63 protein-coding genes, 10 tRNA genes, 1 pseudogene, 1 riboswitch and 1 other annotated feature (1 of these 76 running past the window's edge) are annotated in these 57,671 nt (G+C 37.6%); of the genes and pseudogenes, 62 read left to right on the top strand and 12 right to left on the bottom strand.

Going from position 1 to position 57,671, the window contains the following annotated elements; all coding sequences use genetic code 11:
* From H9655_RS10225 to H9655_RS22715, 11 genes are all read left to right on the top strand, one after another.
* Positions 1–85 carry the 3' end of a peptide ABC transporter substrate-binding protein gene (locus tag H9655_RS10225; protein ID WP_191813589.1) on the top strand. 1,544 nt of this gene lie to the left of the window's left edge, so only the last 85 of its 1,629 coding nucleotides appear in the window; its start codon lies beyond the left edge, outside the window; it ends in the stop codon at positions 83–85.
* 247 nt (positions 86–332) lie between these two features.
* The gene (locus H9655_RS10220) at positions 333–1,259 is read left to right on the top strand and encodes a S66 peptidase family protein (protein ID WP_191813587.1); all 927 of its coding nucleotides are present in this window, start codon (positions 333–335) and stop codon (positions 1,257–1,259) included.
* Positions 1,260–1,274: 15 nt separating this feature from the next.
* The gene (locus H9655_RS10215) at positions 1,275–2,378 is read left to right on the top strand and encodes a dipeptide epimerase (protein WP_191813585.1); all 1,104 of its coding nucleotides are present in this window, start codon (positions 1,275–1,277) and stop codon (positions 2,376–2,378) included.
* On the top strand, positions 2,368–3,297 hold the full coding sequence (locus H9655_RS10210) for a C40 family peptidase (protein ID WP_225230557.1): 930 nt from the start codon (positions 2,368–2,370) through the stop codon (positions 3,295–3,297). The genes H9655_RS10215 and H9655_RS10210 overlap by 11 nt, the downstream gene beginning before the upstream one ends.
* Entirely contained in the window at positions 3,287–4,303 is a 1,017-nt protein-coding gene (locus H9655_RS10205) for an ABC transporter ATP-binding protein (protein ID WP_191813583.1), read from the top strand. Before H9655_RS10210 ends, H9655_RS10205 begins: the two co-directional genes overlap by 11 nt.
* Positions 4,300–5,082, top strand: a complete 783-nt coding sequence (locus tag H9655_RS10200) for a serine hydrolase (RefSeq protein WP_191813581.1) — start codon at positions 4,300–4,302, stop codon at positions 5,080–5,082. Before H9655_RS10205 ends, H9655_RS10200 begins: the two co-directional genes overlap by 4 nt.
* A 538-nt stretch (positions 5,083–5,620) precedes the next feature.
* Positions 5,621–6,577: an ABC transporter permease gene (locus tag H9655_RS10195; RefSeq protein ID WP_191813579.1), complete on the top strand. Its 957-nt coding sequence runs from the start codon at positions 5,621–5,623 to the stop codon at positions 6,575–6,577.
* On the top strand, positions 6,564–7,520 hold the full coding sequence (locus H9655_RS10190) for an iron chelate uptake ABC transporter family permease subunit (protein ID WP_191813577.1): 957 nt from the start codon (positions 6,564–6,566) through the stop codon (positions 7,518–7,520). The genes H9655_RS10195 and H9655_RS10190 overlap by 14 nt, the downstream gene beginning before the upstream one ends.
* A complete protein-coding gene (locus H9655_RS10185; protein WP_191813575.1) occupies positions 7,517–8,287 on the top strand; it encodes an iron ABC transporter ATP-binding protein in 771 nt (256 codons plus the stop codon). The genes H9655_RS10190 and H9655_RS10185 overlap by 4 nt, the downstream gene beginning before the upstream one ends.
* A 339-nt stretch (positions 8,288–8,626) precedes the next feature.
* The gene (locus H9655_RS10180) at positions 8,627–9,649 is read left to right on the top strand and encodes a siderophore ABC transporter substrate-binding protein (RefSeq protein WP_191813573.1); all 1,023 of its coding nucleotides are present in this window, start codon (positions 8,627–8,629) and stop codon (positions 9,647–9,649) included.
* A 172-nt stretch (positions 9,650–9,821) separates the two neighbouring features.
* Positions 9,822–9,947 carry a hypothetical protein gene (locus H9655_RS22715; protein WP_263600748.1) on the top strand — a complete coding sequence of 42 codons (126 nt, stop codon included), beginning with the start codon at positions 9,822–9,824 and terminating at the stop codon, positions 9,945–9,947.
* Between the two features lie 221 nt (positions 9,948–10,168).
* Here H9655_RS22715 and H9655_RS22405 read toward each other — a convergent pair whose 3' ends face one another.
* Complete coding sequence (locus H9655_RS22405; protein ID WP_225230556.1) at positions 10,169–10,318, bottom strand: hypothetical protein; 150 nt, start codon at positions 10,316–10,318, stop codon at positions 10,169–10,171.
* Between the two features lie 63 nt (positions 10,319–10,381).
* Complete coding sequence (locus tag H9655_RS10170; RefSeq protein WP_318245468.1) at positions 10,382–10,957, bottom strand: TetR/AcrR family transcriptional regulator; 576 nt, start codon at positions 10,955–10,957, stop codon at positions 10,382–10,384.
* A gap of 193 nt (positions 10,958–11,150) precedes the next feature.
* Here H9655_RS10170 and H9655_RS10165 point away from each other — a divergent pair, with 193 nt between their 5' ends.
* Entirely contained in the window at positions 11,151–11,885 is a 735-nt protein-coding gene (locus H9655_RS10165) for a glucose 1-dehydrogenase (RefSeq protein WP_191813568.1), read from the top strand.
* A 42-nt stretch (positions 11,886–11,927) separates the two neighbouring features.
* Here the strand turns inward: H9655_RS10165 and H9655_RS10160 are convergent, their stop codons facing one another.
* A complete protein-coding gene (locus H9655_RS10160) occupies positions 11,928–12,359 on the bottom strand; it encodes a DUF4395 domain-containing protein (protein ID WP_191813566.1) in 432 nt (143 codons plus the stop codon).
* A 252-nt stretch (positions 12,360–12,611) separates the two neighbouring features.
* Positions 12,612–12,930: pseudogene (locus tag H9655_RS10155) on the bottom strand (SRPBCC family protein).
* 161 nt (positions 12,931–13,091) lie between these two features.
* Between H9655_RS10155 and H9655_RS10150 the strand changes: the two are divergent.
* On the top strand, positions 13,092–13,544 hold the full coding sequence (locus H9655_RS10150; protein WP_191813564.1) for a GNAT family N-acetyltransferase: 453 nt from the start codon (positions 13,092–13,094) through the stop codon (positions 13,542–13,544).
* 79 nt (positions 13,545–13,623) lie between these two features.
* Here H9655_RS10150 and H9655_RS10145 read toward each other — a convergent pair whose 3' ends face one another.
* The 3 genes from H9655_RS10145 to H9655_RS10135 form a co-directional block, all read right to left on the bottom strand.
* Positions 13,624–14,202: a pyridoxamine 5'-phosphate oxidase family protein gene (locus H9655_RS10145; protein WP_191813562.1), complete on the bottom strand. Its 579-nt coding sequence runs from the start codon at positions 14,200–14,202 to the stop codon at positions 13,624–13,626.
* A 157-nt stretch (positions 14,203–14,359) separates the two neighbouring features.
* Entirely contained in the window at positions 14,360–14,806 is a 447-nt protein-coding gene (locus H9655_RS10140; protein ID WP_191813560.1) for a Dps family protein, read from the bottom strand.
* 97 nt (positions 14,807–14,903) lie between these two features.
* Positions 14,904–15,479, bottom strand: coding sequence for a YqaA family protein (locus tag H9655_RS10135; protein WP_191813558.1), 576 nt, complete (start codon positions 15,477–15,479; stop codon positions 14,904–14,906).
* A gap of 121 nt (positions 15,480–15,600) precedes the next feature.
* Here H9655_RS10135 and H9655_RS10130 point away from each other — a divergent pair, with 121 nt between their 5' ends.
* Positions 15,601–16,467 (top strand): sulfite exporter TauE/SafE family protein, encoded by an 867-nt coding sequence (locus H9655_RS10130; protein WP_191813556.1) that lies wholly within the window; start codon positions 15,601–15,603, stop codon positions 16,465–16,467.
* Positions 16,468–16,624: 157 nt separating this feature from the next.
* On the opposite strand, the gene argS is transcribed toward H9655_RS10130, so the two are convergent.
* The 3 genes from argS to mgtE all read right to left on the bottom strand — a co-directional run bounded on the left by argS (position 16,625) and on the right by mgtE (position 21,326).
* Positions 16,625–18,310: an arginine--tRNA ligase gene (gene argS / locus H9655_RS10125; RefSeq protein ID WP_404826089.1), complete on the bottom strand. Its 1,686-nt coding sequence runs from the start codon at positions 18,308–18,310 to the stop codon at positions 16,625–16,627.
* A gap of 56 nt (positions 18,311–18,366) precedes the next feature.
* Positions 18,367–18,586 (bottom strand) — a binding site (T-box leader).
* 45 nt (positions 18,587–18,631) lie between these two features.
* Positions 18,632–19,819 carry an FtsW/RodA/SpoVE family cell cycle protein gene (locus H9655_RS10120; protein ID WP_191813554.1) on the bottom strand — a complete coding sequence of 396 codons (1,188 nt, stop codon included), beginning with the start codon at positions 19,817–19,819 and terminating at the stop codon, positions 18,632–18,634.
* Between the two features lie 148 nt (positions 19,820–19,967).
* Positions 19,968–21,326 (bottom strand): magnesium transporter, encoded by a 1,359-nt coding sequence (mgtE, locus tag H9655_RS10115; RefSeq protein WP_191813552.1) that lies wholly within the window; start codon positions 21,324–21,326, stop codon positions 19,968–19,970.
* Between the two features lie 460 nt (positions 21,327–21,786).
* Here mgtE and H9655_RS10110 point away from each other — a divergent pair, with 460 nt between their 5' ends.
* The 23 genes from H9655_RS10110 to H9655_RS10000 all read left to right on the top strand — a co-directional run bounded on the left by H9655_RS10110 (position 21,787) and on the right by H9655_RS10000 (position 43,430).
* Positions 21,787–22,566, top strand: coding sequence for a hypothetical protein (locus H9655_RS10110; protein WP_191813550.1), 780 nt, complete (start codon positions 21,787–21,789; stop codon positions 22,564–22,566).
* 53 nt (positions 22,567–22,619) lie between these two features.
* A riboswitch (cobalamin riboswitch) is annotated at positions 22,620–22,796 on the top strand.
* Between the two features lie 108 nt (positions 22,797–22,904).
* Positions 22,905–23,867, top strand: coding sequence for an ABC transporter substrate-binding protein (locus tag H9655_RS10105; RefSeq protein ID WP_191813547.1), 963 nt, complete (start codon positions 22,905–22,907; stop codon positions 23,865–23,867).
* Complete coding sequence (locus H9655_RS10100; RefSeq protein ID WP_191813545.1) at positions 23,833–24,891, top strand: FecCD family ABC transporter permease; 1,059 nt, start codon at positions 23,833–23,835, stop codon at positions 24,889–24,891. The genes H9655_RS10105 and H9655_RS10100 overlap by 35 nt, the downstream gene beginning before the upstream one ends.
* Before the next feature lie 7 nt (positions 24,892–24,898).
* Positions 24,899–26,374, top strand: a complete 1,476-nt coding sequence (locus H9655_RS10095) for a heme ABC transporter ATP-binding protein (protein ID WP_191813995.1) — start codon at positions 24,899–24,901, stop codon at positions 26,372–26,374.
* Entirely contained in the window at positions 26,364–27,317 is a 954-nt protein-coding gene (cbiB, locus tag H9655_RS10090) for an adenosylcobinamide-phosphate synthase CbiB (protein ID WP_191813993.1), read from the top strand. The genes H9655_RS10095 and cbiB overlap by 11 nt, the downstream gene beginning before the upstream one ends.
* Complete coding sequence (locus H9655_RS22710) at positions 27,304–27,741, top strand: aminotransferase class I/II-fold pyridoxal phosphate-dependent enzyme (protein ID WP_191813543.1); 438 nt, start codon at positions 27,304–27,306, stop codon at positions 27,739–27,741. The genes cbiB and H9655_RS22710 overlap by 14 nt, the downstream gene beginning before the upstream one ends.
* 5 nt (positions 27,742–27,746) lie before the next feature.
* The gene (locus tag H9655_RS22705) at positions 27,747–28,379 is read left to right on the top strand and encodes an aminotransferase class I/II-fold pyridoxal phosphate-dependent enzyme (RefSeq protein ID WP_191813541.1); all 633 of its coding nucleotides are present in this window, start codon (positions 27,747–27,749) and stop codon (positions 28,377–28,379) included.
* A complete protein-coding gene (locus H9655_RS10075) occupies positions 28,358–28,927 on the top strand; it encodes a bifunctional adenosylcobinamide kinase/adenosylcobinamide-phosphate guanylyltransferase (protein ID WP_191813539.1) in 570 nt (189 codons plus the stop codon). The genes H9655_RS22705 and H9655_RS10075 overlap by 22 nt, the downstream gene beginning before the upstream one ends.
* Positions 28,924–30,426, top strand: a complete 1,503-nt coding sequence (locus H9655_RS10070; RefSeq protein ID WP_191813537.1) for a cobyric acid synthase — start codon at positions 28,924–28,926, stop codon at positions 30,424–30,426. Before H9655_RS10075 ends, H9655_RS10070 begins: the two co-directional genes overlap by 4 nt.
* A complete protein-coding gene (gene cobS, locus H9655_RS10065) occupies positions 30,423–31,220 on the top strand; it encodes an adenosylcobinamide-GDP ribazoletransferase (protein ID WP_191813535.1) in 798 nt (265 codons plus the stop codon). The genes H9655_RS10070 and cobS overlap by 4 nt, the downstream gene beginning before the upstream one ends.
* Positions 31,178–31,783 carry a histidine phosphatase family protein gene (locus H9655_RS10060; RefSeq protein ID WP_191813533.1) on the top strand — a complete coding sequence of 202 codons (606 nt, stop codon included), beginning with the start codon at positions 31,178–31,180 and terminating at the stop codon, positions 31,781–31,783. The genes cobS and H9655_RS10060 overlap by 43 nt, the downstream gene beginning before the upstream one ends.
* Positions 31,735–32,175: a bifunctional adenosylcobinamide kinase/adenosylcobinamide-phosphate guanylyltransferase gene (locus H9655_RS10055; RefSeq protein ID WP_191813531.1), complete on the top strand. Its 441-nt coding sequence runs from the start codon at positions 31,735–31,737 to the stop codon at positions 32,173–32,175. The genes H9655_RS10060 and H9655_RS10055 overlap by 49 nt, the downstream gene beginning before the upstream one ends.
* A gap of 16 nt (positions 32,176–32,191) precedes the next feature.
* Positions 32,192–32,773 (top strand): cob(I)yrinic acid a,c-diamide adenosyltransferase, encoded by a 582-nt coding sequence (locus tag H9655_RS10050; protein WP_191813529.1) that lies wholly within the window; start codon positions 32,192–32,194, stop codon positions 32,771–32,773.
* Between the two features lie 3 nt (positions 32,774–32,776).
* Entirely contained in the window at positions 32,777–33,283 is a 507-nt protein-coding gene (locus H9655_RS10045; RefSeq protein WP_191813527.1) for an ECF transporter S component, read from the top strand.
* On the top strand, positions 33,280–33,999 hold the full coding sequence (locus H9655_RS10040; RefSeq protein WP_191813524.1) for an ATP-binding protein: 720 nt from the start codon (positions 33,280–33,282) through the stop codon (positions 33,997–33,999). Before H9655_RS10045 ends, H9655_RS10040 begins: the two co-directional genes overlap by 4 nt.
* The gene (locus H9655_RS10035; protein ID WP_191813522.1) at positions 33,996–34,601 is read left to right on the top strand and encodes a histidine phosphatase family protein; all 606 of its coding nucleotides are present in this window, start codon (positions 33,996–33,998) and stop codon (positions 34,599–34,601) included. The genes H9655_RS10040 and H9655_RS10035 overlap by 4 nt, the downstream gene beginning before the upstream one ends.
* Positions 34,602–35,229: 628 nt before the next feature.
* Complete coding sequence (locus H9655_RS10030; protein WP_191813520.1) at positions 35,230–36,306, top strand: D-alanine--D-alanine ligase; 1,077 nt, start codon at positions 35,230–35,232, stop codon at positions 36,304–36,306.
* A 96-nt stretch (positions 36,307–36,402) separates the two neighbouring features.
* Positions 36,403–37,776, top strand: a complete 1,374-nt coding sequence (locus tag H9655_RS10025; RefSeq protein ID WP_191813518.1) for a UDP-N-acetylmuramoyl-tripeptide--D-alanyl-D-alanine ligase — start codon at positions 36,403–36,405, stop codon at positions 37,774–37,776.
* 210 nt (positions 37,777–37,986) lie between these two features.
* The gene (locus H9655_RS10020; protein ID WP_191813516.1) at positions 37,987–38,673 is read left to right on the top strand and encodes an alpha/beta hydrolase; all 687 of its coding nucleotides are present in this window, start codon (positions 37,987–37,989) and stop codon (positions 38,671–38,673) included.
* A gap of 398 nt (positions 38,674–39,071) precedes the next feature.
* Positions 39,072–40,553: a DEAD/DEAH box helicase gene (locus H9655_RS10015; protein WP_225230554.1), complete on the top strand. Its 1,482-nt coding sequence runs from the start codon at positions 39,072–39,074 to the stop codon at positions 40,551–40,553.
* 383 nt (positions 40,554–40,936) lie between these two features.
* A complete protein-coding gene (fosM, locus tag H9655_RS10010; protein WP_191813514.1) occupies positions 40,937–41,356 on the top strand; it encodes a FosM family fosfomycin resistance protein in 420 nt (139 codons plus the stop codon).
* 165 nt (positions 41,357–41,521) lie between these two features.
* Positions 41,522–42,001 carry a PH domain-containing protein gene (locus tag H9655_RS10005; RefSeq protein ID WP_191813512.1) on the top strand — a complete coding sequence of 160 codons (480 nt, stop codon included), beginning with the start codon at positions 41,522–41,524 and terminating at the stop codon, positions 41,999–42,001.
* Complete coding sequence (locus tag H9655_RS10000) at positions 41,994–43,430, top strand: PH domain-containing protein (RefSeq protein WP_191813510.1); 1,437 nt, start codon at positions 41,994–41,996, stop codon at positions 43,428–43,430. The genes H9655_RS10005 and H9655_RS10000 overlap by 8 nt, the downstream gene beginning before the upstream one ends.
* A gap of 54 nt (positions 43,431–43,484) precedes the next feature.
* On the opposite strand, the gene H9655_RS09995 is transcribed toward H9655_RS10000, so the two are convergent.
* On the bottom strand, positions 43,485–44,210 hold the full coding sequence (locus H9655_RS09995) for a rhomboid family intramembrane serine protease (protein ID WP_191813508.1): 726 nt from the start codon (positions 44,208–44,210) through the stop codon (positions 43,485–43,487).
* A gap of 91 nt (positions 44,211–44,301) precedes the next feature.
* On the opposite strand from H9655_RS09995, the gene acpS reads away from it, so the two are divergent.
* The 14 genes from acpS (at position 44,302) to H9655_RS09925 (ending at position 55,693) form a co-directional block, all read left to right on the top strand.
* Positions 44,302–44,664, top strand: coding sequence for a holo-ACP synthase (gene acpS, locus H9655_RS09990; RefSeq protein ID WP_191813506.1), 363 nt, complete (start codon positions 44,302–44,304; stop codon positions 44,662–44,664).
* A 201-nt stretch (positions 44,665–44,865) separates the two neighbouring features.
* Entirely contained in the window at positions 44,866–45,885 is a 1,020-nt protein-coding gene (locus H9655_RS09985; RefSeq protein ID WP_191813504.1) for a LolA family protein, read from the top strand.
* Between the two features lie 278 nt (positions 45,886–46,163).
* Positions 46,164–47,312 (top strand): alanine racemase, encoded by a 1,149-nt coding sequence (gene alr, locus H9655_RS09980; protein ID WP_191813502.1) that lies wholly within the window; start codon positions 46,164–46,166, stop codon positions 47,310–47,312.
* Positions 47,313–47,529: 217 nt separating this feature from the next.
* Entirely contained in the window at positions 47,530–47,811 is a 282-nt protein-coding gene (locus tag H9655_RS09975; RefSeq protein ID WP_095373546.1) for a CopG family ribbon-helix-helix protein, read from the top strand.
* A 4-nt stretch (positions 47,812–47,815) separates the two neighbouring features.
* Positions 47,816–48,166 (top strand): type II toxin-antitoxin system PemK/MazF family toxin, encoded by a 351-nt coding sequence (locus tag H9655_RS09970; RefSeq protein WP_095370824.1) that lies wholly within the window; start codon positions 47,816–47,818, stop codon positions 48,164–48,166.
* 374 nt (positions 48,167–48,540) lie between these two features.
* Positions 48,541–49,359, top strand: a complete 819-nt coding sequence (locus H9655_RS09965) for an STAS domain-containing protein (RefSeq protein WP_191813500.1) — start codon at positions 48,541–48,543, stop codon at positions 49,357–49,359.
* Between the two features lie 4 nt (positions 49,360–49,363).
* Positions 49,364–49,720, top strand: coding sequence for an STAS domain-containing protein (locus H9655_RS09960; protein WP_191813499.1), 357 nt, complete (start codon positions 49,364–49,366; stop codon positions 49,718–49,720).
* A gap of 4 nt (positions 49,721–49,724) precedes the next feature.
* Positions 49,725–50,126, top strand: coding sequence for an anti-sigma regulatory factor (locus tag H9655_RS09955; protein ID WP_095370822.1), 402 nt, complete (start codon positions 49,725–49,727; stop codon positions 50,124–50,126).
* Between the two features lie 12 nt (positions 50,127–50,138).
* Positions 50,139–51,158 carry a PP2C family protein-serine/threonine phosphatase gene (locus H9655_RS09950; protein WP_191813497.1) on the top strand — a complete coding sequence of 340 codons (1,020 nt, stop codon included), beginning with the start codon at positions 50,139–50,141 and terminating at the stop codon, positions 51,156–51,158.
* Between the two features lie 52 nt (positions 51,159–51,210).
* Positions 51,211–51,543, top strand: coding sequence for an anti-sigma factor antagonist (locus tag H9655_RS09945; protein WP_191813495.1), 333 nt, complete (start codon positions 51,211–51,213; stop codon positions 51,541–51,543).
* Entirely contained in the window at positions 51,540–52,013 is a 474-nt protein-coding gene (rsbW, locus tag H9655_RS09940) for an anti-sigma B factor RsbW (RefSeq protein ID WP_191813493.1), read from the top strand. The genes H9655_RS09945 and rsbW overlap by 4 nt, the downstream gene beginning before the upstream one ends.
* A complete protein-coding gene (sigB, locus tag H9655_RS09935) occupies positions 51,991–52,785 on the top strand; it encodes an RNA polymerase sigma factor SigB (protein WP_191813491.1) in 795 nt (264 codons plus the stop codon). Before rsbW ends, sigB begins: the two co-directional genes overlap by 23 nt.
* A complete protein-coding gene (locus tag H9655_RS09930) occupies positions 52,782–53,375 on the top strand; it encodes a PP2C family serine/threonine-protein phosphatase (protein WP_225230552.1) in 594 nt (197 codons plus the stop codon). Before sigB ends, H9655_RS09930 begins: the two co-directional genes overlap by 4 nt.
* 152 nt (positions 53,376–53,527) lie before the next feature.
* Positions 53,528–55,693 carry a Tex family protein gene (locus H9655_RS09925; protein ID WP_191813488.1) on the top strand — a complete coding sequence of 722 codons (2,166 nt, stop codon included), beginning with the start codon at positions 53,528–53,530 and terminating at the stop codon, positions 55,691–55,693.
* A 71-nt stretch (positions 55,694–55,764) separates the two neighbouring features.
* On the opposite strand, the gene cmpA is transcribed toward H9655_RS09925, so the two are convergent.
* The gene (gene cmpA, locus H9655_RS09920) at positions 55,765–55,884 is read right to left on the bottom strand and encodes a cortex morphogenetic protein CmpA (protein ID WP_095370816.1); all 120 of its coding nucleotides are present in this window, start codon (positions 55,882–55,884) and stop codon (positions 55,765–55,767) included.
* A 116-nt stretch (positions 55,885–56,000) separates the two neighbouring features.
* On the opposite strand from cmpA, the gene H9655_RS09915 reads away from it, so the two are divergent.
* The 11 genes from H9655_RS09915 to H9655_RS09865 all read left to right on the top strand — a co-directional run bounded on the left by H9655_RS09915 (position 56,001) and on the right by H9655_RS09865 (position 57,515).
* On the top strand, positions 56,001–56,456 hold the full coding sequence (locus H9655_RS09915; RefSeq protein ID WP_191813486.1) for a SprT family protein: 456 nt from the start codon (positions 56,001–56,003) through the stop codon (positions 56,454–56,456).
* Between the two features lie 90 nt (positions 56,457–56,546).
* A tRNA-Asn gene (locus H9655_RS09910) sits at positions 56,547–56,621 on the top strand.
* A gap of 4 nt (positions 56,622–56,625) precedes the next feature.
* Positions 56,626–56,716 (top strand) — tRNA-Ser (locus H9655_RS09905).
* A gap of 37 nt (positions 56,717–56,753) precedes the next feature.
* Positions 56,754–56,825: transfer RNA gene (locus H9655_RS09900), tRNA-Glu, on the top strand.
* Positions 56,826–56,840: 15 nt separating this feature from the next.
* Positions 56,841–56,917: transfer RNA gene (locus H9655_RS09895), tRNA-Asp, on the top strand.
* 13 nt (positions 56,918–56,930) lie between these two features.
* Positions 56,931–57,005, top strand: a tRNA-Gln gene (locus H9655_RS09890).
* 7 nt (positions 57,006–57,012) lie between these two features.
* A tRNA-Lys gene (locus H9655_RS09885) sits at positions 57,013–57,085 on the top strand.
* A 15-nt stretch (positions 57,086–57,100) separates the two neighbouring features.
* Positions 57,101–57,184 (top strand) — tRNA-Leu (locus H9655_RS09880).
* Between the two features lie 69 nt (positions 57,185–57,253).
* A tRNA-Arg gene (locus H9655_RS09875) sits at positions 57,254–57,330 on the top strand.
* 9 nt (positions 57,331–57,339) lie between these two features.
* Positions 57,340–57,413: transfer RNA gene (locus H9655_RS09870), tRNA-Pro, on the top strand.
* 28 nt (positions 57,414–57,441) lie between these two features.
* Positions 57,442–57,515, top strand: a tRNA-Gly gene (locus H9655_RS09865).
* The last annotated feature ends 156 nt before the right edge of the window (positions 57,516–57,671 follow it).

Below are 57,671 nucleotides of genomic sequence, written 5' to 3'. Positions count from 1 at the left end.
AGTGTATTTACAAAATGAAGATGTAACTGGTATTGTTCGCCATCCAGTAGGCTATATCGAATTGAAATGGGCAGATAAAAAGTAGTTTCATTAAGATATGATATTTTAAGGTTAGGTGAGCCCTTTCGGGGGTTCACTCTTCCCTTATAGTAAGGAAATGAAAGGTGAAAAAGCTCTTATACTTCGACAATATTTCCTGAGAAATAAATAGATTGATGTCTAGTTTTGCCTAATCACGCATGAAAGATTGCTTGTGTTGATATGTAGTAATGAAATAACCGAATACAGATACGCATATATTGAAGTAATGTCAATGAAAAGGATGTGGGGAAATGATCATCAAACCGGCTAGATTACGTATGGGGGATACAGTCGGAGTAATCGCACCTGCAAGCCCACCAAACCAAGAAAACTTAAAACGTTCATTTGCTTTTTTAGAGAAAGAATTAGGATTGAAAATAAAGCTCGGCCAGTCGCTCTTTGAGCAATACGGTTATTTAGCTGGACCGAATGAGAATAGATTAAAAGATTTACATACGATGTTTGCTGATAAGGAAGTCAAAGCCATTATCTGTGCAGGAGGTGGCTATGGAACAGCTAGAATCGCTGGTGATATTGATTATCATATGATCGCTGAAAATCCAAAGGTTTTCTGGGGCTATAGTGATATTACTTTTCTCCATACAGCTATTCGACAAAAGACAGGATTAGTTACTTTTCATGGACCGATGTTAGCATCAGATATCGGCTCAGAGCAAGAGGATCAAACGTTATCAAAGTCTTTTATGAAGCAAATAATGGAACCAGAAGATAGGATTTATCCGAAGACATTGGGGAGTCTTGAGACAATCGTTTCAGGAGTAGCAGAAGGTGACATTGTCGGTGGTAATCTGTGTTTGCTTACTAGCACAATAGGAACTGCATTTGAGATTGATACGAAGGATAAAATTATCTTAATCGAAGATATTCATGAAGAGCCGAGAGCGATTGACCGCATGCTGAATCAATTATATATGGCCGGGAAGCTCCAACAAGCAGCCGGATTCGTTATTGGGAATTTTAAGCATTGTACGCCTGAAAGAGAACAATCATTATCACTGGATGAAGTGTTAGATCACTATTTTAAACTTATCGGAAAGCCAGCAGTTAAAGGCTTCATGATTGGTCATTGTACACCGCATTTCTCTTTACCGCTTGGTGTGCCTGCAAAACTTAATGCCGATACACAAGATTTAACGATTGAACATGGAGTTTTATAAAGGTGGATGTCAAATATGAAAATCAAAAGAATTGAGACACATCGCGTAGCTATACCACTCATAAAGCCATTTAAAACCGCGCTGCGCACAGTTTATACAGCTGATAGTGTCATTATCAAAATAATATGTGATAACGGAATAGTGGGTTGGGGAGAAGCGCCACCAACAGCTGTCATTACAGGTGATACGATGGGAAGTATTGAAGCGGCTATTAACGAAGTGATGGCACCGAATCTAATGAATAAGGATTTTTCCCAATATGAACAAATGCTTTCGACCGTCCAAACGGCAATAGTTGGTAATGCAAGTGCAAAGGCAGCAATCGATATGGCTATCTATGATTGCTTATCACAATTATGTAAGTTACCACTCTACCAATTTTTAGGTGGATATACGCATGAAATAGAAACCGATTATACAGTAAGTGTAAATGGCCCAGAGGAAATGGGAGAAGATGCTGTAAACTATGTGCAACAAGGGTTTGATGTATTAAAAATCAAGGTAGGAAAAGATAGTATTGCCACTGATATTGAGCGTATTAAAGAGGTGCGCCGTAGAATTGGTAATAAGATTAAGTTAAGACTAGATGCTAATCAAGGATGGGGCAAGAAGGAAGCCATTTTTGCTATTCGAAAACTGGAAGATTTAGATTTAGGCATTGAGTTAGTTGAGCAACCAGTGAAAGCTTGGGATATCGACGGCTTAAAACAAGTAACAGATCATGTTGATACATTAATCATGGCCGATGAAAGTATTTTTACACCGAGGCAAGCGTTGGAAGTCGTAAAAAACCGTAGTGCAGATTTAATTAATATTAAGCTGATGAAGGCTGGTGGGATTTATCAGGCGCAGATGATCAATCAATTGGCAGAAGCGAGCGGGATAGAATGCATGGTTGGTAGCATGATTGAAACGAAAGTAGGTATTACTGCTGCCGCTCATTTTGCTGCAAGCAAAAGAAATATTACGCGATTTGACTTTGATGCCCCATTAATGATGGCGAAAGATATCGTCGATGGTGGTATTCAATATAAAAGCAAAAAGATCACATTTCCTAACGAATCGGGTTTAGGCATTAGAGATGTAGATATTAAAGGAGGGGTCTCTCTTGGCAAATAAATGGATTACGAATGTTCCTGTCGCTACGTTATGGACGAATGCCCAATCTCCTAGAGTAATAGATGAGAAAGGTATCAAGGAAAATCCTGATCTTGATGCTTGGATTGCATCACTAGATTACGAGAAAGCTTTAGAGCTATGTGATGCCAATCTCGTACAATCACAACTTTTATATGGTGAAGAAGTCGTCGTGTTAGAAGAGACAGATGAATGGTTTCATGTGGTTGTACCGACTCAGCCTTCCTCCAAACATAGTGGTGGTTACCCTGGTTGGGTACCGAAATGTCAAATGGTAGCTTGTGAAAACTGGGATGTCATACAAGGGCCGATTGCTGTGGTCACTGCGGAAAAAGCCCAATTAACGAAAACAAATCAAGTGCTCACGCTAAGTTACTTAACAATCTTACCATTTATTTCAGAAAAAGGTGAGTTGGTTCGTGTACAAACACCTGACGGGGAAGGGGTTTTAGAGCGGAGTGACGTTGAAATTTTTTCTTCTCGATCTGATTGGTCAGTGAAAGATGGTGAGAAAGTGATTGAAGCAGCTGAACAATTTCTCGACTTACCGTATTTTTGGGGTGGGATGAGTAGCTACGGTTATGATTGTTCTGGATTAAGTTATACTGCGTGTAAAGCGAATGGTGTCATCATACCAAGAGATGCGCATGATCAATCTGTTGAAGGCGAAGAAGTTTCGCTTGATTCCTTACAACGAGGTGACCTTCTATTCTTCGCTTATGAAGAAGGGAAAGGAGCACTGCACCATGTCGGTATTTATTATGGGGATGGTAAATTGCTGCATTCACCAAAGACGGGAAAGAATGTTGAGATTATCCCACTGGCGGGGACAGTATACGAGAAAGAATTAATGGCAGCAAGGCGTTTTTGGAAAAAAGGGGAAGATTCACATGCAAGCTGAAACGATATTATCGGTCCAACAATTAAAGAAGCATTTTCAATTAGGGAAAGATCGCGTATTAAAAGCTGTTGATGGCGTTTCTTTTGACATAAAAAAAGGAGAAACTTTCGGGATTGTTGGCGAGTCAGGTTGTGGTAAATCGACGGCAGGCAGAACAATCATTGGCTTATATGATCGTACGGATGGAGAGGTTTTATATGGTGGTAAAAATATTCATGATATGAATGAAAGAGAGAAATTTCAATTCCATCGCAAAATGCAAATGATTTTCCAAGATCCATATGCGTCATTAAATCCTCGTTCAACTGTACAAGAGATTATTTCTGAACCGATGGAAGTTCAAGGACTTTATCAAAATAGAAAAGAACGACTAGAACGGGTGTATCAATTACTTGAGGATGTCGGGTTAAATCGAGATCATGCAAACCGCTATCCTCATGAATTTAGTGGGGGACAACGGCAAAGGATTGGTATTGCTAGAGCACTCTCTTTGGATCCAGAATTTATTATTGCTGATGAACCTATCTCAGCATTAGATGTATCTGTACAAGCGCAAGTTGTGAATCTATTAAAAGATTTACAAAAGAAAAAAGGCTTAACCTACCTTTTTATCGCCCATGATTTGTCCATGGTTAAGCATATTAGTGATCGAATCGGTGTGATGTATTTAGGTCATTTAGTAGAGTTAACTTCAAGTGAAAACCTTTATCAGAAACCTTTACACCCATATACGCAAGCACTTCTATCAGCAATCCCTATACCTGATCCTGATGTAGAGGATAGGCGGGAACGAATTATTTTAAAAGGAGAACTGCCAAGTCCAGTCAATCCACCGAGTGGCTGTGTGTTTCGGACGAGATGTCCACATGCTATGGAAGTCTGTGCGACACAAGCTCCTGTTTGGCAAGAAGTGGATGATAAACATTTTGTCGCTTGCCACTTATATAATGAAGACATTCAAGACGGTAAGAATGGTAAGCAAGCAGCGGCATCGAGAGAATCATGAATAAATTTGAGTTAATGAAACAGGTTGTTGAAGCGTTATTACAGCAACATCGTATAGATGCAGCTGTACATATAGAAACAGATGAAGGTATTTTATCAGTCAATCCCCATCAAGTGTTTTCATCAGCCAGCTTAATAAAGGTGCCCATTTTATTAACAGCATTTAATGAAGTGGAAAAAGGTCGCTTGCACTTGGAAGAAGAAGTAAAGGGGGGAATTCTCGTAGACGGGGCAGGGGTATTGTCTGCTCTATCATCGAATTCTTCCTTTACATGGCAAGACATACTGACATTGATGATGATTGTCTCAGATAATAGTGCAACAAATTGGATCATTGAGCGATTGGGGATGGAGACAATCAATCGTTTGATTGAAAGCTTAGGTTTAGAACAAACGTGTTTAAACAGAAAAATGATGGACTTTCAAGCGATTGAAAAAGGCATAAATAATGTAACAAGTGCTTACGATATGGTTCAATTGCTTAAAGTATTGAAAAACAAGCAGCGATGGGCGAAGGAAAGCTTCATAATTATGGATCAGATCATGACGAAACAACAATTCACATTATTGACGGCAGAGTTAGAGGAAGAGAGCTACTCTAAGGTTAGCTATGGAAGTAAAAGTGGCTCACTACTAGGTATTCAACACGATTGTGCGTATTTTTATCATGAAAATAAGTATGTGCATGCAGCTATTTTAACAGCCAATTTACCTAATCAATTGATTGGTAAACAACTTATTGGTGAAATAGGTATGGCCATTAAAAGGTATATCATATAGTTGTTGCTACCAATTAGGCTCCGAAACACATTTCACCTTCAACTAGTGATGAATGTGTTTCGGCGTTTTTGTTTAGGTCAATGAGGGCTGTAAGTTTGTTTAGGATTTGGCACTCGATTTTTTGTGACGGAAAAGTTGTAGAGGAGCAATTGCTACACTGGTTAAGCGTTTTAGTTGGACACCCGCCTCGCTTCACAGAGAGCTCAAACTTATCCACGAACCAATCTTACGAAAAAGCCCCTAAGTACATCCATCCTTTGAAAAAATCCTGCTTAAGTAAGTGATGTACCAAAAAAATTTCAATAAATAGGCGTACGACTATAGTATTGTATATAGATTTAAATCTGCAATATGTATTCTTTTTCCGAAATAGTAATATACATGCCTATTTAAATTTACATTTATCAAACCATTCCTCCTTTCTATGGGAATTCGCGGTTGTTTTAGGTTTTTTTATACTATATAATAATAAATGGACTTAGATTGATAATCATTTTCAGTTGTCATGATGAGAATAAACAGATAATGAGGTTTACATATGAGAATATGGATGTTGATCGTTGCAGCTATAGTCCTGTCATTTATATCACTATTTATCGGTGCTATTGATATTAAACCAATGGATTTGCTAGATTGGGAGTCTGATGAAACACAAATTTTCCTGATTAGTCGAGTACCTAGATTAATAGCGATTATTTTGGCTGGTGCAGGAATGAGTATCGCTGGTTTGATTATGCAAAGTTTGAGTAGAAATAAATTTGTTTCCCCGACAACAGCGGGAACGTTAGATGCTGCTAAGCTAGGTATTATGATTTCCATGCTATTCTTTACAAACGTAACGTATACTCAGCAAGTTCTTTTTAGCTTTGCCTTTGCGCTTGTCGGTACGATGGTATTTATGCAAATACTTGATCGTATCAAATTTAAAGATGTTATATTTGTTCCTCTAATTGGAATTATGTACGGGAATATTTTGTCTTCTGTTACCACTTTTTTTGCGTATGAAGCGGATGTTCTACAAAATATATCTTCATGGTTAATGGGGAGCTTTACTCTAGTAATCTCTGGCCGTTATGAACTTTTATATGTAAGTATACCTGTATTCATTTTAGCGTATTTATATGCTAATAAATTTACTGTTGCAGGTATGGGAGAAGAATTTGCGAAAAATTTAGGGTTGAGCTATAAATGGGTTTTAAATATCGGTCTCATCCTTGTTGCTATCATTGCTACGACTGTTGTACTAACTGTCGGTGTCATTCCATTTTTAGGCTTAATTGTACCTAATATTGTGTCTTTATATATGGGAGATAATCTCCGAAAAACGATTCCACATACGGCTCTTTTAGGCGTTGTGTTCTTATTAATCTGTGATATTATTGGGCGCATTGTGATCCACCCTTATGAGATACCGGTGAACGTAACAGTTGCGGTAATCGGTAGTGTCATCTTCTTAATTATGTTATTTAGGGGGAGAGCATATGCGAAAAAATAGTACGAAATTAATCGTTTTGGCAGTCATATCTATCGTTTGTATTTTACTGTACGGTTTTTACGATATAAAAGGTGGGTTTGATTATGCTTTCCCAAGGCGTATGATTCGTGTGGCAGCTATGGTGGTTACCGGTGTTGCAATTGCTTATTCTACAGTTGTATTCCAAACAATCACTAATAATCGAATCTTAACTCCTTCTGTGATGGGAATCGATTCCATGTATGAAGTGGTTCAGACGTTGATTTACTTCTTTGCGGGTTCGATGTCGATATGGGTATTAAACAAGTATTTGAATTTTGGTGCAGCCATTTGTGCCATGGTCATTTTTGCCTTATTGTTATACCGCTTCTTATTCAGAGCTGATAAACACCCGATTTACTTACTTTTATTAATTGGGATGATTATTGGTACACTACTTGGTAGCTTGGTGACATTCTTACAAGTAATGATTGATCCTGTTGAATATTTAAGTTTACAAAGCAAGTTATTTGCAAGTTTTACAAATGTAAAAGCAGACTTATTACTAATTGCTTTTGGCATACTATTAGTTGCTTTTATATACGGATATTTCATTATGGATAAATTGGATGTTATGTCGCTTGGGCGTGAAAATGCGATTAACCTGGGCATTAACTATGATCGTATGGTTATGAATGTATTAATTCTATCATCAGTCTTGATTGCCACTTCTACTGCGTTAGTTGGACCAATTACATTCTTTGGACTGATTGTTGCTAACTTGTCTTATCAATTTTTATCGTCATATAAGCACTCTACGCTCATACTTGGTGCTAGTTTAATTAGTATCATCGCCTTAGTCGGAGGACAATTCCTGGTTGAGCATGTATTTGAATTGAAGACAACATTAAGTGTTATCATTAACTTTATTGGTGGTATTTACTTCATCTATTTATTATTAAAAGAAAGTAGGTCAGCCGGATGATTGAAATAAAAGGATTAACGAAACGTTTTAATAAAAAACCTGTTGTTGAAGACGTTACAGTGACAATTCAGCCAGGGACCATTACTTCTTTTATCGGACCGAATGGTGCAGGAAAATCAACACTTCTTTCGATGGTGAGTAGATTGTTAGAAGCAGATACAGGAGAGGTATTGCTTGATCAAAATGATGTGAAGAAATGGAAGTCTAATGAATTTGCGAAGCGCGTTTCGATTTTAAAGCAAGCCAATCATATTAATGTCAGGTTAACAGTGAGAGATCTTGTAGAGTTTGGAAGATATCCCTATTCTAAAGGCAGATTAAATGACGCTGATAAGAAATTTGTTGATCAGGCAATTGACTATATGAATCTTTCAGACATGCAGGATAAGTTTTTAGACGAGTTATCAGGTGGGCAAAAGCAGCGAGCTTTTATTGCTATGGTTATTGCACAAGATACCGATTATGTCTTACTTGATGAGCCGTTGAATAACTTGGATATGAAACACTCTGTCCAAATTATGAAGATTCTTCGTAAATTAGTTGACGATCTTGGAAAAACCGTCATCATTGTGTTGCATGATATTAATTTTGCCTCTGTATATTCCGATCGGATAGTTGCATTAAAAGACGGTAAAGTAGTCAAGAATGGACGGACTGAAGAGATTATTAATTCGGTCGCATTACGAGAAATTTATGATATGGATATTCCTATTCAAGAGCAAGATGGTTGCCGTATATGTGTATATTTTAATTCGCAAATCTCTTGATAAAATTCCTTATAGGACGGGTTACTATCACCCCTTTCTATAAGGGATTAAATATCAAACAAATGCATAATTATACATGTTTGTGCTTATTTTTATGAATAGCTTTTTTTATGTTAGCAAATGTTAAAAATCTAATTTTGACAAGAGTTTCGGGAGATGAAATAAATGGTGAGTAGAATAATTAATTTCCATTTATAGCATTTTCTCCTAAAAAAATTCAAAATAATTATGCAAATGGTATTGACGATTTGTGTAAATCAATTTATAATGATTATTGTTATCAGTGATAATGATTATCATTGCTAATAAGAGATTAAACAATAGGGAGAGGTCATACATATGAAGAAATGGAAGTTAGCTAGTATTTTTCTAGCGCTTGTTTTAATGCTTGCTGCCTGTGGTTCTAATGATGATACTACTGAAAATGCAGACAAATCAGAAGATAAACAAACTGAAAATAATGCAGCAGAAGGTTCTGCTTATCCAATGACTGTGTCTCCGACTGTTGCTTCAACTGAAAGTCGTGATGCCGGAACAACAGTTAACTTTGAAGATGTAGAATTTGAAAGTATGCCTGAAAAAATTGTTGTTTTTGACTACGGTTTCTTAGATACACTAGATGCACTTGGAGTTGAAGGGATAGTTGGTTTACCTCAAGAATCTACATTACCTTCTCACTTAGAGGCTTATGCATCTGATGAATACACAAATGTTGGTTCTTTAAAAGGTCCTCTTTTAGAAGATATTGCTGAACTTGATCCAGACGTTATCTTTATTTCTGGTCGTCAATCAGCATTTTATGAAGAATTAAAAGAAATTGCACCTGTTGTATTCGTAGGTACTAGCGAAGATGCTTATTGGGATACATTCCAAAATTCTGTTGACGTAGCTGCAAAAATGTTTGATAAAGAAAAAGAAGCAGAAGAATATCTTGCAAAATACGATACAGCACTTGAAGAAATTAACGAGTTAGCTGGTAACTATGAAACTTCTTTAGTGACTATGTACAATGAAGGAAAACTTTCTGGATTTGCTGAAAACTCTCGTTTTGCTTATATCTATGATGTATATGGTTTCAAACCAGTTACACAAGATATCGAATCTTCATCTCACGGTTCAAACTTCGGTTTCGAAGCGATTCTAGAATTTGACCCAGAAGTATTATTTGTTATCGACCGTACAGCGGCTGTAGATGGTAACTCTAATATCGAAAAAGATCTTGAAAACGATATTATTAAGAAAACACAAGCGTACAAAAATGATCGTGTCATCTACCTTGATGGTGCACTTTGGTACCTAAGTGGTGGCGGCTTACAATCTGAGCTTGCTAAAATCGAAGAAGTATTAGCTGAATTAAAATAATCTGCTGTTCAAGTAAGCGATTATCCTATAAGAAAAAGAAGCATTCTTAAAAAGGTGCTTCTTTTTTGTTTTAAGTACAAGTTTTATGTGTGTCCGAAGGAGTTTGTGCGTTCATCGAAGAGGGGGAGAACCAAAGATAGCGGAGTAAAATGTGTTTGCTCGTGCAACGAGAATGAAAATACCAAAGATAGAGGAGGAAAAAGGATTTGTACGTGCATCTAGAGTGAGAGTATCAAAGATAGCGGAGCAAAGAGGAATTGCTCGTGCATCTAGAGAGAAAGAATCAAAGATAGTGTAGCAAATGGGGTTTGTTCGTGCATCTAGAGTGAAAGAACCAAAGATAGCAGAACAAAGCGGATTTGCTCGTGCAACGAGAGTGAAGGAAACAAAGATAGCGTAACAAAATAAGTTTGCTCGTACATCGAGAAAAAAAGAATTAAAGATAACTAAGTAAAAGTGCCTTTAGATAATCAATCCCCAATAAAACGAAAGTTAACTAATGCTTCCTTTTGTTCTGTGTTAATGGGCATAGTGCCAGTTAACGCGATGAAAAACCCCCATTTTCCATTTCTCACAGATTGTTAAACAGTCACAACTAAAGAAAATAGAATGGGCAACAATTGTTGCACCACCCATAGATGTATAACAGTGAACGCTCTTTATTAACATATCAATGTGGAATAATAATATCAAAATATATAGAGAAATCTATGTATAGCCTAAGTGTTTATTTTATTTAACAATGGCCTCTCCCAAGCTTGTTGAGTGAAGGAAGGAAAGTCTTTTAGCCATTTCTTCAGGCGTTGTTTGGAAGTCTTCTTTTATCCAAAAGATAAACAGTCCTAAAAGGGCGTATGTTTCATAGAAATTAATCGCTTCTATATCAAACCATATCTCTTCTTTCAATTGTAACTCACTTCGACTAATGCTAGTAATGGTTTCGCAAAAATGGTTTTGAGAACCTGGTATCACTTCGCCAACCAACATAAGGGAGAAGACGAATTGATTTTTTTGTACGTATTCGAAGATTGGGACATTTCGTGTTGGGTCAGATAATAAGAAGCTTTTTTTTCCTTTAAAGCTATCGCGGAAATATTGGGCGAGTTGTTCTAGGTAGTCTTGAAATATGTCCTCTAATAAATGAGAGCTATCTTTATAATGCGAGTAAAATGTCACACGATTACAATTGGCAACTTTAGATATTTCTGTTATTGAGATCTCTTTAAAGTCTTTTTCGGCTAACAGTTGTAACATGGCACTTTTTAAATTCTTACGTGTTCGCAAGACTCGACGGTCTTCTTTTACCACAATGACTACCACCTTTCATACTGTGTCTTAATAAAGAGTATAACATGAAAAATAGAGCGATAAGCAAATACTATTTTCATACTCGAAACATTTGTTTTGACAACTCATTAAAATTCTGTTAATTTACATATGTAGTATAAAAGATGACAATTTTCCTATTTTCAACATTGATAGATTTGAGGAGGAGTTATACATGGCAAGATTAGAAGGTAAAATAGCAATTATTACTGGGGCGGCTCAAGGAATGGGTGCGGCGCATGCGCGTCTTTTTATTGAAGAAGGGGCCAAAGTAGTCATTACTGATTTAAACACAGAAAAAGGTGAGGCTGTTGCCAAGGAATTAGGTGAAAATGCTTTATTCGTAAAACAAAACGTGACAACCGAACAAGACTGGGCAACTGTTGTAGCTAAAGCAGAAGAAGTATTCGGTCCTGTTAATGTGTTGGTAAATAATGCGGGTATTACCATGTCTAAATCATTACTTGAAACGACTGAAGAAGAATACCGTCGTATTGTAGATATTAACCAAGTATCTGTTTTCTTAGGAATGAAAGCGGTTATTCCTTCCATGCAAAAAGCAGAAGGTGGCTCTATCGTTAACATTTCATCTATGAATGGTATTGTTGCTGGTGCAGTGGGTTATACAGATACGAAATTCGCTGTTCGTGGGATCACAAAAGCCGCAGCAATGGAATGCTCTCATTATGGAATTCGTGTAAACTCTGTACATCCTGGAGTAATTGAGACACCAATGATTGTCCAAGAAGATACGAAAGCACAGGTAGAAGAGTTCGCTAAACATATTCCACTTAAACGTATGGCAAAACCTGAAGAAGTGTCTAACCTTGTATTATATTTAGCATCAGATGAATCAAGCTATTCAACAGGTTCTGAATTCATCGTTGATGGTGGATTAACTGCAATGTAATAAATTCAAGAAAAAAGCGGGGTCATATTGACCTCGCTTTTTTTACGAACGCAAAGAGCGTCTATATTTATATTGATTGTATTGAAAGTGAATAAAACAGCCAATACAAAAGCCACAAAGAGCAATCGTTGCTGCTAATCCGACAATAATGGCGAAAGAGTATGATAGTATTGTCCATCCAATGATTGAGCTAATCCATGCAATACTTAAACATACGACAGCAATTAACTGATTAAATTGTTGTTGCTCTTTATCTTCAGGTATATAAGAGGATAAAGGTTTTTTGAGAAATTTTTTAGCTATCATCATCACCGGATTATTCCCTGTTAGTAAGCCCATCAAGCCAGCAAGTAAAGGAATAAGCAAAATGAAGAATTGCCCTGTAATCAATGTGGCGATTACACTTAAGGTGATTACCCACTGATTCGTTTTAACGAGAGGACGTGGAATAGAAGCGATTTGTTGGTTGTTCATTCTAAAAACCAACCTTTCCAATGTGTTTTGTTCATTATATCATGGAATTTAGTTGATTATACCTAATTTCGTCTCTTTATCCCTTCTATCCTTTTTATCATTCTTGATCATAAACTCAGCATTGTTCATAATCATGCAGTCATTAGGTTCATATGATAGATGTTTTCTCTGTGGCATCAGAGAGAATATGCAGATGTTTGGCTACAGCCGTGCGACTGATTGAAAAATGAGCAAGAACAGACTTGATTACTGTCATGATTGCTCTATTACCATCCTTAAACGTTTTTGCACGATCGCTTCCCAGCCGATATTCATACGTTCACGAATTATTTCGCTTTTTTCGTTTGGTTTAGTAAAAATGGTACCAGCTTCTGGGTTCATCAATTTCTAGTACGCGGCATGGTGAAGGGCCAAACGGAGATTGTACTTCAAATGCGATTCCCTCTATTGCTTGAAAGTTATTCGGCATAAACCATTCTGCAATTCCCTTACTAGTTGCTACATGCTGCCATACTGTATTTATTGGTGCATTTAAAATGATAGATTGTTGAATATCCTTTAATTCATTCATCTAATTACCCCCTTAGCAAAGATCAGCCCTTATCGTTTTTTTGATAATATAACACCAAAAAGTTTTATGTCAATCAATAATCAAATTGAATGGTAAGTCTTCGTTTATTTGTTATTTTAAAGCGAAGATGAGGGAAGTAAGATAAGAGAGGAGGTGTTGGTATGATTATCTTTCGAGAGGCAAAAAGAGAGGATTTAGAAAGAATTGTTCTATTATTAGCAGATGATATGTTAGGAACAGGGAGAGAAGATGTGTCCATCCCCCTGCATCAGGCTTATGAGCAGGCGTTTGAAGCGATTAGCAAAGATAAACATAATGAATTAATAGTAGCAGAATGGGATGAGAAGGTTGTCGGTGTTTGTCAATTGACCTATATCCCTTATTTAACCTATCGTGGATCCTGGAGAGCAATCATTGAAGGTGTCCGCATAGCAAGTGAATTTAGAGGAAAAGGTTTTGGTGAAGCCCTTATAAAAGAGGCCATAGTTAGAGCGAAAGAAAAAGGAGTGCTGCTCGTACAATTAACAACAGATAAGCAACGCTCTAAAGCGAAACATTTTTATGAGAAAATAGGGTTTAAAGCAACGCATGAGGGGATGAAGTTGGAATTGTAAATCTGGGGTGTACTGAAAAATAATGAGGTTCCTCCTAAAAGATCATTTCAGCAGGAACCTATAAACCTATTAAAAAAAATTATACTTTTTCTATAACATTTGTAGCAATATGTGCAGCGAACATTTCCGCGGGTGAAGGAAGGTCCTCTTTTGCAAGCCAAGTTTCAGGCTTCCAAATACCGGCTCGGTTAAATGAGTTAGCGCAATGGAGGAAACACTCTTCAACTTCCACAGCGATTCCTAAGAGAGGTGCCTTTCCTTTATCGGCCATTTTAGCTAAGATATCTTCATCTTGAATAATTGCAGCTTTTCCGTTAATTCTTAATGTTTCATTTAATCCAGGAATGATAAATAATAATCCAACATGTGGGTTCTTTAATATGTTGTGCATACTATCTAATCTTCTGTTACCAGGTCTATCAGGTATAACTAGATGCTTTTCATCTAACACTTGTACAAACCCGGGATAATCTCCACGTGGTGAATTATCACATTGCCCATCTTTATTCGTTGTTGCTAAAAAAAGAAACGGTGAACGAGCAAGAAAGTCTTTGCAATGTTCGTCGATTACAGTAATGACCTTATTAGCAGCGGCTTTACTTGGGGGAGTGAATAGCGCTTTTAATTCTTCTTCTGATTGAATGACTTTTTTGAACATTTGTTGCCTCCTTTAACTGAGATGTCGTTAGTTGTCTTGTATTCATTATAAAGGGCAACACTTAAATAAAAAAGAAGCGATTGGTGAATCGACTGAAAAACTTTAGTCGAACTCGTTCGCTTCTTTGTTTATATCTATTAAATTTACATGAAACCTCTTAACCTAGATAAGCGTTAAGCATCCAAATATGTTTATCTACTGCATTTATTAAGCCCACAGCATAATCTTCGATAGCCGGCTCGTTTTCATCATCGGCTAAATGTATTATTTCTTTTAATTCGGCACGTAGTTGTTGATAATCACCGATCAAACTTTCAACCATTTTTTGCGCAGATTGTTCTTGGAGGTTTTCTTGAAGTGTCGCTACCTCAAGATATTCTTTCAATGAAGCGACTGGTTTGCCACCGATTGTTAGAAGGCGTTCAGCCATTTCATCGACTACCTCAGCTGCCTCATTATATAACTCTTCAAATTTCTCATGTAGTGTAAAAAAGTGTGGACCTGTAACATACCAATGATAGCGATGTAGTTTCGTATAAAGTAGGCTCCAGTTAGCAACTTGTGTATTTAGTGCAGCGTTTAATTTTGTATCTAATGTAATCATTATTTACTCATCTCCTCAAGAATGTTTTGTCTTAATTACATTATAACTGATTTAAAATTAAAATCAATACTTAATTATAATAATTATAAATAAGGAATTACTTTAATCTATTTTTGATATATTGTGTTGTGATGAAGCTAATAATAATGAGTATAGCCATATAAATGGTTAGCACTGAAAAGTGCTCTTTTATGAAAGGTACAGCCTTATCGCCTAATTGGTGGATGAGAAAGGCTTCAAAATAAAATCTTGCTCCTCTTCCAATCGTTGCCCATAAGACGACGGTCTGTATTTTCACTTTTGAGATGCCAGATAAAATCGTAAATATTTTAAAAGGTAAAGGCGTAAAGGCAGAGATCAGAATCGCCAATGGACCAAGTTTTTGAAAGTAATGTTCTACTTTCATAATTTGTTGTTCTTTAAAAAGTAATCGTAGGACAGGCCGGCCAATCCGCAAGCCAATATACCAGCCAAAGATAGCACCTACAACAGAAGCAAATGTAGTGAGAAAGGCGTACCAATACACATGCTCGCTATTTGCTAGTCCCATCGGAATCAAAAGTAAATCAGGAGGGAGGGGAAAGAAAGAAGAGTCAGCGAACGAGACAAAAAACAGTCCAAACACACCATATTCCAATAACCATTCTTTAAGAAGATGTAAAGTTTCTTGCATATATGAAAACCCCTTTTTAAGATTGAGTGGTTTGTCCTTTAGAAATTATATGTACACTTTTTCTTTTCATTACTATGGGGTATGATGGGGATGGTTGTTTGCATAGAAAGGTGATGGAATTGTGGAATTGATATTGTTTTTTTTACTAGGTGCCTTAATCAGTGTGTTGTCAGGTTTTTTTGGCATCGGTGGAGGGTTTATATTAACCCCATTATTAATGCTCCTTGGACTTGCTCCTATTGAGGCAATTGCGACAAGTTTGTTATTTACCATTGGGAGTTCATCTTCTGGGATTATCGGTCATATAAAATTAAAAAACATTCATTGGAAAGCGGGGGTTATTATAGGGGTGAGCGGGATCGTTGCTACTCAAATTGCCCATCCTTTTGTTGTGTTTTTAGATGCTTATCAGTTAGATGAGTGGGCGATCCCCGCTATGTATATTGTGCTGCTTTCTTTCTTTTCTGTTCAAATGTTTAAGAAGAAAAGTGCGCAGCAAGTAACGAATCATGAAGTTCAACCTTCCATTTTAAAAATGGTTTTAATCGGCTTGTTTGCAGGGTTTGTTTCCACTTCCTTAGGTGTAGGAGGAGGGTTTATTATTGTACCAATGTCGATTGCCTTTTTAGGTATGTTACCTAAGAAAGCGGTAGGAACGAGTTTGTTTGCGGTACTATTTATCGTTTCAGCAGGTTTCTTATCCTATGCATTCACTGTAGAAATCAATTATTTTATGGGGATATTCTTACTTGCTGGTGGGCTAATAGGTTCTCAATTCGGAGCTAGATCAACTGATGTTTTCGACAACAAAGAAATAACTACACTACTAGCATTTCTATACTTAACGACGATTTTGAGTGTGGCCTTAAAGGCATTTGAACAAAATGTTTTCGGATTAATCATCGTTATTCTCTATCTTCTCTACTTTTTCACTGTGCTAGGAAAAAGGCATATTACGCATTGGCGAGAAGAAAAAGGGTACTCTTAAACAGGGAAAATACAGGGGAGGCTGAGTTTAGCATGGAAATTAAGTACGATGAGGTAAGCCAGTTTGTGGTTCCTTCCTGATAGAGTGCATTTTCCAATTGCCTACAGTCAACAAAGTAGCTCCCAATTATTAAGGGAGCTTGGCACACAAGGTGGGATTACATCTTCTGTGGTGCTTTCATACCAAGTAAATGCAGACCATCAGTTAAGATGATTGTTACTGCTTTTACAAGACCGAGCCTCGAAGATAAATGTTCATCTTCATGAAGGATTTTTTCGTTAGCGTAGTATTTGTTAAAGCTTTGTGCAAGCCGAATTAAGTATTTGGCAATGATGGACGGTGCTGATTTTTCTTGGGCAAGGACGAGCTTATTTGGATAGAGGGATAAAAGTTTTGCTACTTGCCAAGCGTATGCACTTGATAAACCTTCTATTTGATAAGTTTGTTGCCGACTTTTGTGTAAAATAGATTGTGCTCTTGCTTGGGTATACTGTACATACGGACCTGTTTCACCTTCAAATGTTAACATGTCTTCTAAAGAAAACTCTATTTGTTTCATTCGTTCATTTTTTAAATCGTGGAAAATGATTGCTCCTACACCAACAGATTTAGCGACCTCCTCTTTGTTCTTTAGATGAGGATTTTTTTGATCGATATTCTCAGCTGCCAACTGTATGGCATCTTGTAAAACTTCCTCTAATAATATGACACGACCTTTTCTTGTTGACATCTTCTTACCTTCTTGCAAATACAACCCAAATGGGATGTGATGGATATGTGCCGCCCACGAATGTCCCATTTTAGATAATACAGCTTTGACTTGTTGGAAGTGAATGGACTGCTCTGGACCGACGATATAGAGTGCCTCGTCAAATTGATATGTTTGTTTACGATAAATGGCTGCCGTAATATCACGTGTTGCATAAAGAGTTGCGCCATCCGATTTCTTAATTAAGCACGGAGGTAGATTTTCCTCTGATAAGGGAACGATCTCTGCTCCATCAGAGGTGTATAGCAAGTCCGAGTGTTGCAGTGTGTCGACAATCGCGTTCATTTGCTTGTTGTAAAAGGCCTCCCCGTGATTAGAATCAAAAGAGACGCCAAGCAGTTGATAGGTTTTCTCGAATTCTTTTAAAGATTCGTCTCTAAACCAAGACCAAAGTTGCTTTGCCTCCTCATCGTCAAGTTCAAGTTTTCTGAACCAAGCTCTTGCTTCTTCATGCAAATGGGGATGCTCCTCAGCTTTCTCGTGAAATTTCACATATAATTGAAGTAATTCCTTAATTGGCTCCTTTTTAATTAAAGCTTCGTTTCCCCAATGTTTATAGGCAGTAATGAGTTTGCCAAATTGTGTACCCCAGTCGCCTAAATGATTAATCTTAACTGTGTCATATCCATGCTTTTCTGCTATAAGTGCAAGGGAATGACCAATGACTGTCGAACGAAGATGCCCCATCGAGAATGGTTTAGCGATATTTGGGCTGGAGAAGTCTAATACGATTGTCTTACCTTTACCGATTCCTGACTGTCCGTAATTCTCTCCTTGATGTAGGACTGCTTGTATAATGAGTTGACTGATTGCCTTTTTATTTAGAAAAATATTTACATATGGCCCCACTGCTTTAACATGATCGATCCATTCATGAGTTAGCTTTGTTGTTAAGGCTTTTGCCACTAGACTTGGGTTTTCTTTATCAATCTTTGCTAGTGCAAAACATGGGAAAGAGAGGTCGCCATGTTCGGGTATTTTAGGGGTTTCTAACAAGCGTCGAATCTCACCTTCACTTAAGGCGTAATTTGTTGCAACTTGAATACAGGAACTGATTGTCTTTTTCATATCTATCACCTTTTTCACCTCCAAAAATAAAGAAGAACACAAAAAAGCCCGTCTCTCATCATTTGAGAGACGAGCTATAAACCCGCGGTACCACTCTAATTGTTCCGTAACGAACCCCTTTACTACTTGCCTGTAACGGGGCGAACAACCGACATGACCTACTTAAATTCTGCCATGCTTCTATCGAAGTGCGCTTCAATGTGGCTTTTTCTCGCAGGCTCTCACCATCCCTGCTTCGCTTTAGAATTCACCTACATCTACTCTCTTCGTCACTGAATTTCCGTTTGATTTTCCATTATTATACGCTAGATTTTTAAAAAAGCAACCTTAAGATGCACGATAATATTTAGAGCTATCTTGGAACATATAACTCTTTTGGTGAAATCTAATGCTAAAAATAAGCCCCATAGCCATCATATTGCCGATTAAGGAACTCCCTCCATAACTGATAAAAGGAAGAGGGATACCAGTGATTGGTAACACTTGAATAGTCATACCGATATTTTGAAATACATGGAAGGTAATATAACTAATGACACCTACGCAGACATAAGTATTAAATGGGTCGTTGACAGTTAAGGCAATTTTCGTTAGATGAAAAATGAGAATAAAGTATAAGCAAATGACAATGCTTGCACCAATAAAGCCATATTCTTCACCAATGACACTGAATATAAAGTCGGTGTGAACATCGGGAATATAAACTTGTCTTTCATAAAAACCTTTACCACCTAACTCTCCTGAACCGATGGCATGAAGAGAATTGTATAATTGTAAGCCAGCTCCTTGTTTATGTGTATAAGGATCTAACCAAGCGTAAATCCGCATCAATTGATAGTTATCGACTGAAAGATATTTTAATAAAGTTTCAGGGGCCCAAATTATATAGTAAATGATGGTTCCACCAATAGCTGCAACCGTTCCATAAACAGGTAGGATGATTTTCCAGGTGATACCCGAAACAAGTAGAATCCCTGTGAAAATAGCAATAATAACTAGGGCAGTACCTAAATCCTCCAATATAATGAGTCCGAGTGGCACGCATGTAACGAGCCCAAGTTTAATAAAGAGAATGAGATCATTCTTGACCGTTTTCATGGTGTATTTTTCATAATGACTAACGATTACTTTACTTAGTGCGAGAATAAGAAAAATTTTAAAGAATTCGGATGGTTGCAAGGAAGGTCCTGGTAGGCCGTTATACCAAAGTTTTGCTCCTTTTACTTCATAGGCAATAGACTCTGGTACAATAAAAAGCCCAACTTGAAGTATCGTTCCAATACCGAATAATATCCATGTCATACGCTTAATCTGATCGGAATCAAAATACATGATGGCTGCAATCACAATTATACCCACACTATAAAAGATAATTTGCTGTAATACGAAGTTATCAGGGTATTGTGCTGTCGTTTGCCCACTGTAAATGGCTGTGCAACTAATGATGCAGAACAAAAATAATATCAGGCATAATGTCCAATCAAAGCGATCATTCTTTTTTTGTATGCGATCCATATATAAACACCTATCTTTATTTTATACATTAAGGTAATGCTACGAATAGAAAAAAACACATGAGGGGTCTTTTGCAAAAATATGTTTAAACGTATATATAGACGTACAGAATTGAAAAAGAGTTTCCTTATTTACAAAAAAAGCAATGCTAAATTAAGTACGAAATAAACATTGTGGCAATACCAAAATACGAAACAAGAGAGAAAATATCATTTAATGTTGTAATAAGTGGTCCGGAAGCTATGGCTGGGTCTATGCCAAATTTGTATAACAGTAGTGGAATAGTTGCGCCCGAAAGTGTGCCAATAATTAACGTAAGAAGAAGGGAAACGCCAACTACTAAGCCTAAATAAACATTTCCTTGCCAGAAAAATGCAATCAGTGCGATTAAAATACCACAAGTTACCCCAATAATAACGCCAACCCCTAATTCCCTAAGGATTAATTTCGTGACCACTTTTTTATTTAAATTATTGGAAACAAGACCTCTGACAACGACAGCTAATGATTGCGTACCTGTGTTACCTGTCATACCAGAAATCATGGGCATGAAAAAGGCGAGGGCTACGACTTGCGATAAAGTTGCTTCATACCCGCTAATGATACTGCCTGATATAATGCCGATGAATAATAAAAGGATGAGCCACGGCAACCTTCGATAAGCGGCAACGAAAGCTTTCGTATCAAAGTCTATTGCCTTACCGGAAGCTGATAGCTTTTCAATATCTTCATTCGCTTCTTGCACAACAACATCCATCAAGTCATCAACTGTTGCAATTCCCATTAGCACATTTTCATCATTTACAATGGGGATAGCAAGAAAATCATATTTTAAGACCATGTTGGCCACTTCTTCTTGGTCTGTCGTCACTGCCGCTGAAATGACTCTTTCATACATAATGTCTTGGATGACCTCAAGAGGCTCTGCGATTAGTAAGTCACGGTGAGAGACAACCCCCACTAACTTTCTATCTTGATCAATCACGTATAAATAATTAATCGTTTCCGCATATTCTGCAAAGGATTTTAACTTTTCTACTGCTTCTCGGACTGTGTAATAATCACGGATCCATACAAAGCGGTTAGTCATTAAGCGCCCAGCTGTTTCTGGAGGATAGGTCATCATATTTTGAATAATGCGGGATTCACTTTGTTTCATGCCGGCAAGGAGACCTTCTATTTTCTTAGCTGACATATCATGAAGTAAAAGGGCGAGATCGTCATTGTCCATTAGATCAAGGACTTTTCCTGTTTTCTCATTTTCTAATTTATTTAAAACCTCAAGCTGCATGTCTTTATTAAGTTCTTCTAGTAGTTGGGCCAGGCGCTCAGCTGTCATAAATAATAAGAAACGTTTCTTATGTTTTTCAGGTAGATGATCATAAACTTGAGCAATATCATACGGTTGCAGTTCATCTAATATCCTGTCAAACTCTTTTTGTTTATTATCTTTTAGTGCTTTGATGATTAATAAAGCGATTTGGTTTTCTGTCATCGTCTGAATCATAAAGCTCAAGTCCTTTCAACCGAGGATATACCTTAAATTGTAAACACAGATTACATGATTATCTTACCATTTTTTAACTGGGGAATTCATAATTTTTTTCTTAAATGATTGGATGGTTTAAAAGTTATGACTGTATGCTAAAACCTTAGTTATTTTCATAGTATGTGTTAGAAGTGGAATGTTATCATTGGTTTGATACAAAAAGGTTCTTTAAGGGTTTGAACAAAACGCTGGAATTGAAATAGTTATTTTGTAATGTTTTTTTAATAATCGTATTTCCTTATCTTTGCTAAAATGAAGTGGATGAATGGACGTATTGTTATCGGTTATTTTTGCTTAGCGTGCATGTAGTATAAATTATTGCAGTAAAACGAATAGTGTGTGGTATAAGGGTGATTGCAAAGGTAGTACAATTTAATTTGCTCTTCGTCTTTCTATAATCAGTTCGGAGGTTTCTAAATTGCGAAAGAAAAATCATAGTGTTCGAGATCTCATCTATATTTTATTAAACGAAAAGGACCAGTCTGTTATTTCTTATGGAATTGAATTTTCTGAGTTTATGAAATCCTTACAGAACAACACTGGGCATCTCCTATTAATGAAGCATCAGTATGAAAACGGGGAACGGAATGTACATACCATGTTTGATTGGGTGTCTCATGAGGAATTGCCAGCACTTATAAACGAAGATGTTTATAGTTATGGTGATTTTTGCTGGATAGATTTCGAGGAGGAAGAATCGTTAAATGAACTACCTGCCCAAGCAATTGCTGAGCTCCTATATCTTAGTCATGTAAAGGAGCATTTAAAGAAACCTTTCTATAACCATTTAAGCAATCGTTATTGCTATTTAGCCTATGATGACGGTTGGTTAAATAAGGTCTATTACCGAGACTGGCAGGATTTTTACAAAATGCTTGGCGATGTGGCAGCGATGAAGATGGAGCATTTAAAAGTAGAAAAATCTTTATTAGGCCTGAAAAAGAAAAAAACATATCCGCAAGTGCCAGAAGATGTTTTACGAGCATTAAGAAATTTAATGAAGGAAGGTCTGGTCATTTCTTATGAACAAAGTGAGCAGACACGAACGAAAATTAGTATCCCACTCTGGACAATTGGCGATTTCGCTAATATGGATGATATGTATGATGAGTTCGAAGCAATGAGAAAGGAAGCCACTCCGGACGCGAAATTGGTTTTTGATAAAAAACTGAAAGAATGGCAAGTAACTGATTCATAAAAATAATAATGCACCACAATATATGATAAGGTATAATAAAATCGACAGAAAATTGTAGATTTAAGGAAATAGGTGTCATTTTATGACTTAATAGGGGAAATTGGTGTAAAACCAATGCGGTCCCGCCACTGTAAATGGTTGATAACAAAGAAACCTGCTATCTATGTAATAGCAGGAATCTGTGATATTAAACCATGAGCCAGGAAACCTGCCTATCTTCCATAAACACTGTAACCTACGAGGATAGGAGGTGTTTGGTAAGGCTTCTTTGTCGTGATTTATTCCTTCCAAACATCTCCTACTACTGGGGATGTTTTATATTTTAAGGAGGGTTAATCATGAAGAAATGGTATTTATTTTTAGTCTCGATTTTACTATCAGCAGGTATTCTTGCTGGATGTGGGAACGACACAGCTGAGCCGAAAACAGGTGGAGAAGAAAAGGTTGAAGAGAGTACTGAAACTAGCGCTTTTCCTGTAACATTAACGGATGCTTGGGATCATGAAGTGGTAATTGAAGAGGAACCAGAAGCGATTGTTTCGTTAATGCCGAGTAATACTGAAATCGCTTTCGAATTAGGATTAGGTGAGAAGGTAGTCGGTGTTTCTGATTTTGATAATTATCCAGAAGAAGTGGCTGATATTGAAAAGATCGGTGGACAGGAATTTAATGTAGAAGCAATTATTGCTTTAAATCCGGACATCGTATTAGCACATAATTCAAGTGCACATAATAGTACTGAAGGTTTAGATCAAATAAGAAGTGCTGGTATTCCTGTTCTTATTGTCAATGATGCCCAGGATTTTGAAGAAATGTATGATTCTATTGAAATGATTGGTAAAGCAACAGGAGCAACAGAAGAAGCAAATCAAACAGTTGATGAAATGAAAACCCGTTTGGCAGAAATCGGAGAAAAGGCAAAATCCGTTGAAGAGAAAAAATCTGTTTTTGTAGAAATCTCTGCAGCACCTTCTTTATATACTGCCGGACAGAAAACATTTATTGATAATATGCTCAATTTGATCCAAGCGGAAAATGTAATAGATGAAGAGGGTTGGCCACAAATTGACGAGGAAGCTGTCATCGAAAAGAATCCTGATGTGATTATTACTACATACGGATATTATACGGAAAATGCAGTAGAAACCCTTTTAAGTCGAGAAGGATGGCAAGATGTAACAGCCGTTAAAGAGAAGCAAGTGTATGATGTGCACTCTGATAAGGTAACTCGTACAGGTCCTAGACTTGTAGAAGGAGTAGAGGAGCTTGCAAAAGCGATTTACCCAGAAGTATTTAAATAATAGAGGGGTTGCTTATTTCTGTGCATTCGTTTTCCTATGTGTAGCCATGCTTATGGGGATTTCTATAGGTACGGTTTCAGTGCTACCGTTAGATATATTGAATATCATTGGAGCGGAAATCTTACGTTTACCAATAAGTAATGATGTTGATCCAATGCACAGTAATATTGTTATGAATATTCGCTTGCCTAGAGTCGTATTGGCAGGATTCGTCGGGGCATCACTTGCAATGGCAGGTGCTGCCTTTCAAGGTTTATTAAGAAACCCTTTAGCAGACCCTTATACATTGGGGGTGTCTTCAGGAGCTTCTGTTGGTGCTGTATTGACTATCTTTCTCGGTTTATCCATCCCGTTTATTGGCACATTTACTTTACCATTATTAAGTATTACAACAGCTTTTCTAACGATAATTGTTGTCCTTTTCTTTGCGCGACAAATTGATCGTGGTATGAGAGTAGAGACAATTATTTTAACAGGTATTATCTTCAGTTCTTTTCTAGGTGCATTTATTTCCTTAATGATTGCTTTAACGGGGGATGAACTGAGACAGATTATCGGTTGGTTGTTAGGAAGCGTATCGATGAGGGGTTGGGACTATGTTCAAATCATCCTTCCTTTCTTTATCATTGGTTCTGTGATGCTTCTAGCCAATAGCCAGGAATTAAATGCGATGTCATTCGGCGAAGAAAGAGCCCGTCATATCGGGGTGAATGTACAGAAACGTAAGATGATGGTCTTAATTGCCGGATCGATTTTAACTGGTGCGGCGGTAGCGGTGTCAGGTACCATCGGATTTGTCGGCTTGGTCATTCCGCACCTGACCCGATTGCTATGGGGACCGGACCATAGACACTTACTTCCTTTATCGATGATGACAGGTGCTGGGTTTTTAATACTTGCTGATTTATTCGCAAGAACAGTCATTTCACCAACTGAGTTACCTATTGGTGTCATTACTGCGTTAATTGGTGCACCAGTTTTTGCGATCATTCTAATGAAACGAAGAGCGGAAGGCAGAGGATAATGTGATGATGTATAGCTTACGGCAAATTAATGGTGGTTATGGAGGCAAGCAGGTCATTCATGATGTTTCCTTTGACGTAGAGAAGGGACAGTTATTTGGCATCCTTGGACCAAATGGGAGTGGCAAGTCGACTGTTTTAAAGATGTTGAGTGGTCTTATACCGGTTACGTCTGGTGAAGTTTATTTAAAGGAACAACCAGTACAAAGTTATAACACGAAGGAAATGGCGAAAATCGTTGCTGTCCTACCTCAACATGCCGAATATAGTTTTTCTTATACAGTGAAAGAAATTGTATCACTCGGTCGCTATGCTCATCAAAGTGGTTGGTTCCAAACATGGTCTGATGATGATGATGAAGTGGTGCAACGTTCTATGAAACAAACAGGCGTACATCATTTTGCGCATAAAAATATTACTGAGCTATCAGGTGGAGAGAGACAACGTGTGTTTTTGGCACAAAGTCTCGCACAAGAACCAGAAATATTGTTACTAGATGAACCAACCAATCATTTAGACTTATCTTACCAAAAAGAATTGCTAGATATGTTAAAAGAGTGGACAGAGAAAAAAGGTTTAACGGTCATATCCATTTTTCATGATTTAAATTTAGCCGGTTTATATTGTGATCAAATCGTTTTGTTAAATGAGGGACAAATCGTCAGTAATGATAAACCTAATGAAGTATTGCAAGAAGCACGTATTATCGAGGTTTATGAGACTGAAGTGAAGAAACACGGACACCCGAAAGTCCCAGCACCACAAGTAGTTCTTATACCTGAGGAGAAATGGCAAAATGAAGAGATCATTACACCGGCTAGATTAATGATCAATAAGGAGTATATTACACTTCAGTCTGACCAACCGCTAAGGGTCATGTCATCAGGTGTTGTTGGTTCTGGTATTGGTTGGTATCAAACATTCGTTAATCGCCATGTGGATAAAAGTTATAACTGTGATGACTTTTATGAGGAGATGGTGGATTTTCTTATAGAAAAAGGGTTTGAGCCTTCGGAAACGGTTGGAATGATGACAGCGGTATATATGGATGATGTGGTCTACGGTTTTTACGAAATGGATCTGTTCTCTGTGTTGATCGTGGTAACAGCAGGTGTAGGCAACGCTGTCGATGTTTCGATGGCGAGCAAACATAAAGAGGTAGTAACTCCGGGCACGATTAATAGTTGGATATTTGTCAATGGCCATCTTTCTGAAGAGGCGTTTATTCAAGCAATGATGACGGCTACTGAAGCGAAAGTAAAAGTATTAATGGATTTAGATGTGAGAGACAAAGAAACAGGGACAGTTGCTACGGGCACATCTACGGATAGTATCTTAGTTGCTGCAACACAAAGCGGAGAGAAAATCGATTTCGCTGGAACGGTTACACCACTAGGGAAAATAATAGGAAAAGGTATTTACGAATGTACACAAAAAGCGATTCACAAGAATCGTAAAAGAAAAAAGGAAACAGATAATGATTGAACATTTAGTTGCATTAACAGTAGCGGTGGTCATTGACCGATTCATAGGTGACCCACCGCGATGGCCGCATCCTGTAAAGTGGATGGGTTCTTTCATAGGCATTTTAAGAAAGAAATGGAATATAGGGGAACATAGAAAATGGAAAGGTGTAGCTATGTTAACAACAGTCTTAGTGATTGTATTAGCTGCATCGATAAGTATTGTTGTGATTGCCTATGCGGTCCACCCTATTGTTGGAATATTACTTGAGGCGGTGTTAATCGCAACTACCATCGCCCAAAAAAGTTTAAAGGAAGCGGCATTAGAAGTATACGAGCCTTTAGTGAATGAACAATTAAGTGAGGCAAGGCAAAAGCTTTCATATATTGTTGGTCGGGATACAGAGAAGCTAAATGAAGCAGAGATTGTTAGAGGAACAGTTGAAACAGTAGCAGAAAATACAAGTGATGGTATTACTGCCCCATTGTTCTTTGCCTTCATTGGTGGTGCACCGCTTGCCTTAGTTTATCGCGCTATTAATACTTGTGACTCAATGGTTGGTTATAAAAATGAGAAATACATTGACTTTGGCTGGGCGTCGGCAAAGCTTGATGATGTGGTGAACTGGGTACCGAGTAGACTGACAGCATTTTGTATGCTTCTCATGAATCAACCAAGATTTATTCAAAAGAGAGAGAGTTTTCGATTAGTGATGAGCGATGCCAAAAAACATCCAAGCCCGAATAGTGGTTGGGGCGAAGCGGCTGTGGCTTATTTATTAGGCGTTCAGCTAGGTGGTAAAAATACATATGAAGGGCATGTTTCGTATCGTGCCACGATGGGAGAAGACAATATGCCATTATCAAGTATTCATATTATAGAGGCGAATGCAATCATTGCTAAAACCATTCCTCTGTACCTTTTGATTTTATGGCTAGGGGGTGTATGGATTGCAATGGCCTAAGCATGGTGCGAATCCACAATATTTATACGAAGTATTAAAGTTAGATATGCCCGCAAACACAATTGACTTTAGTGCGAATATTAACCCATTAGGGCCTCCTGAAGATGTGAAAAGGCAATGGGGAAGCTTACTTTCATCATTATTAGAATACCCCGACCCGTTTGCCACGAGATTAACAGAGCGTATTAGTAAAACTACAATCCTTCCTAAAGAAAATGTACTCATCGCCAACGGAGGAGCCGAGATTATCTCAATGATTGGACATTTATTTGCTAGAAAGCGTGTAATGATTGTCCAACCTGCTTTTTCCGAATATGAGACAGCTTGCCGGGCGAGTGCGTGTGAAATTGATTATTTTTACTTAAATGAGAACTGGGAGTTAGACATAGAAGGTTTGATAGCTACTTTTAGGGAATTGATGTAGTTTTTTTGACGAACCCGAATAATCCTACGGGTAAATACTTCTCAAAAGCTTCAATCAAACGTTTGATTGAAGCCGCTGAATGTTTAGGTGTTTACCTCATAGTGGATGAAGCTTTTTATGATTTTGTAGATGGATATGAACCAATTTCATCATTATTACACGAGTACAATCAATTAGTTATTATTCGCTCTATGACTAAAATGTTTGCCATTCCTGGGATTCGCTTAGGGTATGTGCTCGCGAGTGAACAGTTTATAAGCGATTTAAGGACGATACAACCGCATTGGAGTGTCAATAGTGTGGCGCAGGAAATAGGATTACTGTGTATAGAGGATAACGACTTTCAGCAGAAAACACGTGAGTTGATGAAGATAGAACGGAAGAAAATCTTTTCCTTTTTAGCACATAATGATTACCTTTATTCAGATTCATCCACTAATTTTTACTTAATGAAAGATTCGTTTTCCAAAGAAAGCAAGCGTCTTTTTCTCTTTTTATTAAAAAAGGGACTGATCCCAAGGCATACATACAATTTTCCCGGATTGGAAGGGAATTGGCTTAGACTAGCAATAAAATCACCGGATGAAAACATTCGATTGATGGAGGCATTAAAGCAATGGCGCGAATCATCTTTATAAGCGGAGGGGTAAGAAGTGGTAAGAGTCAGCTTGCTGAGAGGTTAGCAATTGATTTGGCACACTACCATGGGAAGCAATTACATTACATAGCGACAGCTCAACCAAGCGATAAAGAAATGATGTTGCGCATTAAGCATCATCAAAAGCAGAGGCAAGAAAGTGGCAAACAGTGGATGACATGGGAACAACCAAGAAAAGTTCATCAACTTGCTACCCACTTTTCTTCAAATGATATTATTCTTCTAGATTGCATAACCACTCTCCTTAATAATGAATTTTTTTATGAAAATCGCTGGTCTAATTACGAATTTCAGCAACAAATTTATGAAAAGCTTGTCCAAGGAATCACAGAACTTTCGAGTAAAGTTGATACGTTAATTCTCGTAAGTAACGACATATTCCATGACGTGATAAGTGATGAACCACTTGTTCGTGTGTATGGAAAGATGCTAGGGCGACTCCATCAAAAAATAGTAGCGCTTGCAGATGAAGCTTATCTAGTAGATGCTGGTTGTCTTATTCAGATGAAAGGAGGAGAACCAATATGAAAGGCATAATGGTCGTTGGAACAGCCTCTGATGTAGGGAAAAGTATAATTGCCACAGCTATATGTCGTGCTTTAGTAGAAGAAGGTGTGCGTGTTGCCCCGTTTAAGTCACAAAATATGTCTAATAATTCTTATGTAACGGAAGATGGCAAAGAAATTGGACGAGCACAAGGGGTACAGGCAGAAGCTGCGAGAATAGAAGCTACAGTCTATATGAATCCAATTCTCTTAAAACCAACGTCAGACTCGACTTCTGAGGTAGTTTTGTTTGGGAAAGCTGGGGCGATTCAGTCTGGTCGTGACTATAGAACATCTTTCTATGAAAAGGGGCTTGAGGCGATTACGAAAGCACTTCATAAACTAGAAAATACTTATGATGTGATTGTGATGGAAGGTGCCGGCTCTCCTGTAGAAATGAACTTAAAGACTCGTGAACTAGTCAATATGAAAGTGGCTGAAATGGCGGATGTGCCTGTGTTGTTAGTAGCTGATATCGATAGAGGCGGTGTGTTTGCAAGTATCGTAGGGACGTTATCATTACTAGAAGAAAACGAAAGAAGTCGAGTAAAAGGGGTTATTATTAATAAATTTAGAGGAGATCTGTCTCTGTTTGCGGACGGTAAGAAGTGGATTGAAGATCACTGTGGTATTCCAGTTATCGGAGTGATGCCATATATCCATCATCATATGATTGATGCAGAGGATTCCTTATCTATACAAGTTTCTAAAAAGAATAACCCAATAGACATTGCTATATTTAAACCACCGTATCTTTCAAATTTTACCGATATAGATCCGTTTTTACATGAAGGTGATGTGTCTTTCCGCTGGGTTAATCGAATTGATGAAATGGGCATGCCTGATGCTGTTATTTTACCAGGAACGAAAAGCACGATTGATGATTGGCAATATTTCTGTGATAGAACGCTCGATAAATGGTTAAAGCATTATATAGAAAATGGCGGAAGAGTAATCGGAATTTGCGGTGGTTTTCAAATGTTAGGCAGGCGATTAGCCGACCCTTATGGTGCGGATACCGGCATCGAAGGGAAGGAAATAAATGGCCTCGGCGTGATTCCTGCTATCACCACTTTTATCACTGAAAAAACAACCATTCAAGTGGAAGGAACGCTTCACCCCAAGTTAAAAGGATCATTTGTACAATCATTAAAAGGGTATGAAATCCATTTAGGCGAAACAGTAGTAGAGAATCATGATAGGCACTATTTTATGAAAAAAGCTGATGGTCATTATGATGGTTATACAAGTAACGATGGAAAGATTATCGGTACATATATGCATCATGTTTTTCATCACGACGAATGGCGTGCACAATGGTTAAATCAGATTCGTGCAGATAAAGGTTTGCCTTTAAGAGATCCGGTTTATATCCGTACCAAGAAGGACCAAAAGTATGCAGAACTGGCAGCACACTTCAAAGCAAATGTTGACTTTGACCTTCTTAAAGAAATCATCGGTATAGAGGATCGCATCTTATGAAAATATGGCTAAAAGGAGTATTAATGAATCTACAATTCTTCACTGCCATTCCGATTCCTATCCAATTACCGATGGATAAAAAGCATTTAAATGGCGCGATTAAAACCTTTCCATTGTTAGGTATGATACAAGGGGTCATCTATGCGTTTATATTTTATTTGTTATTAATGATTTCTCCTTTCTCGCCATTAACAGCTGCCATTATTCTTTGGGTGACATTCATCGTTGTCACAGGTGGGATTCATTTAGACGGCTGGATGGATGCAAGTGATGCATACTTTTCCTATGGTGATCGACAAAAGCGATTAGAAGTGATGAAGGATCCAAGAGTTGGTGCTTTTGGTGTGCTGTCGGTCATTCTCTTATTAAGTACGAAACTATTTTTTATTTATGAAATCGCGATTAAATTAGAAAGCGCATCTGTATTCTTTTTTATTGCTTGTATTCCTTTTTTTAGTCGTATGGTCATGGGCATGATGCTAATGAAGGTGAAGACAGCTAAAAATAGCGGGTTAGGTTACATGTTTCAGGATGCAGCTACATCGAGAAGTGTTGTTATCTATGGTGTATATATTTTACTAGTTGTTATATGGCTGTTTTTCTTTTTTCCTTCCCTTTTATTCGGGTTTACTTGCATGTTCATCATTTCGTTAGGCTTATTTATAATTATGAAACGAAAAAGCGTAAGTTGGTTTGGAGGCACAACAGGCGATGTGATTGGTGCATGTGTGGAAGGAGTGGAATGGAGTTTATGGATGGTTCTTTGGTTATTACATTATTTCGTCATGGGATGACAGAGGCCAATAGGAAGAAAGTCTATCTAGGTTGGAGTGATTCTCCGCTTGTTTCGGCGCAATCTATCGTCCCGATAGTACCACCTTGCGATATCATCGTCATAAGTGATTTAGGTAGATGTATAGAAACGAGTAAGAAATTATTCCCTAATGAACCGCTAGTTTTGATGAGAGAATGGAGAGAAATGAACTTTGGTGAATGGGAAGGTTGCACGTATGAGCAATTAAAGAACCATCAATCGTATCGAAAGTGGTTGGATCATTGGCAAACATTGTCACCCCCTAATGGTGAGAGTTATAGTGAATTTAGTCAACGACTTAATCGCGCATGGGACTCGTTAGTAGCAGAAGCGTTGGAGAAATCCATTTCAACAATGGCGATTGTCACGCACGGTGGAGTAATCCGCCATATCTTACATACGAAAGTAAAAAATAAAAAAGCGTTTTGGGACTGGGAGATTCCTTATAATGGGGGCTACCAAATCGATGTTAAATGGAAAGGTGGGGAGATTATATGCACTTTGTTACAGGAGGAGCCTATAACGGAAAGGGAGAATGGGTAGCAAAACAATATGGTATTCACCGAGCAAGTAACTCCTGGTATTCCGCCTATCATAGTTCACCGCCACCTGATGTAGACAATTTTACAGAAATGGATGGTGTAATTGTCTGGGAAGGAATAGAATATTGGGTAAAGGATGTCTTAACTTACAGTCGAGAAGAGGAGATACAACAAAGAATCCAGCAATTCCTCATTGACTTTGCAGCATGGGAAAACAACGAACGTACACGTAAAGTCATCATCATTGGTACGGATATAACCAAAGGGATTGTACCAGTAGATGAAAAAGATCGACTTTTACGAGATGTTTGCGGACGAGTGTATCAACAAATTGCCAAACAGGCATCGCAAATGGATATTATTTGGTATGGAATAGCTCAGAAAATTAAATAAGGGAGTGGGCGATTAGATGAAAATTTATACGAGAACAGGAGATAAAGGAAAAACGAGCATTATTGGCGGCAGAGTAGAAAAGGACGATATACGTGTTGAAGCCTATGGTACAGTTGATGAAGTCAATTGTTTTGTCGGTCAGGCTGTTACGGAGTTGGATCAAGCAAAATTCGCAGACGTCTTGGATGATTTAGAGAAGATACAACATGAACTTTTTGATTGTGGTGGAGACTTAGCAAACGTAACAAAGAAACGTGAGCTGAAGCTAAAACAAGAGTCAATTGATTATTTAGAAGAGAGAATTGATGAGTTTATTGCAGAAGCACCAGCATTAGAGCGTTTCATCTTACCAGGTGGTGCCAAGGCATCTGCTTCTATTCACATTGCGAGAACCGTCACAAGAAGGGCAGAAAGATTAGTCGTATCACTTAAGAAAACAGATGATACGGTTCCAGATGTAGCTGTTATGTTTTTAAATCGTTTGTCTGATTACTTTTTTGCATTAGCCCGCGTCATCAACTTTCGCTTAGGGAATCCGGATGTAGAATATGTACGTAGTGCGAAAGTGTTCCGTGGGGGTAAAAGAAAAGGGGAATAACTGATGGGTCTTTTAAAAGGAATAAAAATAACATGGCTAAGTGTTTTTGTTGCCCTATCGGTGATTGGTGCAGCAATTAAGATTCCAGCTGGGATTGTTACTAGTGTGGCACTAGATTCATTTCCCGCGTTGCTCGCTAGTGCCTTATTAGGAGGGCCGGCTGGGGCAATCGTTGGAGGTACAGGTCATTTATTGTCAGCATTATTAGGTGGGTTGCCGATGGGGCCGTTTCATTTGGTAGTAGCGATTGAGATGGCCATTCTAAGTTTTATATTTGCTGTATTTTACCGCAATGGACATAGGTGGGTCGCTTCTATTCTCTTTGTCCTTGGTAACTCGTTTGCAGCCCCACTTCCATTTCTCTTTATTATGGGAGAAGCGTTTTATTTGGCACTCGTTCCGTCGCTTTTAGTAGGTTCTATTTTTAACGTAGCTATTGCACTTATCCTTATTCCAAGATTGGCAAAAGTCATTCAACCAGTAAAAACATCTATGGGAAATGCCAAATGAGAGATGTACTAGTGATTCCATATAACAAGGAAGAATCACTTGTCATAGCAAGTGATAATAGTGGCGGTATCGGATTAAAGCATGATGATCATATTAAGGTTTCATATGAGGTTGTGGCTTATTATGCTTTAAGGGTATCGATGATGGAATGTATAGCTATAGGTGCAACGCCCTTAGCGATTATTTTGCAAAATTTTTCTGGAGATCAAGTGTGGCGATCATTAGTGACAGGAATTGAAAAGGGTTTGCTGGAACTAGACATGACAGAATTACCTATAACAGGAAGTACAGAAAGTAATTTTGAGCTCAAGCAATCTGCAACAGCCGTATCTGTTATGGGAAAAATAAATGCGAGTAAAGATATTCATGCGATTGAGTTTAACAAAGAAAATCGGTTAGCGGTTATCGGTAAACCATTAGTAGGAGAAGCGGTCATTAATGATGCGCTCCATATAGCTCCGCTAGCGCTTTGTTCACAACTCGCAAATATGGAAAAAGTGACAGTCATGCCTGTTGGTTCTAAAGGAATATTAGCTGAGTTAAACCAATTATTTAAGGATCGTGTCTTTACCCTAACTGATCTCACTTGTGAATTAGACTTACTTACTTCTTCAGGGCCTGCAACCTGCTTCATTATTAGTTATTTACCTGAAAATGAAGAGAAAATAAAAGAAATGGCTACTGGCTATTTTTATCCTGTAAAGGTGAAGGCATGAGTTTAACTGTTTTTTTTACAAGGCATGGAGAAACGGAATGGAATATAGAGAAGAGAATGCAAGGTCGATTAAATTCTCCTTTAACTAACAAAGGAAAGCAAGATGCCTTAAAACTTGGGCAAAGGTTAGCGCAAACTAAATTTACAAAGGTGTTCTCCTCTCCTAGTGGTCGAGCATTAGAAACGGCACAAATCATTACAGGTGGGGAAGCGGTTGTCAAAGATGAGCGATTGATGGAGATAATGCTTGGTGAGTGGCAAGGGAAAACTGAAGGGGAAATTTGGGCGCACGACCCTTTGTTATTTGCGCAATATTGGCAACACCCTCATGAATATGACAACCCATATGGTGAAAGCTTTCAAAATGTGATTGATCGCATGCGTGACTTTCTAGCAGAATTAGCTTTAACGACAAGTGGGAACGTGTTAGTGGTTACTCATGGTGTCGCATTGAGGGCCATTTACTCTATTTGCCGCATGCTGCCAGTTCATCAATTTTGGAACGGCGCACCAGATATTGAGGGTACAAGTTTAACCATCCTTACATATGAATCACAGCAGTTTCAGATTGTGAAAGAAGCATGTACGGCACATTGCCAATAACTGGCGTGCGGGTGCTTCTTTTTACTTTCACAGCAGTCAATGTGGCTAGGTATATGAAGAAAATGTGTAGGTATTTTGACTGACTTTATTCACCTAATGAAATGGTACGATGCTATGATAAATCTTGCCATTTATTTTAGCTAGTATAAAATATATAAATAAGGTAAAATAGGCTGGCAATCATTTGCGCCTATTTAGTGAATGATGCCTAAGAGCGTTATAAAGAAGTTTATACATTATATATAGATAATGATTACAGATATTAATCTTTTTGTAATAGAAAACTAGAGCTTTTGTAACATAATGTTAACAGAGAAGTAAGTGAAAAAAAGTATAATAGTGGTATATCAATAGGGGGATACTTTTTGGGATAATGGGAATTAGGTCTTTATATCCAGAAATGAGTTCATATCAGTGCCATTAATAATCGATATGAGGACAATCTCCAATGACGAGATAACTTTTTAAAGAGATAAATGGCTATTTTTTAATTGAAGTAAGCTCCTTTTTCCATCGTTATACATACATATACTTTTATAGGCATTTATCTTAGTGAAACATTTACTCTCTTATTTTATAAAGTGGTAAAATAAATATAAGTTACTTGTTAAAATTGGAGGTTTTATTGATGACAATCAAGATCGGACTTTTGTACGGTGGGAAATCTGCTGAACATCATGTTTCTATGCAGACAGCGCTTGCGGTGATTAAAGCATTAAACACAAATAAATTTGATATTTACCCTATTTATATTTCCGAAGAAGGTCAATGGATTAAGGGGCAACAAATTACTGGGCCTGTTGAGACAGTGAAAGAATTATCTTTTTCAGAAGGCCAACAGCTTTCACCATTAGCGTTAGCACCAACTCTTTTCGAGTCAGAAGAAAGTCGACCTTTTGATGTGATTTTTCCATTATTGCATGGTCCAAATGGAGAAGATGGAACGGTTCAAGGAATGCTTGAGCTTCTGAATTTACCGTATGTTGGAAATGGTGTCCTTTCTTCTTCAGCAGGAATGGATAAAGTTATTATGAAAAATATCTTTGCTCAAGCTGGATTAACTCAGGTCAATTATGTTTGGTTCCTTCGAGGGGAATGGGAAGCTGCGGAAGAGGATGCTTATCGTCAAGTAGAAGATACGATCGGATACCCGTGCTTTGTAAAGCCTGCAAATTTAGGCTCAAGTGTAGGAATTAGCAAATGTACGAATCGTAGTGAGCTTCATGAGGCATTCGTTGAAGCATTTAAATACGACCGTAAAATTATTATCGAACAAGGTGTAGATGCAAGAGAGATTGAACTAGGTGTAGTAGGAAATGATCACCCCGAGTGCTCTGTTGCCGGTGAAATTATTCCGAAAGATAAAAATTTCTACGATTATACAGCAAAATATGAAGATGGGAATACAATCTTAATGATTCCTGCTGATGTCACAAATGCTGAATATAGTGAATTAGAAACGATGGCAATTAAAGCCTTTAAAGCATTAGATTGTTCGGGACTTGTTCGAGCGGATTTCTTCTTAACAAAAGAAGGAAAAGTCTATATAAATGAAGTGAATACAATGCCAGGCTTTACACCATACAGTATGTTCCCATTACTTTGGAAGCATTCAGGTGTAGAATATCCAGCCCTTATTGAGCGTCTTGTTAACTTAGCAATTGAAAGACATCAAGAAAAACAAAAAATTAAGCACACAAAGTAATTGTAGGCGGGACAGTGAAGCTGTAACGGATACAGTTACATAGAAAGATAGGCTTTGCACCCCATAGTGCACCTGTCAAAAAGGAGGCAGGAAAAGTTGATTAAGAGAACCTTGAATGATTTAGCAGAAATGATTCAAATAGAGAATGATCTTTCACCATATGGTAACAAAGAAATTCAAGGTGTAAGTATAAATTCTCGTGAGATTACTCCAGGACAACTATTTATCCCCTTTAAAGGAGAGCGAACAGATGGGCATCGGTACGTGTCGGATGCTATAGAAAAAGGAGCTGCTGCTGCTTTTTGGCAAGAGGATGTACCAAATCCACCGACTCACTTACCCATTATCATCGTTAAAGATACGTTAACTGCATTACAAGAGCTTGCAAGAGCCTATCGTAATCAGCTAAGTATTAAAGTGGTAGGGATTACTGGTAGTAATGGTAAAACGACAACAAAAGATATGATGGCGAATCTTTTAGCAGTGAAATATAAAGTCCAAAAAACAGAAGGCAATTATAATAATCATATTGGTCTTCCGCTTACCATTTTAGCGTTAGAAGAAACAACAGAAGTAGCTGTATTAGAGATGGGTATGAGTGCGAAAGGAGAAATTGACTTTCTAACTAGACTCGCACGCCCTGATGCAACGATTATTACAAATATCGGCGAATCACATCTACAAGATTTAGGTTCAAGAGAAGGAATTGCTGAAGCAAAGCTTGAGATTATAAATGGCTTAAAGCCAGATGGATTGATGGTATACATGGGGGATGAACCCCTTTTAAGGAATTACTTTGATTCATATGAAGGGCAAGCTACGGTTAAGACTTTTGGAAGAACCGAACAAAATGATCTATATCCTGTGAATATCCAACAATTAGACAACGGCAGTAAGTTTCAGGTCAATGCGAGCGAGATAGAATTCACTTTACCTATTTTAGGTATGCATAATGTCTTAAATGCTCTATCAGCTATGATTGTTGCACAACATTTTAATGTGTCATTTGCGGAAATGGAAGCAGGATTAGTGAAAGTGAGACTGACAAATATGAGGATGGAAATACTACAAGGTCAAAATGGCGAGAAAATAATTAATGATGCATACAATGCGAGCCCTACTTCAACGCAAGCTTCAATAGAATTATTAGCGAATTTGCCAGGATATAAGAAGAAAATACTTATTCTTGGTGATATGTTGGAATTGGGGGCAGATGAGGAGAGATTTCATGAAGAAATTGGGCTATCCATCTGTGCGGAAAACATCGATGCCGTCTTTACCTATGGTCGATTAGGACATTTTATTGCAAAAGGAGCAAAGGCAGTATTGTCTGAAGACCGTGTATTTGCTTTTGATGAAAAGGCGCCATTAATTGAAGAACTAAAAAAACATGTCAATGATGAAACCATTGTACTCGTTAAGGCTTCTAGAGGAATGAAGTTAGAAGAAGTCGTTGAGGGATTACAATAATACTATACTAAAATTCAAAAAACCTTATTGTTTCACATGGAACATAAGGTTTTTTCTATCCATTGAATTATATTATAATAATGAACTCTTTTTCGCATTGTAAGGATTTAATTTAACTTATTGAGGGTACAAATAAATAGATGTTTTCTTATGTTAAATTTGAAAAGCTGGTAAGAAGCCTGATAAATTTTCCATTGGCGGTGTAAAAAGATGATTGGATGTTTATGCATACATGGATTTACAGGTGCGCCTTATGAAGTCGCCCCATTGGCGAATTATATAAAGGAACATACAGATTGGGAAATAGTTGTTCCTACATTACCTGGTCATGGTGAAAGGCAGTCCTTAAAGGGGATTGTTTTTCAAAAATGGATCAATCATGCAGAGGAAGAATTAAAAAACTTACTAGAAAAATGTGAAGTAGTTTATATTATTGGATTCTCCATGGGAGGCATGATTGCTAGTGAATTAGCGGTAAAATATCCGGTAGCGAAACTGGTTTTACTAAGTGCAGCTGCCTACTATTTGAATCCAAGACAAATTTTCCTTGATATTAAAGGGCTATTAAGAGAAAGTCTCCAAGGGACAAGAATAACGCAAAATCCATTATTTATACATTACAAACAAAAGATCAGCTCCACTCCGATTGCTGCAGCGAGGCAGTTCCAAAAGTTAGTAGCGACGGTTCGTCCGCATTTAAAAGAAGTGAAGGTGCCAACTTTCATCGCTCAAGGAGAAGATGATGGTATCGTTCCTGTTCGCAGTGCGGATTATCTTTACAAACACATCACCTCAGAACAGAAACACAAAATGATTATTAAGCGGTCAAAACATCTAATTTGTCATTGTGATGAAAGTGAGAAACTGTTTAAAGAAGTGCTTCAATTTCTTTCATAACATCTGATTATTTTTACTCTCCTGTCATACTATGTCCTGCTAAAGCATTGCAAATCATGCGTTGAGATGGTAATATATACAACAAAGTGTCAACAGGAACTCCATTGAAACCCGGACATACTCCATTGGTAGGAGAATGTCTTTTTTCATTACATGTCTGAATAAACATTTCTATTTGTAATTGTTCGTTAGATTTAGGATGCGGAAGTCATCATACATTTATATTTTATACAAATAAGCATAGCACAATTAATGCATTGGTAATAAATTCTCCCTCATCCTCCTCTATAGTGGGTTTCTCTTAAATCGTTGTCATCATAACAACTTTCATTGGGGAAATTTCCTGCCTACTTGATGAAATAAAATATTTTTCAAAGAACAGAAGGAGATTGAATACATTGACTAAGTTTCAAGATTTGGGTATTAGCCCTGAAACAATGAAGTCTCTTAAAAGAATGGGGTTTGAAGAGGCAACTCCGATTCAAGCAGAGACGATTCCTTTAAGCTTACAGAATAAGGACTTAATTGGACAAGCACAAACAGGTACAGGTAAAACAGCCGCTTTCGGTATTCCTATGATTGACCATATTGACTATAATGAAGGTTTTATTCAAGGTTTAGTCATCGCACCGACTAGAGAATTAGCCATTCAAGTGTCAGAGGAATTATACAAATTAGGTTTTGGGAAAAGAACGAGAGTGTTATCGATTTATGGTGGTCAAGATATTAATCGCCAAATACGTGCTTTAAAAAATCGCCCTCATATTATTGTCGGTACACCTGGAAGAATTCTTGATCATATTAATCGAAAAACAATTAAACTTGATCATGTTAAAAAAGTAATTTTAGATGAAGCAGATGAAATGTTAAATATGGGCTTTATTGATGATATTGAAAAAATCTTATCAAGTGTCCCAGAAGAGAAGCATACTCTACTCTTCTCTGCGACGATGCCACCAGCCATTCAACGTATTGCTGAACGGTTTATGAAAGAGCCACAAATCGTTCGAGTGAAAGCGAAGGAAATGACTGTACCACTCATCGAGCAATATTATATTGAAGTACAAGAGAAAACTAAATTTGATGTGTTAACAAGACTACTTGATATTCAATCACCTGAACTTGCAATTGTTTTCGGACGTACGAAAAGAAGGGTGGATGAACTTTCTGAAGCCTTAAGTTTAAGAGGTTACAATGCAGAAGGAATACATGGCGACTTGAGCCAGGCTAAACGTATGTCTGTCCTTCGTAAATTTAAAGAAAGATCGATTGATGTCCTTGTCGCAACAGATGTAGCAGCTCGTGGATTAGATATTTCTGGTGTTACACATGTATATAACTTTGATATACCACAAGATCCAGAAAGTTATGTTCACCGTATTGGTCGAACAGGTCGTGCGGGTAAAGAAGGAATGGCCATGACATTTATTAACCCGCGTGAGAAATCATACTTACGTATCGTTGAAAAAACAACGAAAAAGAAAATGGAAAGAATGGCTGCTCCGACGTTAGATCAAGCACTAGAGGGGCAACAGAAAGCTGTTGCTGAAAAAGTTGAGCAAATCATTGAGGAAAATCATCTTCAATATTATCAACAATCTGCACAACAATTACTTGAACAACATGACGCAACAACGGTTGTTCAAGCATTGTTGAAGCTCATGATCAAAGAACCGGACACGACTCCAGTAAAATTAACGGAAGAAAAACCTTTACCAGCTAAACGAGACAGAAGATCAACCGATAGAAATAAACGTCCTAGAGGTGGATATAGCCCGAAAGGAAGACAAAGTAATTCCTATCGCTCCCGTGATGGTAAACCTTCAGGTAAAAGGAATTATCAAGGAAATAAGAAAACAAATGCAAATAGCTATAGATAACATTTAGGGAGAACCGAGCATTGAAATGAGATGCTCGGTTCTTTGTGTTATTAAGTAGAATCTCCTAAAAACTAAGAACTCAAAGTATGAGGAGAATAAAAAAGGAAATGAAAATGCCTACATATAAGAAGGTTCAAAATCTAAACGTTAAGCTATTCATTCATTTTTATTAGGAGTTCAAAGTAAATACGGCTTGCACTCCCGCTGACTTTTGTCCATAAACATGACTTGCGAAAAAACAACCTGCCAACCCCACTCATAAGAGCGCAAGTCATGAACATGAATCTCCACATATATTTTTAACTATAGTATTTGCTCCTGCTTCAGTATAATGAATAGGATGCATATAAATTTATTGAAAACAAGATGAGGTGAGTGCCAGTATGATTAAAGGTTTGAACCATATGTTATTTTCTGTTTCTGATTTAGATCGTTCTATTGCTTTTTATGAAAAGGTATTTGCAGCTAAATTGCTTGTAAAGGGGAGAACGACAGCTTATTTTGATTGTCAAGGCATGTGGATAGCCCTTAATGAAGAAAGAGATATACCTCGTAATGAAATTACCGAATCTTATACTCATATTGCGTTTTCTATTGATGAAGATGATTTTGAAAGTTGTTATCAACGATTACAAGACTTAAAAGTGAATATCTTATCTGGTCGCATAAGGGACGAAAAAGATAAGCGTTCAATATATTTTACTGATCCAGATGGACATAAATTTGAGTTTCATACGGGGACATTACAAGATCGATTAGCTTACTACCGACAAGATAAAGATCATATGACATTTTATAAGTAAATAAATTAGGTAGGTAACTTCACTCCGATTGAAACCTTTTCCTTAGACTATCGTATAGAAATAATAAATAAGAATGAAAAAAATATCCAAGTTTTTACTGAGACATAGTGTGGCTTTCATGTATACTATAGTTGATGAAAAAGGAATTTTAGGGGGTTTACATATATGTTATCAAAGCCGCAAAAGCGTATTTCTAAACGGGGTCTGACTGTTTGGAAAATATCTGGTGCACTACATTCCCTTATCCCATTTGTATTGGCAATTGGCGCTATCGTTTTAACATTTATTTTTGATTGGCAGATGTGGATAATTGGTGTTGCATTAATTATATTTGCTCTTTATGCCTATTTAGCGATTAAAGTTTTTCCCACTGTGAGGTGGAAAAGATGGCGTTATGAAGTGAGAGAGAATGAAATAGAACTACAGCATGGAATATTTATCATCAAACGTACACTCGTCCCAATGATCAGGGTGCAGCATGTAGATACTCACCAAGGACCAATTCTACGAAAATATAAACTAGCTACTGTGACGGTTTCAACTGCGGCAACTGTCCATGAGATACCTGCTTTAGATTTAGAAGAAGCAGAAGAACTGCGGTTTTTTATATCTAACTTAGCAAGGGTGGCTGTAGATGATGTCTGAGCCGAGAAGACTTCATTTTATTGCAGCCGTATCAAATGTACTGAAAACATTAAAGGACTCCATTATTCCGATTTTAATTATTGTCGTATTTGGTAATAGCGAAGGAAAGATTCAGCTTTTTATTACGTTAGGTATTATCGCTCTTATACTTGTATCTGGTATCCTTACTTGGCTCCGTTTTACTTATAGGATAGAAGAGGGAGAATTACGAATCGAATCAGGGTTAATTATTCGTAAAAAAAGATATATACCCTTCGAACGCATTCAAAGTCTTGATTTATCTGAAGGTATTTTACAGAGACCTTTTGGTTTAGTGAAAATGACCATTGAAACAGCTGGTTCAGGAATAGAGGCAGAAGCGATATTGACTGCCATATCTAAAAATGAGGCGCAGCAAATTCAAGAGATTCTATCGCAATCTAAAAAGGCACATATAGAGTTAGATGAGCAAATCGAAACAGAACAAAAAGAGGAACAAATACTTTATCAAATTAAACCAGGTGAGTTGATTTTACTTTCTTCGACCTCTGGGGGAGTAGGTGTTGTGATATCAGCTGTTTTTGCCTTTTTATCCCAATTTTCTGAAGTGATTCCTTATGAGAAGGTATTTGACGAATTGAGTGTCTTTATTACGGGCGGTGTGATGCTAATCAGTTTAATGGTTTTCCTTGGTTTCGTTCTTGCCTGGCTCATTGCTCTCATTGGATCAGTGTTAAAGTATGCTAATTTTACAGTGAGAAAAGTGGGAGATGAATTAATTATTACACGCGGTTTACTAGAGAAGAAGCAACTAACGATTCCCCTACATCGTATTCAAGCATTAAGGATAAATGAGAATCCAGTTCGCCAAGCGATTGGCTATGCATCTGTTTACATTGAGAGTGCAGGTGGGTCTTTGAAAGATGCGGATAGCTCGAAAGTGATGCTTTTACCTATTATTAAGCGGAACCGGATTCGCGAGAAGATTGAAACTGGACTAAAAGATTACCAATTGACAGATATGTTCGTTCCAGCACCAAAAAGGGCTTTAAGAAGATACATATTCAGAGGGTTGTTTTTCTCTATTCCAGTGGCAGCTATCCTTCTTTATTTATTCCCTGTGTGGGGGTTATTTAGTTTAGTTTTCGTTGGATTGATACTTATTTTATCTTATTATCGTTATAAAGCGGCTGGTTGGACGATTTTAGAAAATCAACTCGTTCTTCGTTCACGATTTATTTCTAAAACAACTGTTTATTTGAGGAAGAATCGAACACAATCAATAACAATGAAAGAAACCTATTTTCAGAAGAAAAATCAGTTAGCTACTATTTCTGCTAAGGCTATGTCTGGTTCTGGTGCGACTGGTGGAGATGTAGTTGACCTAGAAGTAGATGATGTATTATCTATTTACAAATGGTATTCATATACTCCTGAGAATAGTGATTGAAACAGCAAATCCGAACATTTATGTTCGGATTTGCTGTCTGTATGCACGATTTCGTTAACGTGACAAAAGGCCAATAATTGCTAGAAGAATAATGCCCCCAAAGATCAGAATGGTTGATAGAGGAACGCCTTTTAATTTTCTAGCTGAAGACTTCCATTGGCTTGGCGGTCTCGTTGCATGATAGCCATCTTTTAATCTCGTCTTAATCATTGCTGATCCAGTGAGGAAACCTGCTAATAGACCAAATAGATGGGCAATCACATTTACATTCGCTTGCAAGAAGGTCATAATCACACCAATCACTGTGATGGCAAGAATGAGTTGTGTATTTTGCTGTGAAAGTAAATCTCTGCGGTACACAATAATAGCAATAAAGAAACCGAAGATACCATAAATCGCTCCGCTCGCTCCAACGTGAATATATGTTAACGGTTCAAGGATGAGTGTTGCGATATTAGCGCCAATACCAGCTAGGAAGTAAACAAGGAGGAAACGCCCCTTGCCAATTGCTCTCTCAAGTGGTGGTCCAAATAAAACAAGTGAGAAGCAATTAAATAAAAGATGAGCAAATCCGCTATGCATGAAAATAGGTGTAAAAAGTCTCCATATTTCTCCTTGCATAATATAAATATTAATACCTGCAAAATGCGCCATTAACCAATTAGTTGGAAGGATGGGCAAGACAGTAAGTAAATACAATACAATATTAATTGCGATAATAGAAGTAACGATGGGATAGAAGCGAATAAATTCTCTAAAGCTTTCTGTCCTGATAAACAATAATTGACTCCTCCTAAAATGTTCTCATACATTAAATATACTATAGTTTGTTTTATGCAGCATTTATTTTATTTAGAAGAGGGTGATTAGAATGATTAAAGGCATTGGCATCGATATAATTGAATTAAAGAGAGTGAAACAATTAGTAGAAAGAAAAGAACGGTTTGCAGAACGTATTTTAACAACAAACGAAAAACAGAAATATGAGACACTAACGGGGCATAGGAAAATAGAGTTTTTAGCAGGGAGATTTGCTGCGAAAGAAGCCTTTGCTAAAGCGAAAGGAACAGGTATCGGACAATCACTTTCATTTCTAGATATTGAAACAGCTAACCATATGACCGGACAACCGATTATTGTTCGACCGGTTGAAGGCTGTCATGTACACTTATCTATTTCCCATAGTAAAGAGTATGCCGTTGCTCAAGTGATAATTGAAGAAGACTCGTATTAATAGGAAAGAAAGGTTAGTTGTTTATAGCTACTATTCCTTCAAACCAAATAAACCCTAGACTCCAAAAAAATATTCTTAATCGATGAGAACGTCTGGAATAATCTTTGAGGTTGTCTCATATATTCAATAGTGCAATGGAGGAGACAAGGCCACGGAAGCGTTTGACTGCACTGTTGATTATAAGACAAAGGGGTTGAAGGAATGAAAAAGAAGTTTTTCTGGCTACTCATGGGACTGGCCATAACTGTCACACTAGCTGCATGTGGGACAAAATCCCAGGAGGATGTGACAAAAGATTTAACGAGCAAAATAGAATCATTAAAAAGCTATAAGGCGGAAGCGAAAATGACGCTGCAAACAGGTTCCGAGCCGCAATCCTATGATATAGAAATATGGCATAAGAACCCGGAATTTTATCGTGTGGCACTTAAAAATACTGAAAAAGATCAAAGTCAAATGATCTTAAAGAACAAAGAAGGTGTGTTTGTTCTTACGCCAGCTTTGAATAAAAGTTTTCGTTTCCAAAGTGACTGGCCAAACAATAGTAGTCAAGCGTACCTTTATGAGTCATTGATTGAAGATATTCAAAATGATAAGGAAGCGAAATTTAAAGCAACTGAAGATCATTATGTTTATGAAACAAAAACGAGTTATCAAAACAATCAAATGCTACCTCTACAAGAGATTACCTTAAATAAATCGGATTTATCGCCAGTTAGTGTGAAGGTGATGGATGCAGAAAGAACACCAGTAGTGACGGTAGATTTCTCCAATGTGAAATTTAATGAAGAGCTAGATAATAAAGATTTCGATACGAAGAAAAATATGACAGGTGCACAGCTAGAATTCCCAGTAATGGCTGAAGTGGCAGAGGAAGAAGATTTCACTGTCTTCTATCCAGAATCGCTTCCTGAAGTTGAACTTGTTTCTGAAAAAGAAGTAGAAACAGAAGAAGGTAAACGTGTCGTTCTAACCTATGAAGGTGAAGAAAAATCATTCACAATGATTCAAGAGAAGGCTGTTATTGTTCAAACTTCTGGTGGCGAAGAGGAGATGATGAATGGTGACCCTGTTGACCTTGGCTTCACTGTAGGAGCAGTGTCAGATAATATGGTTTCCTGGACGCAAAATGGCGTGGATTATATGATTGCATCGAATAACTTATCGAAAGAAGAAATGATCCAAATTGCACAGTCTGTACAAGGGGAAGTTGTAAAATAAATATAGTTAAGATAAACCCGAGGTAGATTCCTCGGGTTTCTTTCCGATGGTTGCCGTTTATAGCTTCATAGGGGTTTTTTTGCGAAAATAAACTACATATATCTAGAGTATTTGGTAATACATAGTAACGTCTGCTTGCATGTTTAATATACTTCTTAAATTTGTCCTACGCTGCTTTTCTTGTGGTAGATAGAAGAAGAAAGTTTATCTTTTCTGTTATACGTTAATGTGACATAATCAAAAGATAGAAGGAAAAGTATAAAGGGGAAGTGGACGGTATGAATCAACAGGTCCCATATTTTCGTGATACTTGGGCAGAGATAAATTTGGATTATATCACATATAATGTAGAGTCAATGATTAAGCATATTGGTGAAGAAACAGAATTGTTTGCTGTTGTGAAGGCAAATGCATATGGCCATGGAGATATTGAGGTAGCCAAGACAGCTCTAAAGGCAGGTGCTACTTACTTAGCGGTGGCGACTTTAGATGAGGCATTTGCTCTTAGGAATAAAGGGATTGACGCGCCGATATTAGTGTTAGGACTAACACGACCAGAGGACGCTGGGCTAGCTGAACAAGCAGCAATTACTTTAACGGTTTGCCAAGCCGAGTGGTTGAAGAAAGCTTCATCATTCATCAATAAAGAACTAAAAGTTCATGTAAAGATGGACTCGGGGATGGGCAGATTAGGAATTAAATCAAAAGAAGAATGGAGAATATTTCAATACCAACTACAGCAAGGAAAATTCCATGTTGAAGGAGTTTTCACGCATTTTGCGACAGCAGATGAACTTGAGGCAGCCTATTTTAATGAACAGTTAAGCACTTTTAATGAAATGATAAGCTGGATGGATGAGAAACCAAGATATATTCATGCAAGTAATAGTGCAGCTGGCATGAGGCATCCTGAGGCGAAATTCAATGCCGTAAGATTTGGAATTTCAATGTATGGCCTGTCACCATCTTCCGAAATTAAAAATCATTTACCTTTTACCTTAAAAGAAGCGTTTTCACTTCATACGAAAATTGTTCATGTAAAAAAATTGCTACCGGGCGAGAAGGTGAGTTACGGAGCAACGTACGAAGCGGAAACAGAAGAATTCATTGGTACATTGCCAATCGGTTATGCTGACGGGTGGATTAGAAAGTTAGGCACACAAGAGGTTCTAGTGAATGGAAGAAGAGTAAGGATTGTCGGAAGAATTTGTATGGATCAATGTATGATTCGTATTAGTGAAGAAGATCAAATAGGAGATGTCGTTACGTTAATTGGGAGGCAAAATGATCAAACCATCTCTGTAGATGATATAGCTAACACACTTGAAACAATTAATTACGAAGTAACTTGTCAAATGGGTGCGCGCATACCAAGAATATATATTCAGGATAAAGCAAAAATTTCTGTAAGAAATGGGATTCTTTAATGCATATCAATGCAGATGTTGGTAGATAATAGTTATTAATCATTTGGGAAATTATCACTGAAATTCCTAGGAAGACATTGAAAGAAAATGCAACTGTTTTTATGGATAATTTCTTACTAAATTAAAAATCCCCTTTGCAGCCTAAGAGAATAATGGTAATATGAAAATTGGTAGATATAAAAAATATGGTGTGTAGTGATGGTGGAGGTGTATGTTTGTGTCTGAATCCAGCGCAACAACAGAAATTGTGGTGAAACTGCCGCAACATCTATTAACGGAATTAGATGGTTATGCGAAGCAAGAAAACGTGAACAGAAGTGAGTTTATTTATCAAGCAACGAAAATGTATTTGCGTGAACGAAAGAAAAGACATATTCGTGAGTCCATGAGACGTGGTTACATGGAGATGGCAAAATTAAACTTGACGATAGCATCTGAAGCATTTCAAGCGGAATACGAGGCAGAAAACGCAGTTGAACGTCTTGTAAGCGGAGGCTGATCCTTTGATTGTTAAACGTGGTGACGTTTATTTTGCAGACCTATCCCCAGTTGTTGGCTCAGAACAAGGCGGTGTCCGTCCAGTACTTGTTATACAAAACGACATCGGGAATCGGTTTAGTCCCACAGTAATCATCGCAGCAATTACCGCTCAGATTCAAAAAGCAAAGCTGCCTACTCACGTTGAAATTGATGCGAAGCGATATGCTTTTGAAAGAGATTCAGTAATATTGTTGGAACAAATCCGTACAATTGATAAGCAGAGATTAACCGATAAAATCACCCATCTTGATGACGAAATGATGGATAAGGTGAACGAAGCCTTACAAGTCAGTTTAGGTCTTATAGAATTTTAGAAAACGCTCAAAAGTTGGGGCGTTTTTTTATATGCCGCAAATCTAAAACAAATCCATTGACCGGGCTTATTAATATATGTAATACACTTATTGATACGGGCTTAAACTTTAAATCCTCCTATTTTATATTATTAGATCATTCTGAACAAAAAGAAATAAAAAGAATGAAAGTTTTAGGTTTGATTAAAAGCATAAAAGGGTACACACTTAATTTGGATATATTGTTAAAGACGTTTCAAATAGAAAGCGTTATAATACAAGACAATAGTAGATATTTACTGATTTTTTTACAAACATGTAGATTTTTTTACAATCAATGAAATAAGGAAAAACTAACCAATAGATGTGCTAGTATAGGAGGTAAAGGAAGACAAATGACTTTGAATTATATTCAAAACAATAAAGATAATATTTTTAAAGAATGGTTGGACCGATTGAAGGAGGATTCAGACGAAACAATTACCAATGTCATCCTCGATCAAAATTTCGAAACATATGGAAGAGAGTTAGTGGAGCTCGCTATTTTAAAAATTTCTGGAAAACAGGACGAGTATGAACGTCAATCAGAGAATTTTTCCGATAGAATGGTGAACTTAGGCTGGCCACTACGTTTTGTCGTAAATGCGCTAGATATATTTGGCGATGTTGTATTCGATGAAATGGTCAAAGATAAATATATCCGTCAAGAAAATGAATTGAAAGTGATGCATGATTTGAATCATTGGTTAAAAGCCATGAATAGTGAAATCATTAATGATTACACCGATTCTTGGGAAAGAACGATAGCGAATCAAAAAATTGCTTTGCAGGAACTATCGGCGCCTTTAATTCCTGTATTTGAGGGTATTACAGTTATGCCTTTAATTGGGATGATTGATACAGAACGAGCGAAGCAAATTATGGAAAACCTTCTTCAAGGTGTAGTAAAACATCGTTCAGAAGTTGTCTTGATTGATATTACAGGTGTCCCTGTTGTTGATACAATGGTTGCTCATCATATTATCCAAGCTGCAGATGCAGTCCATTTAGTAGGAGCCAAATGCATGCTTGTAGGTATTCGTTCGGAAATCGCGCAGACGATTGTGAGCCTTGGTATCGACTTAAACCGAATTATTACAAAAAATACAATGAAATCTGGCGTAGAAGCAGCATTGGAAATGACTAAACGTAAAATTGTGCCATTGGAGGGGTGACGTTTTGAGAATTCCGATTTTAAAACTACATGATTGTTTACTCGTTTCAATTCAATGGGAACTAGATGACCACACGGCACTTCAATTCCAAGAAGACTTATTAAAGAAAATACACAATACGAGTGCAAATGGTGTTGTAATCGATTTAACATCTATCGATTTTATTGATTCTTTTATCGCTAAAGTATTAGGTGATGTGATTGAAATGTCCCATTTAATGGGTGCTAAAGTTGTCATTACAGGCATTCAACCAGCAGTAGCAATTACGTTAACTGAATTAGGAATCGGTCTGAATAATGTATTGACCGCCCTTGATTTAGAAAAAGGTTTGGAGAAATTACATCAGGAATTGGGGGAATAGCCGAATGGACAACCAATCCTGCGTTAAAATAATCAATGAATGGGATATCGTCTCAGCGCGTCAGCTAGGTAGGAATGTGGCAAAAGAGCTGGGCTTTGGGACGGTTGACCAAGCAAGAATTACAACAGCAATAAGTGAACTTGCGAGAAACATATTCTTATATGCAGGTCAAGGTCAAATTTGTATAGAAAAGCTCTATGAAAATGGCAAAACGGGACTGAGGTTATTATCGATTGATAGTGGTCCAGGGATTAAAGATTTGCGCCAAGTAATGGAGGATGGATATTCAACATCGGGCGGCCTAGGAGCAGGTCTTCCAGGGGTAAAAAGACTGATGGATGATTTTCAAATAGATTCAAGCCCGGGTGAAGGTACAGATATAAGGGCGATTAAATGGCTCCGTTAGGGGGAACTTGAGATGGATTTCAGACAGAAATTGGAGTCCAAATATAGAGAGATATTAACGAATTATTTAGCTGACCGTTCAGAGCAGGCATTATATCAAGGACAAAAGTTAAGTAGGAATGCAATTGAACGGAACATTCCTCCAGAGGAAATTGTCAGCATCCATAGAAATATTATGGCTGAGATGTTTCCAGAAAAATTTAACGATAAAATGCAGGAGTCTTTTGATATACTGCTTGAAGTGATGGTGGCATATGGTTTTGCTTACCGCGAACACCAAAATTTAAAGCATATTCAACAGGAATTAAGAACCGAAATGGAAATCGCGGCTAATGTGCAGAAAACTTTGCTGGGGACAGAGGTGCCATGTAAAAAAGGCATGGATATTGGAGCAATCAGCGTCCCAGCAAAACATATGAACGGTGATTATTTTAATTTTGTTGAGGATGAAAATAATAGTGTAAGTATCGCAATAGCTGATGTTATTGGGAAAGGGTTACCAGCGGCCCTTTGTATGTCTATGATTAAATATGCTATGGACAGTTTACCAGAAAATCGTAAAACACCCACTTTGGTGTTGGAGAATTTAAATCGTGTTGTGGAACAAAATGTGGATTTAACGATGTTTATTACGATGTTTTATGGCACATACCATATCGATGATCATATCTTTTCCTATGCTTCTGCTGGGCATGAACCAGGCTTATTTTATCACGCGGAAACACAGACATTTTCTGAGTTGCCTGCAAAGGGTTTATTATTAGGCATTGAAAAGAATACCAAATATAGAAAATACGAAAAAGAAGTTATGCCTGGGGATATGATTATTTTGATGTCTGATGGCGTAACTGAATCAAGAACAAAAGAAGGCTTTATTGAACGGGAAGAATTACTAGCCTTAATTGAGAAAAACATACACTTAAAAGCACAAAATATTGTACAAAATGTATATAAGGAACTTGAAAAATTACAAGATTTCCAATTAAGGGATGATTTTACTTTAATTATATTAAGAAGAAATGTTTTAAGCTAAAATTAAAGGGTATATAAGGAGTAACCAGTTATTCCTAAAAGGTGGGCAAAATATGAACATTAATATAGATGTAAATCATAATGAAAATATTACTGAGGTAACTGTAGGTGGAGAGATTGATGTGTACACTGCACCAGAATTAAAGAAAGAACTGATTCCGCTTTCTGAGAAAGATAATGTGGAGATGATTGTTGATCTTTCAGGTGTATCTTATATGGATAGCACCGGCTTAGGTGTTTTTGTAGGACTTTTTAAAAATGTACGTGCGCATGATGGTCAATTTAAAATCATTGGGCTTTCAAGTCGTTTGAAAAGGCTATTCGAAATTACTGGTCTTGCTGATATTATTGATATCAGCACCAAAATGGAAGGTGAAAAAAAATGACCGAGTCGTACGACTACATTGAGATGAAAATCCCATCGAAGCCGGAATACGTCGGTATTATTAGATTAACATTATCTGGTATTGCCAGTAGAATGGGATTTAACTATGACGAAATTGAAGACTTGAAGATTGCAACGAGTGAAGCTTGTACAAATGCTGTGCAGCATGCATACAAAAACAACGAAAATGGTGAAGTGCTTGTAGGATTCGGCCTTTATAAAAATAAACTAGAAGTCATGGTTGCTGATGAAGGTGAGAGCTTGGACTTTCAACAAGCAAGAGACAATGCAGGGCCATATCAAGCAAATGATTCGGTTGAATTTTTACGAGAAGGAGGATTAGGCCTTTACCTAATAGAAACATTAATGGATGAAGTGAAAATTCATCATCAAAAAGGTGTGACAGTCTTCATGACTAAATACCTAGAAGGAGAGCAGGTGGAGAGTGATGCAGAAGCAATCTCAACCTAAACAACGAACAAAAGAAGAGATTAATGATCTTATACAGCAATATCAATTACATCAGGACGAAGATGCACAGGAACAACTTGTTGAACAGTATTACAAATTGGTTGAGTCCATCGCAAGGAAATACTCTAAAGGTAGACCTTATCACGAAGATATTGTTCAAGTAGGTGTGATTGGGTTACTTGGCGCGATTCGCAGATATGATGCCTCTTTTGGCAAAACGTTTGAAGCATTTGCGATTCCGACAATTATCGGTGAGATTAAACGTTTTCTGCGTGATAAGACGTGGAGTGTGCATGTACCGAGACGAATAAAAGAATTAGGCCCAAAGATTAAAGCTACGGCGGAAGAATTAACAACTGCGCTGCAAAGGTCGCCTAAGGTAGAGGAAATTGCTGATGCGCTAGAAGTTACAGAAGAAGAAGTGTTAGAAGCTATGGAGATGGGCAAAAGTTATCAGGCGTTATCAGTTGACCATTCCATTGAAGCCGATTCTGATGGCGGTACGGTTACACTCCTGGATATTGTCGGCAATGTGGATGATGGCTATGAAAAAGTCAACCAAATGCTCGTACTAGAAAAAGTGTTGCACGTTTTATCAGATCGAGAGAAACAAGTGATCCAGTACACATTCCTAGAAAATCTGAGTCAAAAGGAAACAGGAGAAAGACTGGATATTTCCCAAATGCATGTATCAAGGCTGCAAAGAAAAGCCATTAAAAAATTGCAAGAAGCCATCCATGCAGAAAATGAAGGTTCGGAGTATATTCTATGATGAATGATCCACATCAAATGGACGTCATTACCGATCAGCTTGCTAAACGTGGTCAGTCCGTTTGTGGTGATTCCTATTATTATCACACAACTGATGATTATTTTATTTGTGTATTAGCTGATGGGTTAGGCAGTGGAGAATATGCAAATGAAGCTTCATCTGCTGTTGTCAATACCGTTAAAGAAAATCACGATTTAGATATTTCAACCATTATGGATTTAAGTAATCAGTCACTTTTACATAAAAGAGGCGCTGCAGTAGGTGTGATCAAGATTAATTTTAACACGAAAGAATTAGCCTACTGTTGTACTGGAAATATTCGTTTTTTCTTTTATGGAGATACTGAGAAACTCATTTATCCTCTGCCAACAACGGGTTATTTGTCAGGCAAGCGTCAAGCATTTAAGATTCACCGGTTTGATTATACAAAGGGAATTAAATTCTTGATGTTTTCAGATGGATACCCAATTTCTGGTATTAAAAAACTGATGAATAAATATTTATCAATAGAAGCAACTGCGAAGTTAATTAAGGCGCAGAACATGAATCTTATAGACGATGCAACATTTATCATCGGAAGCTTGCAATGATTGTTTCAATCAGCAAGCTTTTTGTTTTGTTCTTTTATGTTCTACATAAAACACGAAGACCCAAGACAGGGCTATAGCCAAAAATGCTTTACCTAAAAAAATTTGGTAGAATAAAGCAATAGTATAGTTTGCACTTAGGAAGGTGAAGAGACATGGATGATAAGAAAGATATTTTTGAACGAATAGCAAAAGAATTTTCATTATCCACAAAACAAATTGATCGAACCATCGCCTTAATTGAAGAGGGAAATACGGTTCCGTTTATTGCGCGTTATCGAAAAGAAATGACCGGTGCGTTAAATGAAGTACAAATCAAAGATATTGTTGAAAGATGGCAATACATACAAAACGTAAAGCAGAGAAAACAAGAAGTGCTTAGGTTAATAGAAGAGCAAGGGAAATTAACTCCGGAATTATCTAATCAAATAGAAAAAGCGGAGAAATTGCAGGAAGTAGAAGATTTATATCGTCCGTATAAACAGAAAAGAAGAACAAAAGCAACGGTAGCGAAGGAAAAAGAGCTAGAACCATTAGCCAATTGGTTATTATCCTATCAAAATGATGATACACCTGAAGAAAAGGCGAAACACTTTCTTAATGAGGAAAAAGGTGTCACAACAGTTGAGGAAGCACTCCAGGGAGCACGAGATATCATTGCAGAAATGGTATCTGATGATGCGCAAAGTAGAAAGTGGATTCGGGAAAAAACATATAAACAAGGAATCATTGAATCAGCTGTAAAGGATGAAAGCATCGACGAAAAACATGTGTATGAGATGTATTATGAATATAGTGAAAGCGTAGGTAAAATCGTTCCTCACCGTATACTAGCATTAAATCGTGGGGAAAAAGAAGGCGTGCTGAAAGTCAGTATTAAGGTGGAACAAGAGCCAATCTTACAGTATTTAAATCGAAAATGGATCACTGTATCAAACCATATCAATGCACCATTTGTGGAAGAGGCGATTGAAGATGGTTATAAACGCTTAATTCAACCATCAATTGAAAGAGAATTAAGGGGTGAACTTACTGAAAAAGGTGAGGAACAAGCGATTAAAATTTTCTCTGAAAATCTTAAGAATCTCCTTTTACAACCACCGCTAAAAGGGAAAGTCGTCCTTGCTGTTGATCCAGCTTATCGTACAGGTTGCAAATTAGCGGTCATTGATGAAACAGGTAAAGTATTAAAGATTGATGTAATCTACCCTCATCCGCCTGTATCTAAATTAGGTGCAGCCAAAGACAAAGTCCTTTCCATGCTCAAAGCATATGAAGTGAAGATGGTGGCCATAGGTAATGGAACGGCATCAAGAGAGACAGAGCAGTTTATTGCTGACTTGCTGAAAGAATTGAATGGAGATATCTATTATTTAATCGTAAATGAAGCGGGGGCTAGTGTCTATTCCGCATCTGATATTGCACGTGAAGAATTTCCTGACTTTCAAGTCGAGGAAAGAAGCGCTGTTTCAATTGGAAGAAGACTACAAGATCCACTTGCCGAATTAGTAAAAATTGATCCTAAATCAGTAGGTGTCGGTCAATACCAACATGATGTCTCGCAAAAAAGGTTAACGGAATCATTAGATTTTGTTGTCGAGACTGCTGTAAACCAAGTTGGAGTCAATGTAAATACAGCTTCCCCTTCATTGTTACAACATGTAGCAGGTTTATCGAAGGCTGTTGCAACGAATATTGTTAAGAAAAGAGAAGAAGAAGGCAAATTTACTAATCGTAAACAATTGAAGAAGATTCCTCGCTTAGGCGCGAAAACGTACGAGCAAGCCATTGGGTTCTTACGAATTGTTGATGGGGAGGAAGCATTAGACAGAACCTCCATTCACCCTGAAACCTATGGGGAAGTAAGTAAGTTGCTTAAGATGTTAAAGATGACTTCGAACGATTTAGGGTCTGCACAATTAATCGAAGCGTTAAGTCAGCTATCAATAAAAGAAACAGCAGAAGAATTAAATATTGGTGAATTAACACTCAAGGATATAATTGATGCATTAATGAAACCTGGTCGAGATCCTAGGGATGAACTACCTGCTCCCCTATTAAAGAAAGAAGTATTAAAGTTAGATGATTTGAAGGAAGGAATGGAACTTCAAGGAACCGTTCGAAATGTTGTTGATTTCGGCGCTTTTGTTGATATTGGTGTTAAGCAAGATGGTCTAGTACACATCTCGAAGCTAAGTAATCGATTTGTGAAACATCCGTTAGATGTCGTATCTGTTGGTGATGTTGTTACTGTATGGGTAGATTCGGTTGACCAACAAAAAGGCAGAGTGGCATTAACCATGCTGCAACAAGGCAAATAAATACGTATAAAAAGCCGTTTTGTTCAACGGCTTTTTATGTGATTAATTGTGGAGTTTTGAGAAGGCGTTTCCTACGTACCAGAACAATGCTTTTTTCTATAAAAGTACCAGCATTGATTCAATAATTTAATTTGATAACGGTCCTTCTCTAAGAAAGCACGTTTCATTTGGTTCTGTAACCAAACCGGCATGGGAATAGCCTCCTTTCTCTCACTTTCCACAGTCCTTTATGCTATGCTAATGTATATCAATTGTATGCGCTGATAGGTTGTCACGTGCTAATTTTATCCTTGCTAGGAGTGAAGAAATGAGTGATAAGGAATTACAAAGGTTAGTTGAAGAAGTATCTTTAAGGTGGTTCAATCAGCCTTTTCGTCATATAGCGAAATTTAATAGTAGATTAAGAACAACCGGTGGACGATATATGTTGACTGATCATCGTATTGAAATTAATCCGACATATTATCAGCATTTAGGAATGGAAGAATTAGTTGGTATTATTAAACATGAACTATGTCATTACCATCTTCATCTGGCTGGTAGAGGTTATCAACATCGAGATAGTGATTTTCGGAGGCTAATGGCTAAAGTGGGTGCACCGCGGCATTGTTCGTCTTTACCACAGAAAGTTTCTTACATTATGTATAAATGTGATCAATGTAATCAAGTCTATAGAAGGAAACGCCGAATCAACACAAACAAGTATAGATGTGGACAATGTATGGGCAAATTAGTGCTAATATCTGCTGATAAAAATAATTAAAATTCATGCTTGACTTTTTATATGGTGGTAATTATAATTTAAAGAGTCGATAAGGAAGTCCTTGTTGACTACATATTCTTTTTAACATATTCCGCAGTAGCTCAGTGGTAGAGCATTCGGCTGTTAACCGAACGGTCGTAGGTTCGAATCCTACCTGCGGAGCCATTTTGGAGAAGTACTCAAGTGGCTGAAGAGGCGCCCCTGCTAAGGGTGTAGGTCGGGCAACTGGCGCGAGGGTTCAAATCCCTCCTTCTCCGCCATTTATATATACATATTTGTTTTTATTTTTTATGTTATGGCCCCTTGGTCAAGCGGTTAAGACACCGCCCTTTCACGGCGGTAACACGGGTTCGAATCCCGTAGGGGTCATCTTTTCAAAGGTTAGGTCCGGTAGTTCAGTTGGTTAGAATGCCTGCCTGTCACGCAGGAGGTCGCGGGTTCGAGTCCCGTCCGGACCGCCATAATTTAGATAAATGGGCTATAGCCAAGCGGTAAGGCAACGGATTTTGATTCCGTCATTCGCAGGTTCGATCCCTGCTAGCCCAGCCATTTTTATGAGCCATTAGCTCAGTTGGTAGAGCATCTGACTTTTAATCAGAGGGTCGAAGGTTCGAGTCCTTCATGGCTCATCTTTAACAATTTATGCGGTCGTGGCGGAATGGCAGACGCGCTAGGTTGAGGGCCTAGTGGGTGAATAACCCGTGGAGGTTCAAGTCCTCTCGGCCGCATCGAAAAAGTTTTAAAAAAATAGTTGACGCATTAAAATTAGTATGATATTATAATAGAGTTGCTTCAAGGCGCCCGTAGCTCAATTGGATAGAGCGTTTGACTACGGATCAAAAGGTTAGGGGTTCGACTCCTCTCGGGCGCGCCATTATAGATACGGGAAGTAGCTCAGCTTGGTAGAGCACTTGGTTTGGGACCAAGGGGTCGCAGGTTCGAATCCTGTCTTCCCGATTATGTGAAACCAACAAAACAAATTAATGCGGGTGTAGTTTAGTGGTAAAACCTCAGCCTTCCAAGCTGATGATGAGGGTTCGATTCCCTTCACCCGCTCCATTACCGAAAAGATTGTTCTTTGAAAACTGAACGAACACAAAACGTCAAGCGTAATTCTAAAAAAGCTGATTTATCAGCAACAAAGCACCATAGGTGCAAACGAGCTAATCAAACACTTTATTGGAGAGTTTGATCCTGGCTCAGGACGAACGCTGG

Source organism: Cytobacillus stercorigallinarum, assembly GCF_014836495.1.
In the GTDB taxonomy this organism is placed as follows: domain Bacteria; phylum Bacillota; class Bacilli; order Bacillales; family Cytobacillaceae; genus Cytobacillus; species Cytobacillus stercorigallinarum.
This window is presented reverse-complemented; position numbering and strand designations above follow the sequence as displayed.

Coding starts and splice junctions, on each gene's coding strand:
- H9655_RS10030 (WP_191813520.1), top strand. CDS start 35,230: ATGACAATCAAGATCGGACTTTTGTACGGTGGGAAATCTGCTGAACAT.
- H9655_RS22405 (WP_225230556.1), bottom strand. CDS start 10,318: ATGTTAATAAAGAGCGTTCACTGTTATACATCTATGGGTGGTGCAACA.
- cobS (WP_191813535.1), top strand. CDS start 30,423: ATGAAAATATGGCTAAAAGGAGTATTAATGAATCTACAATTCTTCACT.
- H9655_RS10150 (WP_191813564.1), top strand. CDS start 13,092: ATGATTATCTTTCGAGAGGCAAAAAGAGAGGATTTAGAAAGAATTGTT.
- H9655_RS10190 (WP_191813577.1), top strand. CDS start 6,564: ATGCGAAAAAATAGTACGAAATTAATCGTTTTGGCAGTCATATCTATC.
- H9655_RS10070 (WP_191813537.1), top strand. CDS start 28,924: ATGAAAGGCATAATGGTCGTTGGAACAGCCTCTGATGTAGGGAAAAGT.
- H9655_RS22715 (WP_263600748.1), top strand. CDS start 9,822: ATGAAAATACCAAAGATAGAGGAGGAAAAAGGATTTGTACGTGCATCT.
- H9655_RS10165 (WP_191813568.1), top strand. CDS start 11,151: ATGGCAAGATTAGAAGGTAAAATAGCAATTATTACTGGGGCGGCTCAA.
- H9655_RS10140 (WP_191813560.1), bottom strand. CDS start 14,806: ATGATTACATTAGATACAAAATTAAACGCTGCACTAAATACACAAGTT.
- H9655_RS09985 (WP_191813504.1), top strand. CDS start 44,866: ATGAAAAAGAAGTTTTTCTGGCTACTCATGGGACTGGCCATAACTGTC.
- H9655_RS10035 (WP_191813522.1), top strand. CDS start 33,996: ATGAGTTTAACTGTTTTTTTTACAAGGCATGGAGAAACGGAATGGAAT.
- H9655_RS10105 (WP_191813547.1), top strand. CDS start 22,905: ATGAAGAAATGGTATTTATTTTTAGTCTCGATTTTACTATCAGCAGGT.
- H9655_RS10055 (WP_191813531.1), top strand. CDS start 31,735: ATGCACTTTGTTACAGGAGGAGCCTATAACGGAAAGGGAGAATGGGTA.
- H9655_RS10135 (WP_191813558.1), bottom strand. CDS start 15,479: ATGCAAGAAACTTTACATCTTCTTAAAGAATGGTTATTGGAATATGGT.
- H9655_RS10050 (WP_191813529.1), top strand. CDS start 32,192: ATGAAAATTTATACGAGAACAGGAGATAAAGGAAAAACGAGCATTATT.
- H9655_RS10095 (WP_191813995.1), top strand. CDS start 24,899: ATGTATAGCTTACGGCAAATTAATGGTGGTTATGGAGGCAAGCAGGTC.
- H9655_RS10020 (WP_191813516.1), top strand. CDS start 37,987: ATGATTGGATGTTTATGCATACATGGATTTACAGGTGCGCCTTATGAA.
- H9655_RS10005 (WP_191813512.1), top strand. CDS start 41,522: ATGTTATCAAAGCCGCAAAAGCGTATTTCTAAACGGGGTCTGACTGTT.
- alr (WP_191813502.1), top strand. CDS start 46,164: ATGAATCAACAGGTCCCATATTTTCGTGATACTTGGGCAGAGATAAAT.
- H9655_RS10185 (WP_191813575.1), top strand. CDS start 7,517: ATGATTGAAATAAAAGGATTAACGAAACGTTTTAATAAAAAACCTGTT.
- rsbW (WP_191813493.1), top strand. CDS start 51,540: ATGACCGAGTCGTACGACTACATTGAGATGAAAATCCCATCGAAGCCG.
- H9655_RS10060 (WP_191813533.1), top strand. CDS start 31,178: ATGGATGGTTCTTTGGTTATTACATTATTTCGTCATGGGATGACAGAG.
- H9655_RS10120 (WP_191813554.1), bottom strand. CDS start 19,819: ATGGATCGCATACAAAAAAAGAATGATCGCTTTGATTGGACATTATGC.
- H9655_RS10220 (WP_191813587.1), top strand. CDS start 333: ATGATCATCAAACCGGCTAGATTACGTATGGGGGATACAGTCGGAGTA.
- H9655_RS10180 (WP_191813573.1), top strand. CDS start 8,627: ATGAAGAAATGGAAGTTAGCTAGTATTTTTCTAGCGCTTGTTTTAATG.
- H9655_RS10040 (WP_191813524.1), top strand. CDS start 33,280: ATGAGAGATGTACTAGTGATTCCATATAACAAGGAAGAATCACTTGTC.
- fosM (WP_191813514.1), top strand. CDS start 40,937: ATGATTAAAGGTTTGAACCATATGTTATTTTCTGTTTCTGATTTAGAT.
- H9655_RS09930 (WP_225230552.1), top strand. CDS start 52,782: ATGATGAATGATCCACATCAAATGGACGTCATTACCGATCAGCTTGCT.
- sigB (WP_191813491.1), top strand. CDS start 51,991: ATGCAGAAGCAATCTCAACCTAAACAACGAACAAAAGAAGAGATTAAT.
- H9655_RS10160 (WP_191813566.1), bottom strand. CDS start 12,359: ATGAACAACCAACAAATCGCTTCTATTCCACGTCCTCTCGTTAAAACG.
- H9655_RS10195 (WP_191813579.1), top strand. CDS start 5,621: ATGAGAATATGGATGTTGATCGTTGCAGCTATAGTCCTGTCATTTATA.
- H9655_RS10215 (WP_191813585.1), top strand. CDS start 1,275: ATGAAAATCAAAAGAATTGAGACACATCGCGTAGCTATACCACTCATA.
- H9655_RS09925 (WP_191813488.1), top strand. CDS start 53,528: ATGGATGATAAGAAAGATATTTTTGAACGAATAGCAAAAGAATTTTCA.
- H9655_RS10200 (WP_191813581.1), top strand. CDS start 4,300: ATGAATAAATTTGAGTTAATGAAACAGGTTGTTGAAGCGTTATTACAG.
- mgtE (WP_191813552.1), bottom strand. CDS start 21,326: ATGATTCAGACGATGACAGAAAACCAAATCGCTTTATTAATCATCAAA.
- H9655_RS09955 (WP_095370822.1), top strand. CDS start 49,725: ATGGACAACCAATCCTGCGTTAAAATAATCAATGAATGGGATATCGTC.
- H9655_RS10045 (WP_191813527.1), top strand. CDS start 32,777: ATGGGTCTTTTAAAAGGAATAAAAATAACATGGCTAAGTGTTTTTGTT.
- H9655_RS09945 (WP_191813495.1), top strand. CDS start 51,211: ATGAACATTAATATAGATGTAAATCATAATGAAAATATTACTGAGGTA.
- H9655_RS09965 (WP_191813500.1), top strand. CDS start 48,541: ATGACTTTGAATTATATTCAAAACAATAAAGATAATATTTTTAAAGAA.
- H9655_RS10145 (WP_191813562.1), bottom strand. CDS start 14,202: ATGTTCAAAAAAGTCATTCAATCAGAAGAAGAATTAAAAGCGCTATTC.
- H9655_RS10205 (WP_191813583.1), top strand. CDS start 3,287: ATGCAAGCTGAAACGATATTATCGGTCCAACAATTAAAGAAGCATTTT.
- H9655_RS09915 (WP_191813486.1), top strand. CDS start 56,001: ATGAGTGATAAGGAATTACAAAGGTTAGTTGAAGAAGTATCTTTAAGG.
- H9655_RS09950 (WP_191813497.1), top strand. CDS start 50,139: ATGGATTTCAGACAGAAATTGGAGTCCAAATATAGAGAGATATTAACG.
- H9655_RS10075 (WP_191813539.1), top strand. CDS start 28,358: ATGGCGCGAATCATCTTTATAAGCGGAGGGGTAAGAAGTGGTAAGAGT.
- acpS (WP_191813506.1), top strand. CDS start 44,302: ATGATTAAAGGCATTGGCATCGATATAATTGAATTAAAGAGAGTGAAA.
- cmpA (WP_095370816.1), bottom strand. CDS start 55,884: ATGCCGGTTTGGTTACAGAACCAAATGAAACGTGCTTTCTTAGAGAAG.
- H9655_RS10000 (WP_191813510.1), top strand. CDS start 41,994: ATGTCTGAGCCGAGAAGACTTCATTTTATTGCAGCCGTATCAAATGTA.